The 57,671-nt window shown below is 71.2% G+C and carries 43 protein-coding genes (1 of these 43 running past the window's edge); 15 read left to right on the forward strand and 28 right to left on the reverse strand.

The genetic code is table 11. From position 1 onward, the window contains the following. The 4 genes from ACFP1Z_RS30150 to ngcE form a co-directional block, all read right to left on the reverse strand. A partial coding sequence (locus tag ACFP1Z_RS30150; RefSeq protein WP_390320888.1) for an IS630 family transposase occupies positions 1 to 750 on the reverse strand: 750 nt, incomplete at its 3' end. Between the two features lie 67 nt (positions 751 to 817). Beyond that, on the reverse strand, positions 818 to 1,735 hold the full coding sequence (locus ACFP1Z_RS30155; protein WP_390320889.1) for a carbohydrate ABC transporter permease: 918 nt from the start codon (positions 1,733 to 1,735) through the stop codon (positions 818 to 820). Beyond that, positions 1,735 to 2,652 (reverse strand): carbohydrate ABC transporter permease, encoded by a 918-nt coding sequence (locus ACFP1Z_RS30160; protein ID WP_390320890.1) that lies wholly within the window; start codon positions 2,650 to 2,652, stop codon positions 1,735 to 1,737. Before ACFP1Z_RS30160 ends, ACFP1Z_RS30155 begins: the two co-directional genes overlap by 1 nt. A gap of 76 nt (positions 2,653 to 2,728) precedes the next feature. After that, entirely contained in the window at positions 2,729 to 4,159 is a 1,431-nt protein-coding gene (gene ngcE / locus ACFP1Z_RS30165; RefSeq protein ID WP_390320891.1) for an N-acetylglucosamine/diacetylchitobiose ABC transporter substrate-binding protein, read from the reverse strand. A gap of 374 nt (positions 4,160 to 4,533) precedes the next feature. On the opposite strand from ngcE, the gene ACFP1Z_RS30170 reads away from it, so the two are divergent. Beyond that, entirely contained in the window at positions 4,534 to 8,421 is a 3,888-nt protein-coding gene (locus tag ACFP1Z_RS30170; protein WP_390320892.1) for a GH92 family glycosyl hydrolase, read from the forward strand. A 62-nt stretch (positions 8,422 to 8,483) separates the two neighbouring features. Here ACFP1Z_RS30170 and acnA read toward each other — a convergent pair whose 3' ends face one another. Next, positions 8,484 to 11,213 carry an aconitate hydratase AcnA gene (acnA, locus tag ACFP1Z_RS30175; RefSeq protein WP_390320893.1) on the reverse strand — a complete coding sequence of 910 codons (2,730 nt, stop codon included), beginning with the start codon at positions 11,211 to 11,213 and terminating at the stop codon, positions 8,484 to 8,486. A 310-nt stretch (positions 11,214 to 11,523) separates the two neighbouring features. On the opposite strand from acnA, the gene ACFP1Z_RS30180 reads away from it, so the two are divergent. The 3 genes from ACFP1Z_RS30180 (at position 11,524) to ACFP1Z_RS30190 (ending at position 14,796) form a co-directional block, all read left to right on the forward strand. Continuing rightward, positions 11,524 to 11,931, forward strand: a complete 408-nt coding sequence (locus tag ACFP1Z_RS30180; RefSeq protein WP_390320894.1) for a YciI family protein — start codon at positions 11,524 to 11,526, stop codon at positions 11,929 to 11,931. Positions 11,932 to 11,953: 22 nt separating this feature from the next. After that, entirely contained in the window at positions 11,954 to 13,105 is a 1,152-nt protein-coding gene (locus ACFP1Z_RS30185) for an RNA polymerase sigma factor (RefSeq protein WP_390320895.1), read from the forward strand. A gap of 161 nt (positions 13,106 to 13,266) precedes the next feature. Then, positions 13,267 to 14,796 carry a helix-turn-helix domain-containing protein gene (locus ACFP1Z_RS30190; protein ID WP_390320896.1) on the forward strand — a complete coding sequence of 510 codons (1,530 nt, stop codon included), beginning with the start codon at positions 13,267 to 13,269 and terminating at the stop codon, positions 14,794 to 14,796. A gap of 51 nt (positions 14,797 to 14,847) precedes the next feature. Here the strand turns inward: ACFP1Z_RS30190 and ACFP1Z_RS30195 are convergent, their stop codons facing one another. After that, complete coding sequence (locus tag ACFP1Z_RS30195) at positions 14,848 to 15,321, reverse strand: RidA family protein (RefSeq protein WP_390320897.1); 474 nt, start codon at positions 15,319 to 15,321, stop codon at positions 14,848 to 14,850. Next, the gene (locus tag ACFP1Z_RS30200; protein ID WP_390320898.1) at positions 15,318 to 16,451 is read right to left on the reverse strand and encodes an acyl-CoA dehydrogenase family protein; all 1,134 of its coding nucleotides are present in this window, start codon (positions 16,449 to 16,451) and stop codon (positions 15,318 to 15,320) included. Before ACFP1Z_RS30200 ends, ACFP1Z_RS30195 begins: the two co-directional genes overlap by 4 nt. A gap of 197 nt (positions 16,452 to 16,648) precedes the next feature. Between ACFP1Z_RS30200 and ACFP1Z_RS30205 the strand changes: the two genes are divergently transcribed. Both ACFP1Z_RS30205 and ACFP1Z_RS30210 read left to right on the forward strand, forming a co-directional pair. Continuing rightward, on the forward strand, positions 16,649 to 18,286 hold the full coding sequence (locus ACFP1Z_RS30205; protein ID WP_390320942.1) for an AMP-binding protein: 1,638 nt from the start codon (positions 16,649 to 16,651) through the stop codon (positions 18,284 to 18,286). After that, positions 18,279 to 19,127 carry a PaaX family transcriptional regulator gene (locus tag ACFP1Z_RS30210; protein ID WP_390320899.1) on the forward strand — a complete coding sequence of 283 codons (849 nt, stop codon included), beginning with the start codon at positions 18,279 to 18,281 and terminating at the stop codon, positions 19,125 to 19,127. The genes ACFP1Z_RS30205 and ACFP1Z_RS30210 overlap by 8 nt, the downstream gene beginning before the upstream one ends. Before the next feature lie 73 nt (positions 19,128 to 19,200). On the opposite strand, the gene ACFP1Z_RS30215 is transcribed toward ACFP1Z_RS30210, so the two are convergent. From ACFP1Z_RS30215 to ACFP1Z_RS30250, 8 genes are all read right to left on the reverse strand, one after another. After that, positions 19,201 to 21,474 (reverse strand): bifunctional salicylyl-CoA 5-hydroxylase/oxidoreductase, encoded by a 2,274-nt coding sequence (locus ACFP1Z_RS30215; RefSeq protein ID WP_390320900.1) that lies wholly within the window; start codon positions 21,472 to 21,474, stop codon positions 19,201 to 19,203. After that, positions 21,459 to 22,286 carry an enoyl-CoA hydratase family protein gene (locus tag ACFP1Z_RS30220; RefSeq protein ID WP_390320901.1) on the reverse strand — a complete coding sequence of 276 codons (828 nt, stop codon included), beginning with the start codon at positions 22,284 to 22,286 and terminating at the stop codon, positions 21,459 to 21,461. The genes ACFP1Z_RS30215 and ACFP1Z_RS30220 overlap by 16 nt, the downstream gene beginning before the upstream one ends. A 183-nt stretch (positions 22,287 to 22,469) precedes the next feature. After that, positions 22,470 to 23,471 carry an ornithine carbamoyltransferase gene (gene argF, locus ACFP1Z_RS30225; RefSeq protein ID WP_390320902.1) on the reverse strand — a complete coding sequence of 334 codons (1,002 nt, stop codon included), beginning with the start codon at positions 23,469 to 23,471 and terminating at the stop codon, positions 22,470 to 22,472. 110 nt (positions 23,472 to 23,581) lie between these two features. Continuing rightward, on the reverse strand, positions 23,582 to 24,811 hold the full coding sequence (locus ACFP1Z_RS30230) for an arginine deiminase (protein WP_390320903.1): 1,230 nt from the start codon (positions 24,809 to 24,811) through the stop codon (positions 23,582 to 23,584). Between the two features lie 89 nt (positions 24,812 to 24,900). After that, the gene (locus ACFP1Z_RS30235) at positions 24,901 to 27,588 is read right to left on the reverse strand and encodes a polynucleotide kinase-phosphatase (RefSeq protein WP_390320904.1); all 2,688 of its coding nucleotides are present in this window, start codon (positions 27,586 to 27,588) and stop codon (positions 24,901 to 24,903) included. Next, positions 27,585 to 29,108, reverse strand: a complete 1,524-nt coding sequence (locus ACFP1Z_RS30240; protein WP_390320905.1) for a 3' terminal RNA ribose 2'-O-methyltransferase Hen1 — start codon at positions 29,106 to 29,108, stop codon at positions 27,585 to 27,587. Before ACFP1Z_RS30240 ends, ACFP1Z_RS30235 begins: the two co-directional genes overlap by 4 nt. Positions 29,109 to 29,158: 50 nt before the next feature. Then, positions 29,159 to 30,142 carry a homocysteine S-methyltransferase gene (gene mmuM / locus ACFP1Z_RS30245; RefSeq protein ID WP_390320943.1) on the reverse strand — a complete coding sequence of 328 codons (984 nt, stop codon included), beginning with the start codon at positions 30,140 to 30,142 and terminating at the stop codon, positions 29,159 to 29,161. Between the two features lie 63 nt (positions 30,143 to 30,205). Beyond that, the gene (locus ACFP1Z_RS30250) at positions 30,206 to 31,129 is read right to left on the reverse strand and encodes an LLM class F420-dependent oxidoreductase (protein ID WP_390320906.1); all 924 of its coding nucleotides are present in this window, start codon (positions 31,127 to 31,129) and stop codon (positions 30,206 to 30,208) included. A gap of 258 nt (positions 31,130 to 31,387) precedes the next feature. Between ACFP1Z_RS30250 and ACFP1Z_RS30255 the strand changes: the two genes are divergently transcribed. Next, positions 31,388 to 31,585, forward strand: a complete 198-nt coding sequence (locus tag ACFP1Z_RS30255; protein ID WP_390320907.1) for a hypothetical protein — start codon at positions 31,388 to 31,390, stop codon at positions 31,583 to 31,585. 11 nt (positions 31,586 to 31,596) lie between these two features. Here the strand turns inward: ACFP1Z_RS30255 and ACFP1Z_RS30260 are convergent, their stop codons facing one another. The 7 genes from ACFP1Z_RS30260 to ACFP1Z_RS30290 form a co-directional block, all read right to left on the reverse strand. Then, on the reverse strand, positions 31,597 to 32,058 hold the full coding sequence (locus ACFP1Z_RS30260) for a DUF6099 family protein (RefSeq protein ID WP_390320908.1): 462 nt from the start codon (positions 32,056 to 32,058) through the stop codon (positions 31,597 to 31,599). Positions 32,059 to 32,184: 126 nt separating this feature from the next. Further along, a complete protein-coding gene (locus ACFP1Z_RS30265; RefSeq protein ID WP_390320944.1) occupies positions 32,185 to 32,550 on the reverse strand; it encodes a nucleotide pyrophosphohydrolase in 366 nt (121 codons plus the stop codon). A gap of 149 nt (positions 32,551 to 32,699) precedes the next feature. Then, a complete protein-coding gene (locus tag ACFP1Z_RS30270; RefSeq protein ID WP_390320909.1) occupies positions 32,700 to 33,917 on the reverse strand; it encodes an AAA family ATPase in 1,218 nt (405 codons plus the stop codon). Positions 33,918 to 33,941: 24 nt separating this feature from the next. Further along, positions 33,942 to 34,352 (reverse strand): cell division protein SepF, encoded by a 411-nt coding sequence (locus ACFP1Z_RS30275; protein ID WP_390320910.1) that lies wholly within the window; start codon positions 34,350 to 34,352, stop codon positions 33,942 to 33,944. Between the two features lie 253 nt (positions 34,353 to 34,605). Beyond that, positions 34,606 to 34,881: a helix-turn-helix domain-containing protein gene (locus ACFP1Z_RS30280; RefSeq protein WP_390320911.1), complete on the reverse strand. Its 276-nt coding sequence runs from the start codon at positions 34,879 to 34,881 to the stop codon at positions 34,606 to 34,608. Next, positions 34,878 to 35,630 carry a hypothetical protein gene (locus ACFP1Z_RS30285; RefSeq protein WP_390320912.1) on the reverse strand — a complete coding sequence of 251 codons (753 nt, stop codon included), beginning with the start codon at positions 35,628 to 35,630 and terminating at the stop codon, positions 34,878 to 34,880. Before ACFP1Z_RS30285 ends, ACFP1Z_RS30280 begins: the two co-directional genes overlap by 4 nt. Before the next feature lie 105 nt (positions 35,631 to 35,735). After that, on the reverse strand, positions 35,736 to 36,227 hold the full coding sequence (locus ACFP1Z_RS30290) for a hypothetical protein (protein WP_390320913.1): 492 nt from the start codon (positions 36,225 to 36,227) through the stop codon (positions 35,736 to 35,738). Between the two features lie 183 nt (positions 36,228 to 36,410). On the opposite strand from ACFP1Z_RS30290, the gene ACFP1Z_RS30295 reads away from it, so the two are divergent. From ACFP1Z_RS30295 to ACFP1Z_RS30330, 8 genes are all read left to right on the forward strand, one after another. Further along, complete coding sequence (locus ACFP1Z_RS30295; protein ID WP_390320914.1) at positions 36,411 to 37,970, forward strand: TIGR02677 family protein; 1,560 nt, start codon at positions 36,411 to 36,413, stop codon at positions 37,968 to 37,970. Next, positions 37,967 to 39,202 carry a TIGR02678 family protein gene (locus ACFP1Z_RS30300; RefSeq protein WP_390320915.1) on the forward strand — a complete coding sequence of 412 codons (1,236 nt, stop codon included), beginning with the start codon at positions 37,967 to 37,969 and terminating at the stop codon, positions 39,200 to 39,202. The genes ACFP1Z_RS30295 and ACFP1Z_RS30300 overlap by 4 nt, the downstream gene beginning before the upstream one ends. Further along, the gene (locus tag ACFP1Z_RS30305; protein WP_390320916.1) at positions 39,199 to 43,380 is read left to right on the forward strand and encodes a TIGR02680 family protein; all 4,182 of its coding nucleotides are present in this window, start codon (positions 39,199 to 39,201) and stop codon (positions 43,378 to 43,380) included. Before ACFP1Z_RS30300 ends, ACFP1Z_RS30305 begins: the two co-directional genes overlap by 4 nt. Continuing rightward, entirely contained in the window at positions 43,377 to 44,627 is a 1,251-nt protein-coding gene (locus ACFP1Z_RS30310) for a TIGR02679 family protein (RefSeq protein ID WP_390320917.1), read from the forward strand. The genes ACFP1Z_RS30305 and ACFP1Z_RS30310 overlap by 4 nt, the downstream gene beginning before the upstream one ends. 248 nt (positions 44,628 to 44,875) lie before the next feature. Next, positions 44,876 to 46,084 carry a helix-turn-helix domain-containing protein gene (locus ACFP1Z_RS30315; protein WP_390320918.1) on the forward strand — a complete coding sequence of 403 codons (1,209 nt, stop codon included), beginning with the start codon at positions 44,876 to 44,878 and terminating at the stop codon, positions 46,082 to 46,084. Positions 46,085 to 46,494: 410 nt separating this feature from the next. Continuing rightward, positions 46,495 to 46,761: a hypothetical protein gene (locus tag ACFP1Z_RS30320; RefSeq protein WP_390320919.1), complete on the forward strand. Its 267-nt coding sequence runs from the start codon at positions 46,495 to 46,497 to the stop codon at positions 46,759 to 46,761. Further along, entirely contained in the window at positions 46,758 to 46,991 is a 234-nt protein-coding gene (locus tag ACFP1Z_RS30325) for a DUF7848 domain-containing protein (RefSeq protein ID WP_390320920.1), read from the forward strand. The genes ACFP1Z_RS30320 and ACFP1Z_RS30325 overlap by 4 nt, the downstream gene beginning before the upstream one ends. Positions 46,992 to 47,208: 217 nt before the next feature. Further along, positions 47,209 to 49,131 (forward strand): DNA/RNA helicase domain-containing protein, encoded by a 1,923-nt coding sequence (locus ACFP1Z_RS30330; protein WP_390320921.1) that lies wholly within the window; start codon positions 47,209 to 47,211, stop codon positions 49,129 to 49,131. On the opposite strand, the gene ACFP1Z_RS30335 is transcribed toward ACFP1Z_RS30330, so the two are convergent. From ACFP1Z_RS30335 to ACFP1Z_RS30360, 6 genes are all read right to left on the reverse strand, one after another. After that, entirely contained in the window at positions 49,107 to 49,505 is a 399-nt protein-coding gene (locus ACFP1Z_RS30335; protein ID WP_390320922.1) for a type II toxin-antitoxin system VapC family toxin, read from the reverse strand. The genes ACFP1Z_RS30330 and ACFP1Z_RS30335 overlap by 25 nt on opposite strands. Next, positions 49,502 to 49,780, reverse strand: coding sequence for a hypothetical protein (locus ACFP1Z_RS30340; RefSeq protein WP_390320923.1), 279 nt, complete (start codon positions 49,778 to 49,780; stop codon positions 49,502 to 49,504). The genes ACFP1Z_RS30335 and ACFP1Z_RS30340 overlap by 4 nt, the downstream gene beginning before the upstream one ends. Positions 49,781 to 50,047: 267 nt before the next feature. Next, positions 50,048 to 52,921 (reverse strand): pPIWI_RE module domain-containing protein, encoded by a 2,874-nt coding sequence (locus ACFP1Z_RS30345; protein ID WP_390320924.1) that lies wholly within the window; start codon positions 52,919 to 52,921, stop codon positions 50,048 to 50,050. A gap of 45 nt (positions 52,922 to 52,966) precedes the next feature. After that, entirely contained in the window at positions 52,967 to 56,410 is a 3,444-nt protein-coding gene (locus tag ACFP1Z_RS30350) for a pPIWI_RE_Z domain-containing protein (RefSeq protein ID WP_390320925.1), read from the reverse strand. Continuing rightward, complete coding sequence (locus tag ACFP1Z_RS30355) at positions 56,403 to 57,605, reverse strand: pPIWI_RE_Y domain-containing protein (RefSeq protein ID WP_390320926.1); 1,203 nt, start codon at positions 57,603 to 57,605, stop codon at positions 56,403 to 56,405. Before ACFP1Z_RS30355 ends, ACFP1Z_RS30350 begins: the two co-directional genes overlap by 8 nt. After that, a protein-coding gene (locus ACFP1Z_RS30360; protein ID WP_390320927.1) for a PD-(D/E)XK nuclease family protein crosses the window boundary here: on the reverse strand, positions 57,602 to 57,671 show its 3' end. It continues 1,559 nt past the right edge of the window; only the last 70 of its 1,629 coding nucleotides appear in the window; the start codon falls outside the window, past its right edge; the stop codon is at positions 57,602 to 57,604. The genes ACFP1Z_RS30355 and ACFP1Z_RS30360 overlap by 4 nt, the downstream gene beginning before the upstream one ends.

Here is a 57,671-nt window from a genome sequence, read left to right on the forward strand (position 1 = left end):
GGGCTTCACCGCCTTCTTCAGGAAGGCGAGGAAGTTCGCAGCGTTCCGGTCCGGCCTGCACTCGCCGAGCACCTCGCCGGTGGCGACGTTCAGGGCGGCGAACAGGTTCGTGGTGCCGTGCCGCACGTAATCGGCTGTGCGCTTCTCGCCCGCCGCGAACGTCACCGGCAGCAGTGGCTGGGTCCGGTCCAGCGCCTGCATCTGCGTCTTCTCATCCACCGACAGCACCACCGCGCCGCCGGGAGGATCCAGATACAGGCCGACGACATCGGCGACCTTGTCCGCGAACGCGGGATCCTTCGAAAGCTTGAAGGTACCCGACCGGTGCGGCCTGAGATTCTCCTCGCGCCAGACACGGGCGATGTAATGCCAGGACACCGAGATACCTTCATGCCGCCTGAGGTAGTCGGCCAGTGTCCGCGTCGACCAGTGCGAAAGCCCGGTGCCGGCCGGCGGCGACATCCTGGTCAGTGCAATCACGCGCGCCCGTGTCCGTGGCGGGACCTGCTCACGCCCTCGCCGGCGGGGCCTGTCCTCCAGGCCGGCCAGGCCCCGCTCGGCATACCGGACCTTGCAGCGGTCCACCGTCCGCGCCGAGATCCCGAGGAGTTCGGCTATGTCCTTCCGGCGCCGTCCTTCACTGGACCAGAGCACGATCCGCGCACGCAGGGCCACATCGGCCGAAACACTGCGAGAGGCCAACAACTCCCGCAAATCTTCCGCTTGTTCAAGGGAGGGGCGGAGGTTCACGTCAGGCTCAACGAGACAGGGAGCCTCAAGTGACACTGCAAGGATCACGAGACACTAGTCCTCCGCGCTATTTCAGCGCGCCCGCCGTGAGCCCGCTCTGCACCTGCCGCTGGAAGACGATGTAGGCGGCGAGCACCGGCAGCATCGCGATGACCAGTCCCGCGAACAGCCCCGACCAGTCGCCTTTGTATCCCTGCGTCGCGGCGAGCCACACCAGCCCTTGCGGCAGCAGCTTCTTGTGCTCGTCACCGACATTGAGGACGGCCGGCAACAGGTACTGGTTCCACTGGCCGAGGAAGTTGAAGATTCCGACGCTGATCAGTCCGGGCCGGGCCATGGGAAGCATGACCTGGAAGAAGGTACGGGTGTGCGAGGCGCCGTCGATGATCGCCGCCTCCGCGACGGAGGTCGGCAGCGTACGGAAGAAGCCGCACAGGAAGAACACCGTGAACGGCAGCGAATAGGCGATGTAGACGAGGATCAGCCCGTGGTAGGTGTCCAGCAGCTGCATGTTCTTCATGACGAAGAACAGCGGGACCAGCGCCAGGATGACCGGGAAGCTCATGCCGCCCACGAACAGGTAGTAGACGAAGCGGTTCCCGGGGAATTCGAAGCGGGCGAGCACATAGGCCGCCATCGAACCGAGCAGCATCGTGCCGAACAGCGAACCGGCCACGACAATGACGGAGTTGAGGAAGTACTCGCCCATGTGCGCCTGGGACCAGGCGCGCGACCAGTTGTCGAAATGGAGCGCGGACGGCAGCGCCCAGGGCGAGGTGAAGATGGACCTGTCGTCCTTGAAGGAACTCATCACCGCCCACAGCAGCGGCATGGTGACCATGAGACCCCACACGACGAGCACGACGTGCGAGACGACATTGAGGACCCTGCCCTCGCCACGGCGCTCGCGCGGGCTGTCTGTGTGCACGGTCACTGCGCTTGCTCCCCGGTCGGCGGACGGCTGGTGCTGCGTGGTGTGCGCCATCAGTACTCCAGCCGTTCGCGCCGGCCGAGCTTCATGACGATGCCCGCGAAGATCATGGTGACGATGAGCAGGGCGACCCCGAGGGTCGTGGCGTATCCGGCCTGTCCGTCACGGAAGGCCTTGGTGTAGAGGAAGTAGGACAGCACCTCGGTCGAATAGGCCGGGCCGCCGGGGCCCACCGTCATGATCTGCACGACGGCGAATCCGTCGAGGGCCATGATGCCCATGTAGACCCAGCCGGTCTGCACGGTGTCCCACAGCAGGGGCAGGGTGACGCGGAAGAAGGTCTGGGCGCGGCCCGCGCCGTCCAGCAGCGCGGCCTCGTAGAAGTCCTTGGGGATACTGGCCATGCCCGCCGAGAAGAGCACGACGTAGAAGCCGACGTTGCTCCACACCATCACCGCCATGACGCACCACAGCGCGAGCCCGGGATCGCCCAGCCAGTTGGGCCGCACCGAGTCCAGGCCGATGCCGCTGAGAAAGGAGTTGAGGGCCCCGCTGTTGGGGTTGTAGGCGAACTGGAAGAGCAGGGCGACGATCGCGATGGACAGGACCTGCGGGAAGAAGTACACGACCTTGTACAGGCCCGAGCCGCGTACGCCCGCGACGGCCGCCCGTTTTCCGCCGCGGCCGCCGACGTTGAGCATGAAGGCGAAGAACAGGCCGAGCCCGAGCGTGATCAGGGGCAGGATGAGCAGCAGCAGGACATTGTGGCCCACGGCCTTCCAGAAGACGTCGTCCTGGACCATCTTGCGGTAGTTGCCGAACCCGACCACGGAGAAGTCGGGGCTCAGCCCCGTCCAGTCCGTGAAGGAGTAGTAGATGGCCTGGACGAACGGCGAGATCACGAAGATCGCGTAGATCGCCAGGGGCAGGGCCAGGAACCCCACGATGAACCGGTACTTGCCGTGCCGCATGCTCTTTCGACCCCGATCTGCCGCCACGTTGCCGCGCCCGGACCGGCGCCTTCGCCGGGCGCCGGTGCTCCTGGGACTAGTGCCTGTACTTCTTGACCGAGTCGTCCGCGCGGGTCTGGTCGGCGAACTTCTGGATCGTCGTGATGGCCTCGTCGGGGGTCATACGGCCGGCCATCATCTCGCCGAGCGCCGCGACCCCGATCTTCTCCTTCTCCAGGCCGACGTACCAGTCCTGGATACGGGGGTTGACGATGTTCTGCCCGGCCTTGGCGAGGGCCTCCTCGCAGGAGGACAGGCCCGGCGGCAGGCTCAGTCCCTCGGTGCCGCCGTGGAACGAGGTGAGCGAGGAGACCCGTTTGATGAAGTTCTGGCTGGACTTCTTGCCGAGCATGATGCGCAGCAGCTCCATGCCGCCCTGCGGGTTCTTCGCGTTCCTCGGGACGATGAACGGCTCGCCGCCGCAGGCCCAGATCGTGCCGAAGGGCATCTTGTCGCGGGCGGCGTCCAGGCTGGAGGGGGCTCCGACGGCCATCCTGAAATCGGCGGGGGTGGTCTTCTGCGCCTCGTTCTCCACCCAGGAACCGTTGGGGATGAACAGCGCCTTGCCCTCGTTCCAGGCGGTCTGCGACTCGATATGGGTCAGGCCGGGCGTGCCCTGGAGGATGTAGCCCTTCTTGTACAGCTCGTAGTACGCCTCGAAAGCGGCCTTGACCGCCGGGTCCTTCCAGGCGTTGGGCTCCAGGTTGTCGATCCGGTCGAGGACCTCCCGGCCGCCGATCTTGGCGATGAACGGGTAGAGACTGAAGGGGAGGTAGTAGGGGTACTTGCCCGGATAGGTCCAGCCGGCGATGCCCTTCTTCTTCGCCTTCTCGCACAGGGCGAGCATCTCGTCCCAGGTCTCGGGGTACTTCGCGTCGAGCTTTTCGAGATTGGTCCGCGAATACCACACGCCGTAGACGCTGTAGGCGTAGTACAGGATCCACGTCTCCTGGCCGTCGAACCGGCCCATCTCGACGACTCCGGGGCGCAGGGTGTCGCGTACCTTCTTGGCCGGGTCGTCCAGGGAGGGGGCGTCGAGCAGCGCGTTGAGGTCCGTCAGCTGTTTCTTGGCGACGAGGGTGCCCATGTCCATTTGTTTGGCACCGGAGTTGTCGATGAGGTCGGGCGGGGTGCCGCCGTTGAAACGGGGCTGGACCTGGGGCTGGATGTCCGGGGTGGCCGAGTGCTTGATGGCGGCGCCCGGGTGGGCGGCCTTGTACTCGGCCTCGGCGTCCTTCGCGTACTGCTGGCCGAATCCGCCGTCGAAGATGACGACGTCGAGCGGCGCGGTCTCATTGACGCCGAGCGGATTCCGCTCGCTCTTCTTCCCCTTGTCCACCTGCTTGTCGCCGCCGCTGCCGCCGCTCGCGCAGGCGCTGAGCACTCCCGCCGAGGGCACCGTGAGCAGCCCCACCGCCGCCGCCCGCCTGATCAGGTCGCGCCTGCCGATTGCCGAGCTGGATCCCATGCTCAAGTCCTCGCCTTCTGACGGACTCAGGCGGTGTACCGGTCTTTCCCTTGCGAGGTGGCCATCGACGAAGGGCCCGATTACCGCGGGTCGTGTGAAGCCTGGTGTGCTGGGCGTGCGCGCCGGGCCGGCGAATGCGCCACGGCGTCCCCGTACGCCGCTCCCCCCGGGTCCGCCGCGGCGGGCTCACGGCCGCCCCGGACGCCGACAGGTATAGTCCACCCCGCATCAACTGGGCAAGATCGTAAGCCGATTCGGCCACCAGTCTTTCTCGATTCGATACCGCTCTTGACACCGGCCGCCCCTCGCGCCGTACTTGGTCTCTGCGCGACACACGTGACAACGTTGTCAGTCCGTTCGTCGAGAGGCTTGAGATGCGGCTGCGACAGCGATCGGGATCCCCGCGGTCCGGACGGCACCGCCCGCGCACGCTCCCCCGGACCGTGGCACTGCTCGCGACAACGCTCCTGCTGACGCTCCCTCATATCCCGCAGGCCACCCCGTCCGTGGCGGCCGCGCCCGCCGAGCGCTTCGGCTCCTCCTTCGAGCCCGGCGAGCCGCGGCCCGACTGGAGCGACACGCCCGAGACCGGCCCCGATGGCCGTCCGCGCTCCTCCGGCGTCGACGGCGGGGACGCCGACGGCATCCCCGGCAGCGTCACGGACAAGGTCACCGCCGTGCGGGCCAGCGGGGAGAACGCGGCGTCGGGGGAGGTCAAGGAGAACCTCGTCGACGGCGACCCCGGCACCAAATGGCTGGTCCTCGCGGACTCGGCCTGGCTGGAATTCGAACTGTCCGAGCCGGTACGGGCCGTACGCTACGCGCTGACCTCCGCCGACGACGCGCCCGGACGTGACCCCCGGGACTGGACGCTCAAGGGCTCCCCGGACGGCCGGAGTTGGACCGTCCTCGACACGCGCACGGGCCAGGACTTCGCCCGGCGCTTCCAGACCCGCGTGTTCTCCTTCCCCGCCTCCTCCCCCTTCCGGCACTACCGGCTGGAGATATCCCGCAACCACGGAGAGCCCGCCACCCAGCTCGCCGAAGTGCAGCTGGCGACCGCGGAGACGGGACCCCCGCCCCCGAAGGCCATGCGCAGCCACGTCGACCACGGCCCGGCCTCCTCCCCCACGGCCAGGGCCCACGCGGGCTTCACCGGCACCCACGCGCTGCGCTACGGCGGCCGCCATCTGACCGGGGGCCGCGCCTTCGCCACCGCCAAGGTCTTCGACGTACGGGTCGCGGTGACGCCGCGCACCACCCTGTCGTACAAGGTCTTCCCGTCCATGACCGAGCCGGACCCTCGTTATCCGGCCACGCACATCGCCGTGGATCTCGCCTTCACCGACGGCACGTACCTCAGTGAGCTGGGCGCGGTCGATCAGCACGGCGCCGCGCTGACCCCACGGGGACAGGCCGACTCCAAGACGCTCTACGTCAACCAGTGGAACCACAAGGAGTCTCGGATCGGCGCCGTCGCGGCGGGCAGGACCGTCGCCCGGGTACTCGTCGCCTACGACTCCCCCGCCGGTCCCGCCTCCTTCCGCGGCTGGGTGGACGACATCTCCCTCGCGCCCGCGCGCGAGGAGCGCCCTCCGGCGCATCCGGCCGACCGCGCCCTGACCACCCGGGGCACCCACTCCGGCCCCGCCTTCTCGCGCGGCAACACCTTCCCCGCCACCGCGCTCCCGCACGGCTTCACCTTCTGGACCCCGGTGACCGACGCCGGGGCGACGGACTGGCTCTACCGTTACGCGGCCGCCAACAACGCCGACAACCTCCCCACCGTGCAGGCCTTCAGCGCGAGCCACGAGCCGAGCCCCTGGATGGGCGACCGGCAGACCTTCCAGGTCATGCCCACGGCCGCGCCCGACGGCGAGCGCGGCGCCCCCGACGCCGCGCGCGCCGCGCGTGCCCTCCCCTTCCGGCACTCCGACGAGACCGCCAGACCGCACTACTACGGCGTCACCTTCACCAGTGGCCTCAAGGCCGAGATCGCGCCCGGCGACCACACCGCGATGATGCGTTTCACCTTCCCGGGGAGGAACGCCGGGGTCTTCCTCGACAACGTGACCAACGCCGGAGGGGTGACCGTCGACGCGAAGTCCCGTTCCTTCAGCGGCTATTCAGACGTCAGGAGCGGGCTGTCCACCGGCGCCGGGCGGCTGTTCGTGCACGGCGTCTTCGACGCGCCGGTCGTCGCGGCGGGCCGGCCGCCGGGCGGCGGGGGCCCCGACGTGACCCGTTTCCTGCGCTTCGCGCCGCCCCGGGACCGTACGGTCACCCTGCGGATCGCCACCTCCTTGATCAGCGTCGAGCAGGCGAAGGCCAACCTCGCCCAGGAGATCCCCGACGGCACCTCCTTCACGGCCGTGCGCGAGCGGGCGCGCGCCGCGTGGGACGCGCTGCTGGGCCGTATCGAGGTCAAGGGCGCGACCGCGGACCAGCTGACGACCCTCTACTCGAACCTGTACCGCCTCTACCTGTATCCCAACTCCGGCTTCGAGAACACCGGTTCGCGCGAGCGGCCGCGCCCGCGGTACGCGAGCCCGTTCTCGCCGCGCGCGGGTGCGGACACCCCGACGCGCACCGGGGCGCGCGTGGTCGACGGCGAGGTGTACGTCAACAACGGCTTCTGGGACACCTATCGCACCACCTGGCCCGCGTACGCCCTGTTCGCCCCGGGCCGGGCGGGCCGGCTCGTCGACGGTTTCGTGCAGCACTACAAGGACGGCGGGTGGATCTCCCGCTGGTCCTCGCCCGGTTACGCCGATCTGATGGACGGCACGAGTTCGGACGTCGCTTTCGCCGACGCGTACGTCAAGGGGGTGCGCTTCGACGCGGAGGCCGCGTACGAGGCCGCGCTGAAGAACGCGACCGTGGTGCCCGGCGGCCCCGGCGTGGGCCGCAAGGGCACGGAGACCTCCGTGTTCCTCGGGTACACGAGCACGGCGACGCGCGAGGGCCTGTCCTGGGCACTGGAGGGCTATCTCAACGACTTCGGGCTGGCCAGGATGGGCGAGGCGCTGTACGCGCGGACGCACAAGGCCCGTTACCGGGAGGAGTCGGAGTATTTCCTGAACCGCTCCCTGAATTACGTCAAGCTCTTCGACACCCGCGTGGGCTTCTTCCAGGGACGCGACGAGCACGGCGACTGGCGGCTTACGCCCGGGGAGTTCGACCCGCGCGTGTGGGGCCACGACTACACGGAGACCAACGCCTGGAACATGGCCTTCACGGCCGTGCAGGACACCCGGGGGCTGGCGAACCTCTACGGCGGCCGCGCGGGTCTGGCGAGGAAACTCGACGCGTTCTTCTCGACCCCCGAGACGGGGGCGCCCGAGTTCGCCGGGTCCTACGGCGGTGTGATCCACGAGATGACCGAGGCGCGGGACGTGCGGATGGGCATGTACGGGCACAGCAACCAGCCCTCGCACCACATCGCCTATCTGTACGACGCGGCCGGGCAGCCCTGGAAGACGCAGGAGAAGGTGCGTGAGGTCCTCTCCCGGCTGTATCTCGGCAGCGAGATCGGCCAGGGGTATCCCGGGGACGAGGACAACGGCGAGATGTCGGCGTGGTGGGTCTTCAGCGCGCTGGGCCTGTATCCGCTGGTGATGGGCGGCGGCGAGTACGCGGTCGGCTCCCCGCTGTTCACCGAGGCCACCGTGCACCTGGAGAACGGCCGCGACCTGGTGGTCAAGGCGCCCCGCAACAGCGCCCGCAACATCTATGTGCAGGGCCTGAAGGTCAATGGCAGGCCGTGGGCCTCGACGGCGCTGCCGCACGCGCTGGTGGCGGCCGGCGGCACACTGGAGTTCGCGATGGGGCCTCGCCCCTCGGCCTGGGGCAGCGGTGAGCACGACGGGCCGTCGTCGGTCACCCGGGACGACAAGGTGCCCTCGCCGCTCGTCGATCTGGCCGAACCGGGCACCTCGGCGCTGACCGACAACTCCTCGGCGACATCGGCCACGTTCACCGCGGTGGACTTCGCGGTGCCGTCGGGTGCGCCCGTCACGTCCTACACGCTCACTTCGGCCGACCGGGCCGGGGCGCCGCGCGGCTGGGTCCTGTACGGCTCGGCCGACGGGGAGCGCTGGCGCGAGGTGGACCGGCGCGGGGGCGAGTCGTTCGGGTGGGACCGGCAGACGCGGGTCTTCGCCGCCGGCTCCCCCGGCGCGTACCGCCACTACCGGCTGGTGCCGGCGGGCGGTGCGGCGACGCTGGCGGAGGTCGAGCTGCTGGGCGCGCCGTCGTCGTGAGGACGCGGCAGGGCCGCACCCCGCGCGGGGTGCGGCCCTGGCCGACGGCTCGGTGCGGTCCCTTACTTGCGGATCAGGGAACGGAGCACGTACTGCATGATGCCGCCGTTGCGGTAGTAGTCCGCCTCACCGGGGGTGTCGATGCGGACGACCGCGTCGAACTCCACGCCCGTGTCGGTGGTGACCTTCACGGTGCGCGGGGTGCGGCCCTCGTTGAGCTCGGTGACGCCGGCGATGGCGAAGGTCTCCTCGCCGGTCAGGCCGAGGGACTCGGCCGAGGCGCCCTCGGGGAACTGCAGCGGCAGCACGCCCATGCCGATGAGGTTGGAGCGGTGGATGCGCTCGTAGGACTCGGCGATGACGGCCTTGACGCCGAGGAGCGCGGTGCCCTTGGCGGCCCAGTCGCGGGAGGAGCCGGAGCCGTACTCCTTGCCGGCCAGGACGACCAGCGGGACGCCGGCGGCCTGGTAGTTCTGCGAAGCGTCGTAGATGAAGGAGACGGGAGCCGCGTCAGCAGTCGCGGCCTTCGTGAAGTCGCGGGTGTAGCCGCCCTCGGTGCCCGGCGCGATCTGGTTGCGCAGACGGATGTTGGCGAACGTACCGCGGATCATGACCTCGTGGTTGCCGCGGCGGGAGCCGTAGCTGTTGAAGTCGCGGCGGGCGACGCCGTGCTCCGTGAGGTACTGGCCGGCCGGGGTGTCGGCCTTGATGGCACCGGCCGGGGAGATGTGGTCGGTGGTGACGGAGTCGCCCAGCTTGGCCAGGACGCGGGCGCCGGCGATGTCGGTGACGGGGGCCGGCTCCATCTGCATGCCCTCGAAGTACGGGGGCTTGCGGACGTAGGTGGACTCGGCGTCCCACTCGAAGGTGTTGCCGGTCGGGATCGGCAGGGCCTGCCACTGGGCGTCGCCCGCGAAGACGTCGCTGTAGGACTTGTTGAACATGTCCTCGCCGATGGCGTTGGCGACGACGTCGTTGACCTCGGCCTCGGTGGGCCAGATGTCCTTGAGGTGGACCGGGTTGCCGTCGGTGTCGGTGCCGAGCGCGTCGCGGGTGATGTCCATGCGCATGGAGCCGGCGATGGCGTAGGCGACGACCAGCGGCGGGGACGCCAGGTAGTTCATCTTGACGTCGGGGTTGATCCGGCCCTCGAAGTTGCGGTTGCCGGAGAGCACCGAGGTGACCGCGAGGTCGTGGTCGTTGACGGCCTTGGAGACCTCCTCCGGCAGCGGGCCGGAGTTGCCGATGCAGGTGGTGCAGCCGTAACCGACGAGGTTGAAGCCGACCTTGTCGAGGTAGGGGGTCAGGCCCGCCTTGTCGAAGTAGTCGGTGACGACCTTGGAGCCGGGGGCCAGGGTGGTCTTGACCCAGGGCTTGCGGGACAGGCCCTTCTCGACCGCCTTCTTGGCCACCAGCGCGGCGGCGACCATGACGTAGGGGTTCGAGGTGTTGGTGCAGGAGGTGATCGCGGCGACGGTGACGGCGCCGTGGTCGATCTCGTACGTCGTGCCGTCGGGGGCGGTGACGGTGACGGGGTTCGAGGGCCCGCCGTTGGGGTGGACGGCCGGGGCGTCGGAGGCCGGGAAGGACTCCTCGCCCGCCTCGTCCGCGGTGGCGACGTAGTTGAGGACGTCACGCTCGAACTGGGCCTTGGCGTCGGCGAGGACGATACGGTCCTGCGGGCGCTTGGGGCCGGCGATGGAGGGGACGACCGTGGAGAGGTCGAGCTCCAGCTTCTCGGAGAAGTCCGGCTCGGCGGCCGGGTCCAGCCACAGGCCCTGCTCCTTGGCGTAGGCCTCGACGAGCGCGACCTGCTGCTCGCTGCGGCCGGTCAGGCGCAGGTAGTTGAGGGTCTCGCCGTCGATCGGGAAGATCGCGGCGGTGGAGCCGAACTCCGGCGACATGTTGCCGATGGTGGCGCGGTTGGCGAGCGAGGTCGCGGCGACGCCCTCGCCGTAGAACTCCACGAACTTGCCGACGACGCCGTGCTTGCGCAGCATCTCGGTGATCGTGAGGACGAGGTCGGTGGCGGTGGTACCGGTCGGCAGCTGGCCGGTCAGCTTGAAGCCGACGACGCGCGGGATGAGCATGGAGACCGGCTGGCCGAGCATCGCGGCCTCGGCCTCGATGCCGCCGACGCCCCAGCCCAGCACGCCGAGGCCGTTGACCATCGTGGTGTGCGAGTCGGTGCCGACGAGGGTGTCGGGGTACGCCTGGCCGCCCCGGACCATGACCGTGCGCGCCAGGTGCTCGATGTTGACCTGGTGGACGATGCCGGTGCCCGGCGGGACGACCTTGAACTCGTCGAAGGCGGTCTGGCCCCAGCGCAGGAACTGGTAACGCTCCTTGTTGCGGCCGTACTCCAGCTCCACGTTCTGCGCGAAGGAGTCCTTGGTGCCGAACCGGTCGGCGATGACGGAGTGGTCGATGACCAGCTCGGCCGGGGCCAGCGGGTTGATCTTCGCCGGGTCGCCGCCGAGCTCCTTGACGGCCTCACGCATGGTGGCGAGGTCGACGACGCAGGGCACACCGGTGAAGTCCTGCATGATCACGCGGGCCGGCGTGAACTGGATCTCCTGGCTGGGCTGGGCCTGGGAGTCCCAGTTGCCCAGCGCCCGGATGTGGTCGGCGGTGATGTTGGCGCCGTCCTCGGTGCGGAGCAGGTTCTCCAGCAGCACCTTCAGGCTGTACGGCAGGCGCGCGGAGCCCTCGACCTTGTCCAGCCGGAAGATTTCGTACGACTCGTCGCCCACCTGCAGCGTGCTGCGGGCGTCGAAGCTGTTCGCCGACACGGCAGTCTCCTTCATGCATGAAATCGCGTACTGCGGCAATCCTGCCGCCCCGACGCCGCCCCCATCCGCTAAGGTGTGCCTTAGTTAGGCAAGCCTTACTGGCGCGGCAGCGGTACGCCTCTCGGCAGATATCTCGATGTCGAGATAACTGTAGTACATCGCCGCGACCGGGTCATGCCCTGCTGCCCCCGATCCGTGGCAGTGAAGGCCGGGCGTTCTTCGGACGGCGATGTCGAGAATCCGCGACCGGCTCCGTCCCCGCAGTGAACGCGACCACAATGGGTCGCACCCTGTACGGAGGAGAACCGCCATGGCGAAGTACCTGCTGCTGAAGCACTATCGGGGCGCCCCGGCTCCGGTCAACGACGTGCCGATGGACCAGTGGAGCCCCGAGGAGATCTCGGCGCACGTGCAGTTCATGCACGACTTCGCGGCGCGGCTGGAGAAGACCGGCGAGTTCGTCGACGGGCAGGCGCTCGCTCCCGAGGGGGCGTGGGTGCGCTACGACGGCGAAGGGCGCCCGCCGGTCACCGACGGACCGTTCGCCGAGACCAAGGACCTCATCGCCGGCTTCATGGTCATCGACGTCGACAGCCACGAGCGGGCCGTCGAGCTGGCCGGGGAGCTGTCGGCCGCCCCCGGGGCGGGCGGCAAGCCGATCCACGAGTGGCTGGAGGTACGCCCGTTGCTGACCTCGCCGCCCACCATCACCGAGTGACATCCACGAAGTGACATCACCGATGGACGAGGCCCTCCTCAGGAGCCTCACCCCGGACGTCATCACCGCCCTCGTCCGCCGCGGAGCCGACTTCGCGGCGGCCGAGGACGCCGTGCAGGACGCCCTCGTCGAGGCGGTCCGCGTCTGGCCGGCGGACCGGCCGCGGGACGCGAAGGGCTGGCTGGTCACCGTGGCCTGGCGCAAGTTCCTCGACGCGGCCCGCTCGGACGCCGCCCGCCGCCGGCGTGAGGACCGCGCCGAGGAGGAGCCGCCGCCCGGGCCCGCGCCCGCGGTGGACGACACGCTCCAGCTCTACTTCCTGTGCGCCCACCCGTCGCTGACCCCGGCATCCGCGGTCGCCCTCACGCTGCGCGCCGTCGGCGGGCTGACCACCCGTCAGATCGCCCGGGCGTATCTGGTGCCCGAGCCGACCATGGCGCAACGCATCAGCCGGGCCAAGCGCACCGTGGCCGGCGCGCGATTCGACCGGCCCGGCGATGTCGCCACCGTGCTGCGCGTCCTCTACCTGGTCTTCAACGAGGGCTATTCCGGCGAAGTCGACCTCGCCGCCGAGGCCGTCCGGCTCACCCGGCAGCTCGCGGCCGCCGTCGACCACCCCGAGGCGGCGGGGCTGCTCGCCCTCATGCTCCTCCACCACGCCCGGCGTGCCGCCCGGACCGCGGCCGACGGCAGCCTGGTGCCGCTCGCCGAGCAGGACCGCGGCCGCTGGGACACCGCGTTGATCGCCGAGGGCGTCGGGATCCTCCAGTCGGCCCTCGCCCGCGACCGGCTGGGCGAGTTCCAGGCCCAGGCCGCCATCGCGGCACTCCACGCGGACGCGCCCACCGCCGAGGAGACCGACTGGGCGCAGATCGTCGAGTGGTACGACGAGCTCGCGCGCCTGACCGACAGCCCCATCGTCCGGCTCAACCGCGCGGTCGCCGTCGGGGAGGCCGACGGACCGCGCGCCGGCCTGGCGGCGCTCGCGGGACTGGACGCCTCACTGCCCCGCCACACCGCGGTGGCGGCGTACCTCCACGAACGCGACGGCGACACGGCGACGGCGGCACGGCTGTACGCCGAGGCGGCCCACAAGGCACCCAACCTCGCCGAGCGCGACCACCTGACCCGCCAGGCCGCCCGGCTCAACCGAGCGGGACGTACTCGTCCATGACTACTCATCCATGGGGAACGGACGCGGACGCGCTGCGCGCGCGGGCGCCATGCGGTACACCGGAAAGGAAGGAGCGGGCACTGCACCGGCGCACGGCGGCCCGCAACTTTGGCCACAAGGCGCTGGAGAATAAATCTCATATCTGAGATAACGTCTGACACATGACAGACGCTTACCTCGCCCGTATCGGGAAGCTCATCCGTGACGCTCGACAGCATCGAGGCTGGACCCAGTCCCAGCTCGCGGAAGCGCTCGGCACCAGCCAGAGCGCCGTCAACCGTATCGAGCGGGGCAATCAGAACATCAGCCTTGATATGATCGCTCGCATCGGTGAGGCGCTGGACAGCGAGATCGTCTCCCTCGGGTACGCGGGTCCCATGCATCTGCGCGTGGTCGGCGGCCGCCGGCTCTCGGGTGCCATCGACGTCAAGACCAGCAAGAACGCGTGCGTGGCGCTGCTGTGCGCCTCTCTGCTCAACGCGGGGCGCACGACGCTGCGCCGCGTCGCGCGCATCGAGGAGGTCTACCGGATCCTGGAGGTGCTCGGCTCCATCGGGGTCAGGGCGCGCTGGATCAACGACGGCAACGACCTGGAGATCGTGCCCCCCGCCGAGCTGGACCTGGCGGCGATGGACACCGAGGCCGCCCGGCGCACCCGCAGCGTCATCATGTTCCTCGGCCCGCTGCTGCACCGCATGGACCACTTCAAGATCCCGTACGCGGGCGGCTGCGACCTGGGCACCCGTACCGTGCAGCCGCACATGACGGCGCTGCGCCACTTCGGCCTGGAGATCACGGCCACGGACGGCACGTACCACGCGCAGGTCGACCGTTCGGTCGCACCCACCCGGGCGATTGTGCTGACCGAGCGCGGCGACACCGTCACCGAGAACGCGCTCCTCGCGGCCGCCCGCCACGACGGGGTGACCGTCATCCGCAACGCCAGCTCCAACTACATGGTCCAGGACCTGTGCTTCTTCCTGGAGGAGCTGGGCGTGAAGGTCGAGGGCATCGGCACCACGACCCTGACCGTGCACGGCGTGGCCGCCATCGACCGCGACGTGGACTACGCGCCGTCCGAGGACCCGGTGGAGGCCATGAGCCTGCTGGCGGCGGCCGTGGTGACGGAGTCGGAACTGACGATCCGGCGGGTGCCGGTGGAGTTCCTGGAGATCGAGCTCGCGGTGCTGGAGGAGATGGGCCTGGACCACGAGCGCAGCGCGGAGTACCCGGCGGACAACGGCCGTACCCGGCTGCTGGATCTGACCGTGCGGCCCTCGAAGCTGCGCGCGCCGATCGACAAGATCCACCCGATGCCGTTCCCGGGGCTCAACATCGACAACGTGCCCTTCTTCGCGGCCATCGCGGCCGCCGCGCAGGGTCAGACCCTCATCCACGACTGGGTCTACGACAACCGCGCCATCTACCTCACCGACCTCAACCGGCTCGGCGCGGACGTCAAGCTCCTCGACCCGCACCGGGTGCTCGTCGAGGGCCCGACGCGCTGGCGGTCCGCGGAGATGATGTGCCCGCCGGCCCTGCGGCCCGCGGTGGTGGTGCTGCTGGCGATGATGGCGGCCGAGGGGACCTCGGTGCTGCGCAACGTCTATGTCATCAACCGGGGTTACGAGGACCTCGCGGAGCGGCTCAACACGATCGGCGCGCAGATCGAGATCTTCCGCGACATCTGAGCGACATCCGAGCGGCATCCGAGCCGCCGGCGCGAGGCCCCTGGCGCGTGGTCAGGGCAGGACCGCGATGCCGTCGAGTTCCACCAGGGCCTCCTCGTCCCACAGGCGCACCGCCCCCACGACGGCCAGCGCCGGGTAGTCGCGGCCGGCCGACCGGCGCCAGATCGCGCCGAGTTCGCGGGCGTGCGTGCGGTAGGCCGCGACGTCCGTGGTGTAGACGGTGACCCGGGCCAGGTGGCAGGGCCGGCCGCCGGTGGCGCGGAGGGCGGCGAGGAGGTTGGCCAGTGCCCGTTCGAACTGCTCGGGCAGACCGCCCGCGACGATCCTGCCGTCGCCGTCGAGGGCGGTCTGCCCGGCGAGGAAGACCAGGCGGCCGCCGGTGGCGGCCACGGCATGGGTGAAACCGCTGGGGGGCGCGAGGTGGGCGGGGTTGAAGCGGCTGAGGGTGGGGACGGCGGGCGGTTCCGAAGCGGGCCCGTGCGCCTGGGAGTTCACCGGTCGCGGTGTCATCGGTCGCGGTGTCATCGGTACAGCTCCTTCGCGATGATCGTGCGCTGGACCTCGCTGGCGCCCTCGTAGATGCGCGGCGCGCGCACCTCGCGGTAGAGGTGTTCGAGCAGGTGGCCGCGGCGCAGGGCGCGGGCGCCGTGGAGCTGGACGGCCGCGTCCACGACGTACTGGGCGGTCTCGGTGGCGAACAGCTTGGCCATCGCGGCGCGCGCGGCGACTCCCGGTTCGCCCGCGTCGTGGGCGGCGGCCGCGGAGTGCACGAGCAGCCGGGCGGCCTCGGTGCGGGTGGCCATCTCGGCGAGCTGGTGGGAGACGGCCTGAAGGTCCTTGAGCGGCCCGCCGAAGGCACGGCGTTCGCCCGCGTGCGCGACGGCCGCCTCCAGGGCGGCGCGGGCCATGCCGACGGCGAACGCGCCGACGCTGGGCCGGAAGAGGTCCAGGGTGCGCATGGCCACGGCGAAGCCGCCGCCCGGCCTGCCGAGGACGTCGTCGGGGCCGACCGCGACCGCGTCGAAGGCGAGGGTGCCGATGGGGTGCGGGCTGAGCATCTCCACGGGTTCGCCGGTCAGTCCCCGGCGGTCGCCGGGGACGAGGAAGGCGGTCACGCCCCGGGAGCGCTCCCCCTCTCCCGTGCGGGCGAAGACCGTGTACAGGTCGGCCTCGGGGGCGTTGGAGATCCAGCACTTCTCGCCGGTCAACCGCCAGCCGGCGCCGTCCGGTTCGGCGGCCAGTTCCAGGGCGGCGGCGTCCGATCCGGCGCCGGGTTCGCTCAGTGCGAAGGCGGCCACGGCGCGGCCCGCGACGACCTCGGGTATCCACCTCTCGCGCTGCGCGGGCGTGCCGCGGTCCGCGACCGGGTGGGCGCCGAGCCCCTGGAGGGCGAGGGCGGTCTCGGCCTCCGTGCACACGCTCGCCAAGCACTCGCGCAACAGGCACAGTTCCACGGCCCGTACGGGCCCGTCGTCGGGGAAGAGCCGGGCGAGCAGGCCGTGTTCGCCGAGGGCGGCGACGAGGGGGCGGTTGACGCGGCCGGGCCCGCCCCGCTCGGCGAGCGGACGCAACTCCCGTGCGGCGAGGGCGCGCAGCTCCTCGCACCGGGCCCGCTGTCCCGCACCGGGGTCGCATGGGGATGATGTCGCTGCCACGTGGGCGCCTCCCTCGGCGAACGCCTTATCGCGCTCTGTTGACTGCCGTCACCGAGTCGATACGCTGACAGCGGATCCGCGGGGCTGGCAAGACCCCCGCGACCAGCCGCTGTTCCCCCGTCCGTCCCGTACACGGCACGCGCTTCCCCGCAGTCCAGGTTCCCGGCACGAGGGGCGTATCCCCGATGGATTCCGCAATCCGGCTCAAGCCGTCCGCCCACGTCGACACCTTCGCGCGCGACAGCCTTCCGCCACCGCACGAGTGGCCGCTGCTGCGCTTCGACCTCGCGGGCGAGGGAGACATGCGGTATCCGGACCGCCTCAACTGCGGTGCGGAGCTGCTGGATACGACGATCGGCCGCTTCGGGGCGGACCGTACGGCCGTGCTCGACGGCACGCGCGCGTGGTCGTACGGGGAGCTGCGCGAGCACGTCGACCGTATCGCGCACGTCCTCACCGACGACCTGGGGGTCGTCCCCGGCAACCGGGTGCTGCTGCGCGGCCCCACCACGCCCCACCTGGCGGCCTGCTGGCTCGCGGTGATGAAGGCGGGCGCGGTGGCCGTGACCGTGCTCGCCGCCCAGCGCCCCCACGAGCTGGCCACGATCTGCGAACTCGCCCGCATACGGCACGCGTTGTGCGACATACGCGCGCTCGACGACCTGGCGAAGGCCCCCGTCGCCTCCTTACGGATCACCCCGTACGGCGGCGGTGCCCCCGACGACCTGCTGCACCTCGCTGCGGGCAAACCCCCATTCTATGCGGCGGTCGCGACCTCCGCCGACGACGTCGCGCTGATCGCCTTCACCTCCGGGACCACCGGACGCCCCAAGGGCTGCGCGCACTTCCACCGGGACGTGCTCGCCATCGCCGACACGTTCTCGGCGCGGGTGCTGCGGCCGCGCCCCGACGATGTGTTCGCGGGCAGCCCGCCGCTCGGCTTCACCTTCGGCCTCGGCGGCCTGGTGGTCTTCCCGCTGCGCGCCGGGGCCTCGACACTGCTGACCGAGTGGGGCGGCCCCGAGAAACTGCTGCGGGACGTCCAACGGCACCGCGTCTCCGTGCTGTTCACCGCTCCGACCGCCTACCGCGCGATGCTGGAGGGGCTCGGCGCGTACGACGTCTCCTCGCTGCGCCGCTGCGTCTCGGCCGGCGAGCACCTGCCGGCGGAACTGTGGCACGCCTGGCACGAGGCGACCGGGCTGCGCGTCATCAACGGCATCGGCGCGACCGAGATGCTGCACATCTTCGTCTCCGCCGCCGACGACGCCGTCCGGCCCGGCACCACGGGCCTGCCCGTGCCGGGCTTCGAGGCCCGCGTCGTCGGCGCGGACGGGCGGCCGGTGCCGGACGGCGAGCCGGGCCTGCTGGCCGTGCGCGGCCCGACCGGCTGCCGCTACCTCGCCGACGAGCGGCAGCGCGACTACGTGCGCGACGGCTGGAACCTGACCGGGGACACCTATGTGCGCGACGCGGACGGCTACTTCCGCTTCGTGGCCCGCGCCGACGACATGATCGTCTCGGCCGGGTACAACATCGCGGGCCCCGAGGTCGAGGAGGCACTGCTGCGCCACCCCGACATCCTCGAAGCGGCCGTCGTCGGACGCCCGGACGCCCGCCGCGGGGCCGTGGTCGTCGCGCACGTCGTGCTGCGGGAGGGTGTGCCGCGCACCGAGGAGACGGCGGCGGCGCTGCGGGAGTTCACCAAAAAGGAGATCGTTCCCTACAAGTGCCCTCGCGAGATCGTGTTCCTGGAGGCCCTGCCGCGTACGCCCACCGGCAAGGTGCAGCGATTCCGGCTGCGTACCGGCCCTTTACAGTTTCCCCGTGACTGACCAGCCACCACTCCTCGCTCCCCGGTCTCCTCGGTCCCTCATCGTCACGTTCTACGGCGCGTACGGGCGCGGCGGCGCCGGGCATCCGGCCGGCCGGCCGGTGCCGATCGCGGCCCTGATCCGGCTGCTGGGCGCCGTGGGCGTGGACTCGCCGTCGGTGCGCTCGGCCGTCTCCCGGCTCAAACGGCGCGGGCTGCTCGTGGCGGACCGTACGAGCGACGGCGCGGCGGGCTACGGACTGTCGGACGCGGCACGGCAGTTGCTGGACGACGGCGACCGGCGCATCTACGGGCGCCGGTCGGGCCGGGCGGGCAGCGGCTGGCTGCTGGCGGTCTTCTCGGTGCCCGAGGAGCAGCGGCACAAGCGGCACCTGCTGCGCTCGCGGCTGTCCCGGCTGGGCTTCGGTACGGCGGCACCGGGCGTGTGGGTGGCTCCGGCGCACGTGCACGACGAGACGCGGCACACGCTGGAGCGGCTCGGACTCGACGCGTACGTCGACCTGTTCCGGGGCTGCCACCTGGGTTTCGAGCCGACGGCGGAGGCGGTGGGCCGCTGGTGGGACCTGGAGTCGCTGGCGGCGCAGCACCGGGTGTTCCTGCGGGAGCACGAGCCGGTGCTGCGGCGCTGGGCACGGCGGCGGACCGTGGCGCCGCAGGACGCCTACCGCGACTATCTGCTGGCGCTGGACGCGTGGCGGCGGCTGCCGTACGCCGACCCGGGGCTGCCGGCGTCGCTGCTGCCCGCCGACTGGCCGGGCAGCAGGGCGGCGCGCGTGTTCTCGGCCCTGCACGTGCGGCTGCGGGACGCGGGGGCGCGGTTCGTGGAGCCGGTGCTGGGCTGAGCCACGGGAGGCTCGCGACGGCCATCGCGCGCCCGGCGCAGGGGTGTTGGCCCCGTGCGCCGGGCGTGCGGCGTCAGGCTCCGCGCCCCGTCGGGGGTTTGCGGCTGCCCTTGAGGTACTGCACGGGCCAGGGCGCGCCGGGGCCCTCGTAGCCCTGGTCGGCCGCCGCGTGCAGGGTCCAGTGCGGGTCGTACAGGTGCGGGCGGGCGAGCGCGCACAGGTCCGTACGCCCGGCCAGGATCAGGGAGTTGACGTCGTCCCAGGAGGAGATGGCGCCCACGGCGATCACGGGGACGCCGGTCTCGTGCCGGATGCGGTCGGCGAACGGTGTCTGGTAGGAGCGGCCGAACGCGGGCCGTTCGTCGGGGACGACCTGTCCGGTGGAGACGTCGATGGCGTCGGCGCCGTGCGCGGCGAAGGCGCGGGCGATGGCGACGGCATCGTCGGCGGTGGTGCCGCCCTCGGCCCAGTCGGTGGCGGAGATCCGCACGGTCATGGGCTTGTCCCGGGGCCAGACGGCGCGGACGGTGTCGAAGACCTCCAGGGGGTAGCACAGCCGGGCGGTCAGGTCGCCGCCGTAGGCGTCGGTGCGGCGGTTGGTGAGCGGGGAGAGGAAGGCGGAGAGCAGATAGCCGTGCGCGCAGTGCAGTTCGAGCAGGTCGAAGCCGGACCGGTCGGCGGCGCGGGCGGCGTGCGCGAACTGCTCGCGGACGGCTGCGAGTCCGTCGGTGCCCAGGGCCTGCGGGATCTGGTTGAGGCCGGGGCGGTAGGGCAGCGGGGAGGGGGCGACGACGGGCCAGTTCCCGGCGGGCAGCGGTTCGTCGATGCCCTCCCACTGCCGCCGGGTGGAGCCCTTGCGGCCGGAGTGGCCGAGCTGGACGCCGATGGCGGTGCCGGGGGCCTGCGTGTGCACGAAGTCGGTGACGCGGCGCCAGGCCGTCTCGTGTTCCGGCGTATACAGGCCCGTACAGCCCGGGGTGATGCGGCCCTGGGGGCTGACGCAGACCATCTCGGTCATCACGAGCGCGGCGCCGCCGAGGGCGCGGGCGCCGAGGTGGACGAGGTGGAAGTCGCCGGGTGTGCCGTCGGTGGCGGAGTACATGTCCATGGCCGAGACCACGACGCGGTTGCGCAGGGTCAGCCCGCGCAGCCGGAAGGGGGTGAACATGGGCGGGGTTCCCGGCGGTATGCCTGCCTCCGCTTCGACGGAGGCGACGAACTGCGGGTCACGCAGCCGGAGGTTGTCGTGGGTGACGCGGCGGCTGCGGGTGAGCAGGTTGAAGGCGAAGCGGCGGGGCGGCTGGTCGACGTGGACGGCGAGGTCCTCGAACCACTCCAGGCTCGCGCGGGCCGCGCGCTGCGTGGACTCCACCAGGGGGCGCCGTTCGGCCTCGTACGCCGCGAGGGCCTCCGGCACGCTCGTGGCGCGCGTGAGCCCGCCGGCGAGGGCGAGGGCGTCCTCGACGGCGAGTTTGGTGCCGGAGCCGATGGAGAAGTGCGCGGTGTGGGCGGCGTCGCCGAGCAGCACCGTGTTCCCGTGCGACCAGCGCTCGTTGACGACCGTACGGAAGGCGGTCCAGGCGGAGCGGTTGGAGCGCAGCGGGCGTCCGGCGAGGAGTTCGGGGAAGTACTTGCCGCACTGCTCGACGGAGGCGGACTCGTCGCAGCGGTCGAGTCCGGCGCGGCGCCAGACCTCCTCGCGCATCTCGATGATGATCGTGGAGGCGTCCGGCGCATAGGGGTAGCCGTGCAGTTGCATGACGCCGTGCTCGGTCTCGGCGATCTCGAAGCGGAAGGCGTCCAGGGCGAAGTCGGCGGCCAGCCAGATGTAGCGGCAGCGGTGTGTGGTGAGGCTGGGGCGGAAGTGCTCGCGGTGGGCTTCGCGGGTGCGGCTGTGCACGCCGTCCGCGGCGACCACCAGGTCGTACGAGCGCGCGAGCCGCGCGGCGGGCGGGGCCTCCTCGCGGAAGCGCAGCTCGACCCCGAGGGCGCGGCAGCGGTCGTGCAGGAGCCCCAGCAGCCGGCGCCGGCCCAGGGCGGCGAAGCCGTGGCCGCCGGAGCGCAGCACGCCGCCGCGGTGGACGACGTCGATGTCGTCCCAGCGTACGAACTCCCGGGCCAGGGCGGCGTGGACGACGGGGTCGGCGGTCTCGATGCCGCCGAGGGTCTCGTCGGAGAGGACGACGCCGAACCCGAAGGTGTCGTCGGGGGCGTTGCGCTCCCAGAGGGTGATCTCGCGGGCGGGGGCCAGGCGTTTGAGGAGGGCGGCGGCGTAGAGTCCGCCGGGTCCGCCGCCGATGACCGCGACGCGCGCGGCGGTGGGGGCCACGGCTAGCGCCCCTGCCATTTGGGGGTGCGTTTCTCGGTGAACGCGGCGTGGAATTCGGTGTAGTCGGCGCTGTTCATCAGCAAGGCCTGGGTGGTGGCGTCGAGTTCGACGGCGGCGGCGAGCGGCATGTCGAGTTCGGCGGTGAGCAGGGCCTTGGTCTGGGCGTGGGCGAGCGCGGGGCCGTCGGCGAGCCGGCGGGCGAGCGCCCGGGCGGCGGCGGGCGCCTCACCCTCGGCCGTCAACTGGCTGATGAGGCCGATGCGTTCGGCCTCGGCGGCGCCGACGGGCTCGCCGAGCATCAGCAGCCGGGTGGCGTGCCCGAGGCCGACGACACGGGGCAGCAGGTAGGCGGCGCCCATGTCGCCGCCGGACAGGCCCACTTTGGTGAACAGGAACGCGAAGCGCGCGCCGGGGTCGGCGACGCGGAAGTCGGCGGCGAGCGCGAGCACGGCGCCGGCGCCGGCGGCGATGCCGTGCACGGCGGCGACGACCGGGAACGGGCACTCGCGCAGGGCGCGTACGGTCGCGCCGGTCATCCGGTTGAAGTCCAGCAGTTGCCCGGTGTCCATGGCCAGGGTCGCGCCGATGATGTCGTCGACGTCGCCGCCGGAGCAGAAGCCGGGGCCCTCGCCGCCGAGGACGAGGGCGCGCACGGAGCCGTCGCGGGCCAGTTCCGGCAGGAGGTCGCGCAGGTCGGCGTAGGCGCCGAAGGTGAGGGCGTTGAGCTTCTCGGGCCGGTCGAGGGTGACGGTGGCGACCCCGGCGTCGAGGTCCACGCGCAGGTGCCGCCACTGTTCGGTACGGGACGCGGAGCCGGTGAACGGACTCATCGGGCATGGCCTCCTTCAGCCGGGCGGGGCTGGTGCCTGCGCTGTGAAGTTATCACCGGCGCGTGACTGTCGTCACGAGTGCGCGATAGCGTTCTTCGCCCTTGCGGCGGTGGGGAGTTGACACCGGAACGGACGCCCGGCGGGCGGCCCTCACCCCGTTCGCGGCGGTGTCAGCCGCCCCCGTCAGCTGCCCAGTGTCGCGACCAGCACCGCCTTGATGGTGTGCATCCGGTTCTCGGCCTGGTCGAAGACGACCGAGTGCGGGGACTCGAAGACCTCGTCGGTCACCTCCAGGGAGGTCAGCCCGTGCCGCTCGTGGATCTCGCGGGCGACCGAGGTGCCCAGGTCGTGGAAGGCGGGCAGGCAGTGCAGGAAGCGCACCGCCGGGTTGCCCGTGGACCGCAGCACGTCCATCGTGACCGCGTACGGCCGCAGGAGCGCGATCCGCGCGTCCCACACCTCCTTGGGCTCTCCCATCGACACCCACACGTCGGTCGCGATGAAGTCCGCGCCCTTGACGCCCTCGGCGACATCGGCGGTGACCGCGATCCGCGCGCCGCTGGCGGCCGCGAGCCGGTGGGCCTGCTCGACGATCTCCGGGTCCGGCCACAGCTCCTCGGGGGCCACGATGCGCACGTCCATACCGAGGAGGGCGCCGGTGATCAGGTAGGAGTTGCCCATGTTGTAGCGGGCGTCGCCGAGATACGCGTAGGCGACGTGCTCCAGCGGCTTGGCGGTGTGCTCGGTCATGGTCAGCACGTCGGCGAGCATCTGGGTGGGGTGCCACTGGTCGGTGAGCCCGTTGAAGACCGGCACCCCCGCGTGCGCGGCGAGCTCCTCCAGCACATCCTGGCCGTGCCCCCGGTACTCGATCGCGTCAAACATCCGGCCGAGGACGCGCGCGGTGTCGCGGACGGACTCCTTGTGCCCGATCTGCGAACCCGCGGGATCGAGATACGTGGTGCGGGCCCCCTGGTCGGCGGCGGCCACCTCGAAGGCGCAGCGGGTGCGGGTCGAGGTCTTCTCGAAGACGAGGGCGATGTGCCGGCCCGGCAGCCGCTGCTCCTCGGCGCCGGTGACCCGGGCCGCCTTGAGCTCGGCGGCGAGCTCGATCAGACTGTGGAACTCCTCGGCGGTGAAGTCCGCCTCCTTGAGGAAGTGGCGGCCCTTGAGATCCGTCGCCATGGGTGGACTCCTCGCTCACAACTGCCGGACTGGAACTCTATACGGCATGCGGAATTAGTATGCGTCGTATCAGTATGCACGACGGGTTCCGGCGTCCACCATGGCCCCCGTCACCCCGGGACCGCGTCCCGTTCGATCGGGCAGCTCATGCAGCGCGGCCCGCCCCGGCCGCGGCCCAGCTCACTGCCCGGGATCGTGATCACCTCGATGCCGTGCTTGCGCAGATGCGTGTTGGTCGTCGCGTTCCGCTCGTAGGCGACGACGACGCCCGGCTCGATGGCGAGCACGTTGCAGCCGTCGTCCCACTGCTCGCGCTCGGCGGCGTGCACGTCCTGGGTCGCGGTGAGCACCCGGATCGAGTCCAGGCCGAGGGCGGCGGCGATGGCCCGGTGCATGTGCTCCGGCGGATGGTCGGTGACCTTCAGCTCGCGCTCGCCCACGCCCGGTTCGATGGTGTACGAGCGGAGCATGCCCAGGCCCGCGTACTGCGTGAAGGTGTCGCCGTCGATCATCGTCATCACCGTGTCCAGGTGCATGAACGCCCGCCGCTTGGGCATGTCGAGCGCGACGATGGTGCGGGCGGAACCGGACTCGAAGAGCCGGTGGGCGAGCATCTCCACGGCCTGGGGGGTGGTGCGCTCGCTCATGCCGATGAGCACCGCGCCCCGGCCGATGACGAGCACGTCACCGCCCTCGATCGTGGACGGGTAGGCGGCCTGGCCCTCGGACCACACGTGGAAGCCGCCGCGCGCGAACAGCGGGTGGTGGCGGTAGACGGCCTCGTAGTGCACCGTCTCGTGCCAACGGGCCGGCCAGCGCATCGCGTTGACGCACACGCCGTCGTAGATCCAGGCAGAGGTGTCGCGGGTGAAGAGGTGGTTGGGCAGCGGATTGATCAGGAAGTCGTCCGTCTCCATGACATGGAAGCGGACCGAGACCGGCTCCGCGTGCCGCTCCAGGAACTCGCGCTTGGTCATCCCGCCGACGAGCCAGCTCGCGAGCTCCTCCGGGGGCAGCTCCTCGAAGGCACCCCGCAGATGGGCGGTGGCCAGCGGCCCGTACTCCTTCTCGTCGAAGACCCGGTCCAGCACGAGGGAGCGGGCCGCGGGCACGGCCAGGCTCTCCTGCAGCAGGTCCTGGAAGAAGTGCACCGCGACCCCGCGCTCGCGCAGCACGTCCGCGAAGCCGTCGTGCTCGGCACGGGCGCGCCGCACCCAGAGCACGTCGTCGAAGAGCAGAGCGTCCTTGTTCGACGGCGTGAGCCGCTTCAGTTCCAGGCCGGGGCGGTGCAGTATGACGCGGCGCAGCCGCCCGGCCTCGGAATCGACGTGGAATCCCATGCCCCCATCCTGACCCGGATCACGGCCGATAAGCGGGTGCGCCGCGTACGAGCTCGCACACCGGTGCCGGCGCCGGCACCGGTACCGCCCTACAGCCGCGGATCCACCGGCTCCGACTCCAGCGCCAGCACCCCGAACACCGCCTCATGGACCCGCCACAAGGGCTCCCCGGCGGCCAGCCGGTCCAGGGCCTCCAGCCCCAGCGCGTACTCGCGCAGCGCGAGCGACCGCTTGTGCCCGAGCCGGCGTATCCGCAGCCGGGCGAGGCGGTCGGGGCGGGTGTACTCCGGCCCGTACACGATCCGCAGGTACTCCCGCCCCCGGCACTTGATGCCGGGCTGGACGAGCCTGCCGTCCGGCCGCCGGACCAGCGCGCCCAGCGGCTTGACCACCATGCCCTCACCGCCGGCCGCCGTCAGCTCCAGCCACCACCGCACCCCCGCGGCGACCGACGCCTCGTCCCCGGTGTCGACCAGCAGCCGCCGGGTGGGAGCGAGAATCCGCTCGTCCGGCTCCGGGGTGCCGCTCGCCTCCGCCGCGATCACGCGGTCGATCAGCGCGAGCTGCTCGTCGTGCGGCAGTGCGGCCAGACTGCGCCCCTGGGCGGCCAGGATCTGGAACGGGGCCAGCCGTATGCCGGTCGGCCCGGCCGCACCGGAGGCGTCCACCGGCCAGCAGTAGCGCCGGTAGGCATCCGTGAACGCCTCGGCATCGGCGGCCCGTTCCCGCTGTCCGGCCAGCAACGCGCCGGTGTCCACGCCGCGTTCGGCCGCCGCTTCCAGGGCGCCGAGAGCGGCGGGGAACACGGCCCGCGCGGCCGCGCCCACGGCCGCGTACTGGTGGCGCAGCAGCCCGCCCGCCTTGAGCGACCAGGGCATCAGCTCGGCGTCGAGCAGCAGCCAGTCCGTCTCCAGCTCCTCCCACAGGCCCGCCGCGTCGACAGCCCGGCGCACCCGGTCGAGGATCCGCTCGGTCGTGGCGGGGTCGTCGAAGAACGGCCGCCCGGTACGGGTGCACAGCGCGCCGCTGACGCCGCCCGCCGCGTCGAAACGCCGCCGTGCCGTCTCCGCGTCACGGCAGACCAGGACCACCGCACGCGACCCCATGTGCTTCTCTTCGCAGATCACCCGGGCCACGCCGTCGGCCGCGTAGGCGGCGAACGCCTCGGCCGGGTGCTCCAGATACCCCTCTTCCTTCGAGGTGGCACAGGGCGCCATGGTCGGCGGCAGGTACGGCAGCAGCCGGGGGTCGATCGCGAAGCGGCTCATGACCTCCAGGGCCGCGGCCGCGTTCTCCTCCTTGACCGCGACGCGGCCCAGGTGCCGGGTCTCCACCGCGCGGCCGCCGGTGACGTCGGCGAGGTCGAGCGGGCGGCCGTCGGCGCCGCCCGGCGCCTCGCTCGCGAGCGGCCGGACCGGCTCGTACCAGACCCGCTCGGCCGGTACGTCCACCAGCTCGCGCTCGGGCCAGCGCAGGGCGGTCATGCGGCCGCCGAACACCGCACCCGTGTCGAGGCAGACGGTGTTGTTCAGCCAGGACGCCTGCGGGGTGGGGGTGTGCCCGTAGACGACGGCGGCCCGGCCCCGGTACTCCTCGGCCCACGGGTAGCGCACCGGCAGGCCGAACTCGTCGGTCTCCCCCGTGGTGTCCCCGTACAGGGCGTGCGAGCGGACCCGGCCCGAGGTGCGGCCGTGGTACTTCTCCGGCAGCCCGGCGTGGCAGACCACGAGCGCCCCGCCGTCGAGCACGTAGTGACTGACGAGCGACTCGATGAACTCCCGCACCCGCTCGGAGAACCCGGGCTCCTCCGCCTCGGCGGCCGCCAGCTGCTCGACGGTCTCCGCGAGGCCGTGGGTGTGCTGGACCTTGCGGCCCTTGAGGTGGCGGCCGAGCTTGTTCTCGTGGTTGCCGGGCACGCACAGCGCGTGCCCGGCGGCGACCATGCCCATCACCAGGCGCAGCACTCCCGGGCTGTCGGGGCCGCGGTCGACGAGGTCGCCGACGAAGACGGCCGTGCGCCCCTCGGGGTGCGCGGCGTCGACCGGACGGCCGGAGGCGTCACGGGTGACGACGTAGCCGAGGCGCTCCAGCAGCGTCTCCAGCTCGGAACGGCAGCCGTGGATGTCACCGACGATGTCGAACGGTCCCGTGACGTGGCGCAGATCGTTGAAGCGGCGCTCGCGGACCACCTCGGCCGCCTCGGCCTCGGCGACCCCGCGCAGCACGTGCACCTTGCGGAAACCCTCACGCTCCAGGTGCCGCAGGGAGCGGCGCAGCGCCCGCTGGTGGCGCTGGTTGACGTGGCGGGGCAGGGCGCTGCGGTCGGGGCGGGCGGCGTTGCGTGCGGCGCAGACGCTCTCGGGCGTGTCGAGGACGATCGCCACCGGCAGCACGTCGTGCTCCCGCGCCAGCCGGACGAGCTGCTGCCGGCTCTCGGGCTGCACGCTGGTGGCGTCGACGACGGTGAGCCGGCCGGCCGCGAGCCGCTTGCCGACGATGTAGTGCAGGACGTCGAAGGCGTCGCCGGAAGCGCTCTGGTCGTTCTCGTCGTCACTGACCAGGGCGCGGCAGAAGTCGGAGGAGACGACCTCGGTGGGTCCGAAGTGCCGTGCCGCGAAGGTGGACTTGCCCGATCCGGTGGCCCCGACGAGGACCACGAGGGACAGGTCGGGGACGGCGAGGACACGGCGGTCCGCGGCCGGGGCCGGGGCGGAGGCCGGGGCGATGGTGCTGCTGTCGGTGCTGTGGGTGCTACCGGTGCGGTGTGTCCCGGTCATGCCGCTGCCGTGTCCTTACTGGAGTTGTCGGTACTGGTGTTGTCGGTGGTGGTGCTGTCAGTGCGCTGTGCGCCTTCACGCTGGCTGAAGACGGCCATCTGCGTGGGCGGCCCCACTTCGGGGTCGTCGGGTCCCACGGGGACGAACTCCACGCCGTATCCGTACTGTTCGGCGACTCCGCGCGCCCAGGCCCGGAACTCCTCACGGTTCCACTCGAAGCGGTGGTCCGCATGGCGCACCTGCCCCGCGGGCAGGCTCTCCCAGCGCACGTTGTACTCCACGTTGGGCGTGGTCACCACGACGGTCGCGGGCCGCGCGGCCCCGAACACCGCGTGCTCCAGGGCCGGCAGCCGCGGCGGGTCCACGTGCTCGACGACCTCGCTGAGCACGGCCGCGTCCCAGCCGGTGAGCCTGCGGTCGGTATAGGCCAGCGAACCCTGCAGCAGCTTCACCCTCGCCGCCATCCGCTCGGGCATCCGCTCCAGCCGCAGCCTCCGCGCCGCCGTCCTCAAGGCCCGCGTCGAGACATCGACACCGGCCACCTCGGTGAACCGCGCGTCCTTCAGCAGCTCGCCCACCAACTGCCCCTGCCCGCAGCCCAGGTCGAGCACCCGGGCAGCGCCTCGCGCACGCAGCACGTCGAGGATCGCGGCCCGCCGCTGCCCGGCCAGTGACACCGGGCGCCCCTCGGAGCCGTCCTTGGTCTGCTCCTCGCCGACCGCGTTGTCGAGTGCGTCCGCCTCGGTGTCGTCGGCCTCGGCCAGCCGGGCCAGTGCCAGCCGTTCGAGCGCGTCGTGGGTGAGCGAGTGCCGGCGGGCCAGATAGCGGCGGGTGATCAACTGCTGTTCGGGGTGGCTCTCCAGCCAGCCCGCGCCGGACCGCAGCAGCTTGTCCACCTCGTCCGGCGCCACCCAGTAGTGCTTGGCGTCGTCCAGCACCGGCAGCAGCACATACAGGTGCCGCAGTGCGTCCGCGAGCCTGTGCTCCCCCTCCAGTACCAGCCGTACGTATCGCGACGGACCCCACTCGGGGAACCGCCCGTCCAGCTCCACCGGTTCCGCCGTCACCGTCCAGCCCAGTGGCCGGAAGAACCGCTCGACCAGTTCCGCTCCACCCCGGGCCGGCAGTGCCGGCACCTCGATCCGCAACGGCCTCGCCTGCTCGGCCAGTTCGGGCCGCGCCGCGCACTGGCCCTTGACCGCGCTGGAGAACACGCCGCCGATCGCCACCGCGAGCAGCGAGGACGCCGCGTACGGCCGGTCGTTGACGTAGTGCGCGAGCGCCGCGTCGGGGCCGGCGGCACGGCCCGGTCCACGGCCCTTGCGGACGAGCGCCACCGGATCGATCTCCAGGAGCAGCGCGGCGGTGCAGCGCTCGGCGCTCGCCTCCGGGTAGAAGACGTGGGCCGTGCCATTGGCGGTCGAGAACTGCTGCGCCCGGTCGGGGTGTTTGTGCAGCAGAAACCCGAGGTCGGTCGCGGGTGACCCCGCGGTGTCGGTCGTGGTTATCGTCAGGAACACGCGCCCGAGTATCGCCGCATTCGCCCCGAGCTTCCTACTTGTTTTCTTCGCTACTCCTTTCCCTTGGCCCTGTCCTCTTGTCCCTGTCCTCTTGCCCCTGTCCTCTTGTCTCTTCGGCTTGTCTCTTCGGCGAGCAGTGCCGCCAACTCCGCGATCCGCTCCGGGCCGACCCTGCAACAGCCTCCGATCAGCCGGGCCCCGGCCGCCCGCCAGGCGTCGACCCGGCCGGGGTCGAACGTGGGCCGGCCCCGCCAGGCGCGGGCCTCGGCATCCCACCGCTCTCCGCTGTTGGGGTAGACGACGACGGGCTTTCCCGTGGTCCGCGCGGCGAGCTCCACGGCCCGCTGCGCCTCACCGGGTTCGCAGCAGTTGACGCCCACGGCGATGACCTGGTCGTTGCCGGCGGCGAGCGCGAACGCCTCCCGCAGCGGCTGCCCGGCCCGGGTGTGCTCCCCTGCCGCGCTGTACGTCAGCCACACCGGCACCCCGCAGCCCCGCACCGCGTTCAGCAGCGCCTCGGCCTCGACCGCGTCCGGCACGGTCTCCAGCGCGAGCACGTCCGGGCCGGCCTCGGCCAGGGCCTCGACGCGGGGCCGGTGGAACCGCTCCAACTCCGCTGCCCCGAGCCCGTACCGGCCCCGGTACTCACTGCCGTCGGCCAGCATCGCCCCGTACGGCCCGACGGAGGCGGCGACCCACACCTCCTCCCCTCCTCCTTCCGCTGCCGCCGCCCGCCGGGCCAGCTCCACGCTCCGCCGCAGCAGCGCCGCCGCCTCCTGACGGCCGGTGCCGCGCCGGGCGAACCCCTCGAACGTGGCCTGATAGCTGGCGGTGATGAGCACCCGTGCGCCCGCCCGTACATACGCGGCGTGCGCCCGCTCGATCTGCTCCGGGCCATCGGCGAGCAGCCGGGCCGACCACAGCGCGTCGGACAGATCGCACCCCTGCGCCTCCAGCTGGTTGGACAGCCCACCGTCCAGGACGAGCGGGCCGCCGGCCAGTGCGGCGGCAAGCGGCGTGGTGGGGACGGACAACACGGTTGCTCCTCACTCTCGTTGACTCTCCTGCGGACCCGGGCGAACGGGCCGCCCGCGGCCTCAGTCCAGCCGGCACTGCACCTGGGAGGCGATCAGCTCCAGGTGGTCGAGGTCGTCGAGGTCCAGGATCTGCAGATAGATCCGGGACGAGCCGACGGCCGCGTAACGGCCGATCTTGTCGACCACTTCGGCGGGCGAGCCCGCCAGCCCGTTCGCCCTCAGCTCGTCGACCTCACGGCCGATGGCAGCGGCCCGCCGCGCCACCTCCGCGTCGCTCCTGCCCACGCAGACGACCAGGGCGTTGGAGTACACCAGCTCCTCCGGCTTGCGGCCGGCTTCCTCCGCGGCCGCCCGCACCCGGCCGAACTGCCGCGCGCTGTCCTCGACGGAGGCGAAGGGGATGTTGAACTCGTCCGCGTACTGCGCGGCGAGCCTCGGGGTGCGCTTGGCGCCGTGGCCGCCGATCAGCACGGGCACCTTGCCCTGGGCGGGCTTGGGCAGCGCCGGACAGCCGTCGAGCCGGTAGTAGGTGCCCTCGAAGTCGAAGGTCCCGCCCGGCGGCGTGCCCCACATCCCGGTGACGATCGCGAGCTGTTCCTCCAGACGTCCGAACCGCTCCTTCGGGAAGGGGATGCCGTACGCCCGGTGCTCCTCCTCGAACCAGCCCGCTCCCAGACCGAGTTCGACCCGGCCTCCCGACATCTGGTCGACCTGAGCCACCTGGAGGGCGAGGATGCCGGGCCGGCGGAAGGTGCCCGCCGTCATCAGCGTGCCGAGCCGGATGCGCCTGGTCTCCCGGGCGAGCCCCGCCAGGGTGATCCAGGCGTCCGTGGGCCCCGGCAGCCCGTCGGCCGAGCCCATGGCGAGATAGTGGTCGGAGCGGAAGAAGGCGTCGAAGCCGAGATCCTCGGTGGCCTTGGCGACGGTGAGCAGGGTCTCATAGCTCGCCCCTTGCTGGGGCTCGGTGAAGATGCGCAGATCCATGCCCCTATCCTGCCCCCATCCTGCGCTGCCGCCCCGGCGTCAACAGAGCACGGATTTCTTCGCACCGTTCTCCCCGGTCGGGTGAAATTCGGTCGCCGCTACGGGAGAACGGGTTATCGGCCAGTGTCCGCCACGGCCGGTGGTCGTTTGCTCGGGCGGAGCCGGACCGCCCGGCCCGCGCGCCGGTGTCAGCTGCCGGAGGCGACGATCGCAACGCCGCCCGCCCGCACCGGGAGGGCCGGGGCCGAGGAGGCCGCGATGACCCAGGAAGCCGTGCCCGAGGAAACGGTGCCCGTGACCGCCGCTGCCCAGCAGCAGCCAGCCGCACCCAAGGGCCTGTTGCAGCAGATGGAGGAGCTGATGGCCGCGCTCAACGCCGACCTGTCGCAGCTCGACGCCGATCTGCAGCAGCAGGGCGGGCACTCCGCGTCCCACGACGAGGACGGTGCCGGCTGATCGTCCGCTCCTCATGCGGCGCCTCCTTCCTCAGCGCGCAGGGCGAGCCGTCTTTGTAAGCAGCGCACCCTGTCGCTCGTCTCGTCCGCCGCGTCGATGGCCTCGATGCACTGCCAGTACAGGGCGTCCTCGTCGGACGCGCAGGCGACACCGACCAGGGCTATTCCCACCTCTCCGAGGAGCACGCACAGTGCCCTCAACGCCCCCCAGGGATCGCGCACTTCGGTGAGCTGCGCGGCCCGTATCCCTCCGGCGCGCGGCGGCGTCTGCCGCAGCGCGCCGGAGGCGCGGACACCCACCTCGCTCAGGCTCCCCGCCGCGGCACGCACCTCGAACGGCCCGTGCGCGGCGAAGTGGCTGCCGACCGCCGCCGCCAGCGCCTGGATCTGCCATGCCTCGATGACGATGTCCTGCACCGCTCCGGCCTGTGCCAGAGCGCTCCGGGTGGCTCCGATGAGCCGCATCGCGTCCATGTCCGGTCCCCCTGCTCCCGACTGCCCGGCTCTCACTCTCTCACTACCCAGAGTGATGACTAACTGCCGGAAAAGCCAGGGGAATTCAGAAATCTGTGGATACCAAATGCGGTGTGGATAACTTTCTCACTCCGGAGAGTGACGATCCGGCGAACGCGGAACCACATCGTCCGGCGTCGCGCCGCCGGGGACGGGGAACCGGCGCTCGTTCCGCTCGATCTTCGCGGCGAGGGCCGCGGCCGGGTCGATCCCCAATACGCCGCAGAACTGGAGGAGATACGCGAGCACGTCGGCCACCTCGTCCTCGACCCGGCCCGCGGTCGCCGGGTCGGACATCACCCGCTCCGACTGCTCCGGAGTCAACCACTGGAAAATCTCGACGAGTTCGGACGCCTCGACGCTCAGCGCGGCGGCGAGGTTCTTCGGCGTGTGGAAGGGCTGCCACGACCGGGCAGCCGCGAACTCGGCGAGCCGCCGCTGCAGTTCTCTCAGCTCCGCGGACCCACTGGCGCCGTGCTCACGGCATTTGTCGCCTTCGCTGCCCTCACCGTATGCGTCGCCCTCGCCGCGCCCGCGGTTTTCCTGGTTTTTACCGCACTCGCGGTAGTTTTCACCGCACTCGCGGTATTCGTTCTGTCCGTTCACGACTCCAGGTCTACCACCGTCGCCCCCTCCATCTTCACGACGGCCTCTTCCGGCCCGTCCCCGGCCCCGGCCCCGCCGCGCAGTGTCCCCACGAGCCGGATGTGCCCCCTCCGGCACATCCGGCCCGCGAGATCCAGCAGCTCGCGGGACTGTCGCGCGTCCAGGCAGCGGTCGAGGCCGTCCGCGAGGACGGTGAGCGCCTGGCACGCCGGCAGCACCTCGGCTGCCGGGTCCATGTCCAGCACCCCGGGCCCGGTCAGCAGCACCAGGCACAGCGCGAGGTAGCGCAACTCCCCGTCGCCCAGCTGTTCCAGGGGCGTCGTCGCACCGGAGCCGCCGACCAGTACGGACCGTACGAGCCCGCCGTCGAGGCCCTGCACCGTGACGCCCTCCACGGGCCCCCGGCAGCCCGCGCCCACGGCCGCGACCAGGGCGGCGTGGCGGGTCACGCACTCGTTGCGGGTCCGGCCCAGCACCGCCGCCACGTTGTCGCACGCCGTACGCAGATGCCCGTCGCCGACGGCGACCGGGCGGCGCATCAGCTCCGGTCGCGGATCGCACGCGAAGACCGACCGCAACGCGACGACGACCTGTTCGGCCGCGCCCAGGACGAGCCGCTGCCCCGCGGTCTTGCCCGCGACACGCAGGGGCAGCAGCGCGGTGCCGAGCCGGTCGTCGGGCAGCGGGGCCCGGGTGACGGGCACGGAGCCCGCCGTGTGCCAGGCGGCCTCGACCGTACGCAGCCCGGGATCGCGCAGTGCCGTCGACAGCAGCGTCCGTCCCGAGCAGGTCAACCGCTCGCCGACGACGCGCAGTTCCGGCTCCGCCTGCACGGCCACGTCCAAGTGGACCGGCCCCACCGGCCCTTCGACCGTGCAGCCGATCCGGAAGCCCCGTCTGCCCTGCGCGTCCGGCCGGGCCTGCCGCGGTACGCACGCGGCAGCGCCACCCGCCACCGGCGCGAGCGCCTCGTCGAGGGTGTCGCCCCCCGCGAGCCGCGCGAGGGCCTCGTACGCCTCCAGGACACTCGACTTCCCGCTGCCGCTAACTCCCCGGAAGAGAGTCAGCGGGGCGAGCCGGAAGACGGCGCTACGGTGCGACTTGAAGGCGGAGAGCCGCAGTTCGCTCACCACGGGACGCTGCGGGTGCACAGGGGCGGCAAGAGCGGGCTGAGCAACAGGAGCGACGGCCGGCCGGGCACAGGTGGTGTCCATGCCCGGACCGTATGCGGCCCCTTGTCAGCCAAACCGTTTTACCGGCTCGCCCTTCCTACGATCGGGGGACCCGGACTCCACCTCGGTGCCCTCGGGCGCGAGCAGGAAGACATTGCTGTCGACGCGGTGCATCACACTGCCCAGCCCGAAGACCACGCCGCTGGAGAAGTCCAGCACCCGCTTGGCCACGTCCGTGTCGGCGTTGGTGAGGTCCAGCAGGACCGGCACCCGCGCTATCAGGTGCTCGGCGACCTCGCGGGCGTCCGCGAACACCTGCACCCGCAGCACGACCATCTGCCGCTGCGGCTCACGCTCGGGCTCCTCATCGGGCAGCGCCCGGTGGTTCGGCCACGTCGGCCACGCGTCGCGGCCACGCAGCGGAACGACCTCGGCGAGCCCTTCCCACTGCTCGTCAGTGGCCTCGGTCCTGTTCACCGGCTCACCCCTCCGGGGAACGTACTGGCTATGTGCATCCCCTCATCCTAGGGACTGCTCTCACCCGATCGGCCCAATGACACGGATAGGGGGCCGCACCGATGCACCGGTTCCCCCGTTTCATCCCCGCACTCGGGGCTGGGCACCACCGTCACCTGACGCGCGGCTCCGCAGCGGCCCGGCTTCCCGCCCGGCCGTCTCCGGGTCCTCGGGGGCAAGGGGCCGGGCCGCTGCAAGAGGCGTCGGATCGCGCTCAGTCGAACCTTCCGGCGAACTCTGCGCCCGCTTCCACATCGTCGAGGCTGACGGGACGGCTGTCGACTTCAAGGACCCGCATGAGGGCCGACGTCGGTATCCGATAGCGGTGCCCGGGGCGGACGACAGGGCAGGGGAACACACCTCGGCCGACGAGCCGATAGGCCGTGCCGGGGCTCATTCCCAGCGCGCGTGCCGCGGTGCGCAGATCGACGGTGACCGGAAGCCGGAAAAGCTCCGGGAAGGTCAGCGTGGGTCCGGTACGCAGGGTCATGACGGCTCATTCCGGCAAGCGATGTGGCTCGCCCGCGCGTCAGTGCGCCTGCAGGTGTGACGGGCGGCGCTGCGGGTCCCGGTGCACTGACGGGCGGTGCGCACGGTCGCGCCGAGCCCCAGGCGGTGGGCCACCGCACCGAGCCGTTCGCCCTCGCGCCGGACCACTCCGGCTCCGGTCTCCTCCCAGGAGTGCGGCACTCCGCGGTACACCGGTACGGCGGCCGACGACGGCTCGTCGAGTCCGGCGCCACTGAGCCTACGGGCCGTCTCCAGGTCGTCGACCGGATATTCACGCGTGGCGTCCTTGGTGAGCCGCCGCCCTCCCTTGGAGGCGGCGCGCCACAACTGGTCCGCCAATCCGGGGAGTGCGACGTCGGTGGAGTGCAGAGCCTCCAGGGCGCCGAGCAGGACCGCGGAAGAGATGTCCTGCGTATCGGCGCGCGAGTAATGCGCCAGGCGGCCCGCCGTGCGCCGCAGCCCAGGAAGCATGACCCATATCGCCGCAAGACTCCAGAACCGGTCAGGGTCCTGAGAGCGGTCCTGCCGGGCGAGTCGGAGCAGTCGCCGCCAGACGGTGTCACGCAGCGCGGGGTCCGCTTCGGGATCCATGGTGATGCGGCGGGCAGCGGGAAGGGAGAGGACGCGGACTGCCGTCATCTCATCGGGCCCTGAGACGTCGATGCGGAAGCAGGGGGCGGTACCGCTGAGGAGCATGCGCCCGGTGGGCCGGAACCGTTGAGTGAGCATGCCAGGCTTCCCGCCCGGAGAGGTGACCTGCGCGGGAAAGGATGGTGGCCGGGGCGGGTAATTCGGCGTAAGAACGGAGAACAGCCCGGTCCGGCGATCCCCGGATCACACGGCGGCAGGCACCGTCACGGCCGCCGCCCGGCGCCGTACGAGCAGGGCCTGCGCACCGAGGCCCACGGCCAGGTACAGATAGACGGTGGAGAAGCCGAGGACACCGACACCTGTGGTGCTGTCGATCCACGTCTCCATGCCGAGGTTCGCCGCGATCGACGCGAGCCAGGCCACGGCGGTCACTGCCGTGCCCTTGCGCAACGGCTCCCCCTCGGGGCCCCGCCACACCTGGACCGTACGCGCCCGTACGGCGCCGAAGGCCGCCGCCACCGCGCAACTGGCCGCCAGCGCACTGTATGTGACGGTTGACAGTGAGTGATGGTCCGTCACCGACTTCACGCCGAAGGTGACGGCGAGTATGCCGAGGACGGTGAGCACGCCGATCCAGATGAAGGTGGCTCTGTCGCGCACGGGCCGCGTACGCAGTTGACGGCGCAGGATCAGGGCCACGATCACGAGACCGATGACGATGCTGCTGCTGTTCATGGTGGTGTCTCCCCCGTGGACGATGACCCGGCCAGGATCTCAGGGGGAGGCCCGGCGTGTTCGGCCAGGTCGGTGTGTGCCCAGCCGCGCATGGTCGATGGGCCGCGTGGGGCCGGTTGTGATCTGTGAGATTCCTGGCTTTGTGCGTCAGCGCCCCGGGGCATCGGTGAGAATGGCCGGGCGATGACCCCGAAGCCGACACCCGACCCCCCGGCCCCGACCGGGTACGCCCCCTTCGCGCATCTCACCGCGCTCAACTCCGCCCTCTACCGGCAAATAATGCGGGCATTCCTCGCCGCAAAGGAACGCTTCGCGGTGCATCTGCGCCCCGAGGACGTACACGCGGTCCTGCCCGTCGACGAGCGTCCGGCCGAACTCGATGCCGTGGTCAACGCGCTTGACAGTCTCGTCAAGTGGGGTAACCTGCGCGCCGATCCCGATACGGCGCGCGTCACCGCTGTGGAGGACTTCTACCGCAAGCGGTTCGTCTATCAGCTCACCCAGGCGGGAGAGGCGGCCGAGGAAGCGCTGTCCGCGTACGACGAGGCGCTGGGCCGGCGGGGCGCGCTGCAGGCGGTCGCGCTGCACGACATCGTCACCCAGCTGCGCGCCCTGCTCGTCCTGGGGGCCGAGGAGGAACCCGACCCGGCCAAGACGTATCTCGCGCTGGACGCGCTGACCAGCCGGTTCGCGGCCCTGGCCGAGAACGCCCGGGCGTTCATGGGCTCCTTGCAGCGCACCATCGATCTGCACGACGTCGAGGAGGAGGTCTTCCTCGCGTACAAGGACCGGCTCATCCAGTATCTGGAGCGGTTCATCCAGGACTTGATCACTCTCGGGGGGCGCATCGCCCAGCTGATCCTGGAGCTGGAGGACGGCGTCGTCGCACCGCTGCTGCGGACCGCCGCCGCCCGCGAGGCCGCCGACGCCGCCCCGGAGGACGCGGAGCACGCCGAGCGGGAGGCGTACGCGCGGTGGGCGGCCCGCTGGGACGGGCTCGGGGACTGGTTCATCAGCAGGGACGGCCGGGAGTCGCAGGCGCGGCTGCTGCGGGGGCGGGCGCTCGGGGCGATTCCCCAGCTCCTGGCGGTCGTACGGTCGTTGAACGAGCGGAGGGCCGGGCGCTCCGACCGTTCCGCAGACTTCCGTACGCTCGCCCGCTGGTTCGCCGAGGCGCCGGACGACGACGCCCGGCACCGCCTGTGGCGCACCGCTTTCGGGCTCTACCCCGCGCGTCACCTGACCGTCGACGCCGACACCCTTGCCGCCCGTGCGGCCCGGCCGGTGCCTGCCGCGACTCCGTGGGCCGAGGCCGAACCGCTGCGGATCAGCCCGCAGTTGCGTCGCACCGGCAGTTACGAGCGGCGTGGCAAGCCGCGCAAGGTCGAGGACCGTTCCGAGGCGCGCCGGCACCTCGCCGAGCTCGCCGCGAAGCAGGCCGCCGAGACGGCCGGCGCGCGGGCCCGGCTCGCCACGGGCGGTGCCGTCCGGCTCTCCGCGTTCGGCGACCTGGATCCGCTGGCCTTCGGCCTCTTCCTCCAGCTTCTCGGTGACGCCCTCGCCACATGGCGGCCCGACACGGTCCGGACCTCCGCCACCAGTAACGACGGCTCCATGGAGATCCGCCTCACGGCGCTCGGCGACGGCACGACAGCCGAGATCACCACCCCCGGCGGTACGTTCCGGGGCCCCGACCACCTCGTCGAGATCATCGACCTGACCGAGGGGGACGACAGGCGATGACCAGCCCACTGGCCGAGGTCCTGGACGGGCAGCACTCCTCCGAGCTGCGCAAGGCCGCTCGCGCACTGCTCAAGGAGCCCCTGCTGCTCGCGCACGGGCCCCACGCGGACGAGTTCCGGCTCGTGCGCCGCCATGTCGCCGAACTGCGCGAGTGGTTCGACCGCAACACCGGCTGGTCGCTGCATGTGGACGCCGACGCCGCCCGCCTGCGCAAGGTCCCCGGCCGTCCCGCCGACGCGACGCACCCCGCTCGTGAGGCCGCCCGGGCCGGTGCTCCCTTCACGCGACGACGTTATGTCCTGCTCTGTCTCGCTCTCGGCGCCCTCGAACGGAGCGAGGCCCAGACAGCGCTCGGCCGGCTGGCCGACCAGGTCGTGCTGGACGCGGCGGATCCGCACCTCACCGCTGCCGGGATCCACTTCACCCTGGACCGCCGCGACGAGCGCCTCGACCTCGCGGCGGTCGTCAGGCTCCTGCTGAAGCTCGGCGTTCTGCGACGGGTCGCCGGCGACGAGGAGGCGTACGTCAGCGGGGCGGGCGACGTCCTGTACGACGTCGAGCGCCGTGTACTGGCCGGGCTGCTCGCCACCCGCCGAGGCCCTTCCACCGTGCGTGCCGACACCCTGGACGAGCGCCTCGCCGAGCTGGTCGCCGAAACCGCCCTGGACAGTGACGACTTGCGATTCCGTGCGATGCGCCGCTCGCTGACCCGCCGTCTGCTCGACGACCCGGTGCTGTACTACGACGAGCTGACCGACGCGGAGCTCGCGTACCTCACCCGGCAGCGTGGTTTCCTCACCGCTCGTATCACCGAACTGACCGGACTGGTCGCCGAAGTGCGGGCCGAGGGCATCGCCATGGTCGACCCCGACGACGACCTCACTGATGTCCGTATGCCCGAGCAGGGAACCCACGGCCATATCACCCTGCTGCTCACCGAACATCTCGCGGCGGCGCACGGACCTGTCACCACTGATGACCTCCAGCGCAAGGTCCGTGAACTCGCCGTCGAGTACGGGGGTTTCTGGGCCAAGTCCGCCAAGGAACCGGGTGCGGAGGGCGAGTTGGTCGAGTCGGCGCTCGCCAGGCTCACCGCGCTCGGGCTGATCGTCCGTCGGGGCGACGAGGTCACGCCCCGCCCGGCCCTCGCCAGATACGCCGTCGGCGAGACCGTCGTCCTCGAACCCCGTACCCCGCGTATGCCCCAGCAGCGAAAGGCAAGCCGGCAGTGACCGCCCTCCCCGCCCCCACCCGCTCCCGCTGGCAGCCGACGCGTATCGGGCTCGTCGACCTCTTCCACTACGACGTGGAGGAGTTCCACTTCCGTGACGGGCGGCTGCTGCTGCGGGGCAACAACGGCACCGGAAAGTCGAAGGTCCTCGCCCTGACCCTGCCCTTCCTGCTGGACGGGGACCTCACTCCGCGCCGTGTCGAGCCCGATGGGGACCCGGGCAAGCGCATGGAGTGGAACCTGCTCCTGGGCGGCGAACACCCTCACCCCGAACGGCTCGGCTACACCTGGATCGAGTTCGGCCGCCGGGACGGGACGACCGGCGAGACCCACTTCCGCACGCTCGCCTGCGGGCTCAAGGCCGTCACCGGACGCGGCATCGCCCGCCACTGGTACGCGGTGACCGACCAGCGCATCGGCCCGGACCTCAGTCTGCTCGACGCGACCGGCACCCCTCTGTCCCGTGACCGGCTCGCCGAGGCGGTCGCCGGGCGCGGGATGGTGTACGACCAGGCCAAGGCGTACCGAAGGGCCGTCGACGAGGCGCTGTTCGGGCTCGGCGAGCAGCGGTACGCCGCCCTCGTGGACCTGCTGATCCAGTTGCGCCAGCCCCAGTTGTCCAAGCGCCCCAACGAGGCCGCGCTGTCCCGGGCCCTGACCGAAGCGCTGCCTCCCATGGACCAGGCGGTCATCGCCGCCACGGCGGAGTCCTTCCGTTCCCTGGACGAGGAGAAGGAGGAACTGCGCGCCGCCGTCGAGGCGGAGCGTGCCGCCTCCGCGTTCCTGGACCACTACCGGCGCTACGCCCGCATCGCCTCCCGCCGGCGGGCACGCCTCCCGCGCAGCGAGCACTCCCGCTACGAGCACCTCCAGCGGGGTCTTGCCGACGCGCAGACGGACAGGACCAGTGCGGTGGCGGACCGGGCGGCGGCCGAGGAACGCGTCGCCGTTCTGGAGGAGACCGAGACGCGGCTGCGGGCCCAGGACGCGGCCCTGCGCGCGGGGCCGGAGATGCGCAGCGCCCGTGAGCTGGATCAGGCGGCCGCGGAGGCGGACCGTACGGCGCGGGCGCACGAACGCGCACAAGCCGACCACGGGCAGGCCGTACGCCTGCACGCGCGGGCGCTGGAGCGGCTCGGCGCGGCCGGGAACCGGCTCGAATCGGCCCGGCACCGGGCCGAGGACATCGTCGTACGGGCCCGGGAGGCGGCCGGGGACGCCCTGGTCGACCTGCCCGAGGAGCCGACCCGGGAGGCCGCCGAGGAGGCGGCGGACCGCAGGCGGCGCACCATCGTCCACGTGGAGGAGCTGGCGGACCGGGCCGACCGCACCGCCGGCGAGCGCCGCGCGGCCTCCCGACGGCTCGACGACGCCGAATCCGACCTCGCGCTCGCGGCCGGGGCACAGCGGCAGGCGGAGGAAGCCGCGACAGCGGCCGGCCGGGCACTGCTGGATTCCGTGCGCGAACACGCCGGAGCCTGCGTGGAGTTGGCATATCCGGATCCGGCAGGGCTCCTCGACGAGCTCCAGGAGTGGACGCGGCACCTGGACGGGCCGTACCCGGCCCGTACCCACGCCTCGCGTGCCCACAGCGCCGCTTCGGCGCAACTCGCGGAGCAGGCGGCGGGCCTGGCGCATCACAAGGCCGGACTCCGCTCACGCCTGCGGGACATGGAGGGGGAACTGGCCGCGCTCGAAGCCGGAGGCCAGCGCGGGCCGAAGGCACCGCACACCCGCACTCCGGGACTGCGCGAGCACGTGGCCGGAGCCCCTCTGTGGCGGCTCGTCGACTTCCGGGAAGGGCTCGGCGACACCGAACGCGCCGGGCTGGAAGCGGCCTTGGAGGCGTCCGGCCTGCTGGACGCCTGGGTGTGCCCGGACGGCGCGGTCCTCGACGCCGAGGGGCACGACGTACTGCTCGCTCCAGGGAACGGCCCTGTCCCCGGGCCGTCCCTGGCCGAGGCGCTGCGCCCGGCCGTGGACCACGGCGACGCGCAGGCCGCGGCGGTCGGCGAGGAGACGGTGGCGCGACTGCTCACGGCGGTCGGGCTGGGCGCGGGCAGCGGCGCGGACACCTGGGCGGCGGCCGACGGGCGTTTCCGCGTCGGCGCGCTCACCGGCCGGTGGGCCAAGTCCTGCGCGGAATACGTCGGCGAGGGCGCCCGTGAGGAGGCGCGCCGGTCCCGCATCGCCGCCCTGCACTCCGAACTCGCCTCGCTCCAGGAGGAGCTGGCCGCCACAGCCGACCGGACCGAGGCCGTCGCGGCACGGCGTCGCGCGCTCGACGCGGAGCTGGCCGCCGTGCCCGACGACGCGCCGCTCAGGCAGGCGTACGCGCGCGTGGCCGCAGCCGCCGACACCGTGCGCCGGGACCGTGCCCGGCGCGACGGGCGGGCCGCCGAGCTCGCCGACGCGGCCCGGGCGGCCGAGCAGGCGGCAGCCGAACTCGGCACGACCGCAGCAGACTTGGGGCTGCCCGCCGACCGGGCCGCGCTCGCCGCCGTACGCCAGGCCCTCACCGGCCTCGCGCTCGTTCTCGCCGACCTGTGGCCCGTCCTGCGCGAGCGCGACGAGGCGGCCCGTCAGGTGGGCGAGGAGCGCGACGAGGCCGAAGAGGCGGGGCGGCGGGCCGCGGAGCACGCGCTGCGGGCCGAGGAATCCGCCCGCGAGGCGACCACCGCCGACGAGCGTCACAGCACGCTGCGCTCCACGGTCGGCGCGGCCGTCGCCGAACTCCAGCGCCGTCTCGCCGAGACCACCGCTTCCCTGCGCGCATGCGGTGCCGAACAGCGTCGCACCCGCGAACAGCGCGCGGAGGCGGACCGGCGGGCCAGCCGTGCCGAAGGCCGTATCGAGCAGTTGGAACAGGGGATCGCCGAGGCCGCGTCCGCCCGCGCCGAAGCGATCGCGAGTCTGCAGCGGTTCGCCGGTACCGGGCTGATCGCGGTGGCTCTGCCCGGACTGGCCGTGCCGTCGGCCGGGGAAGGCCAGTGGGCGGCCACTCCCGCCGTCACCCTGGCGCGTTCCATCGAGACCGAACTGTCCGGGACGGACGACTCCGACGGGTCCTGGGAGCGGGTGCAGCGGCGCCTGAGCGAAGAGCTCAAGACCTTGCAGGACGCGCTGTCCCGGCACGGGCACACCGCGTCCGCCCGCATGGTCGAGGACGGCATGGTCGTCGACATCGTCTACCAGGGGCGGGAACGCGCCGTACCCGAACTGGCTGAGGCACTCGCCGCCGAAGTCGGTGAACTCGCGCGCATCCTGTCCGCCCATGAACGGGAGGCCCTGGAAACCCATCTCATCACCGAGGTGGCGGGCACGCTGCAGGAGCTGATCGGCGCGGCCGAGCGTCAGGTGCGGGCCATGAACGCCGAGTTGGAGGAACGGCCCACCTCGACGGGCATGAAGCTGCGCCTGGTGTGGCGGCCGTCCCGCAAGGCCCCGGCGGGTCTGGCGCAGGCCCGGGAACGACTGCGCCAGTCCGCCGACGCCTGGACGTCCGAGGACCGGGCGGCGGTCGGCGAGTTCCTCCAGGCGCAGATCGCCCAGCAGCAGACCGGCGACGTCGCGGGCAGCTGGCTCGAACACCTCACGGCCGCTCTCGACTACCGCACGTGGCACGAGTTCGGCGTGGAGCGCCGGCAGCAGGGCCGCTGGGTCCCGGCCACCGGACCCGCCTCGGGCGGCGAACGCGTCCTCGCCGTGTCGGTCCCCCTGTTCGCGGCCGCGTCCTCGCACTACGCGAGCGCGGGAAATCCGCACGCGCCCCGTCTGGTCACCCTGGACGAGGCGTTCGCCGGGGTCGACGACGACTCGCGCGCCAAGTGCCTGGGCCTGCTGCACGCCTTCGACCTGGATGTGGTGATGACCAGCGAACGGGAATGGGCCTGCTACCCGCAGGTGCCCGGTATCGCCATCGCGCAGCTCTCACGGACCGATGACGTCGCGGCGGTCCTGGTCACCCGCTGGGAGTGGGACGGGGCCGCGCGCCTGCGGCGTGATGATCCGGTGCGTGTGGGGGGCCGGGCTGCGGCGGGGGCTGCCGGTGCGGACGGCGTGGACGGCGCAGGGGGCGTAGGCGGCGTGGACGGCTCAGGTGGTACGGGCGGTACAGGCGGCGCGGTCGGCGCAGGCGGTACAGGCGGCGCGGGCGGCCAGGACCTGCTGTGGTCGTGAGTCCCCTGCCGTCCGGTGGAGTCGACCTCGACCGCTTGCGCCGGCTGCTGGGCGCCCCCGATCTCGCCTGGCTGGTCGAGCGGGTACGACGGCGTCTCGAACGCGAGCAGCCCCTCACCGGACCCGTCGCGCTGGCCGCCCCCACCGAAGCGCAGCGCTCGGCCGTCGAGCGCCTGCTGGGCCGCGCGCCGCGCGCCGGGCGGTCGTTGACCGTCCGGCTCGACGCCGTTGACGAGGTCCTGCGCCGTTCCGGTATCAGCCCCGAGGGCCTCGCGGTGGCTGTCGCGGCCCTCACGGGCCCCGTCACTCCTCTTCGCCGGATCCGTCAGGACGAGTCGCACGCCTGGCAGGCGGCGTGCCGGCCACTGCGCGTCCTGGGCCACGACCTGCCCCACCTCGCCGACTGGGCCGGCGGGCCACGCACCGAGAGCCTGGTGCGGCGCCTCGCCCGTACGCCCGAAGCCGCCGGATCCCTGACCGCCGACACCGCGCGGGTCCTCCGGGAGCTGCCCGCCGAACCCGCCGTGTCCCTGCCCGCGTTCGCCGCGCGCGTACTCAGCAGCGCCCATGCCCTTGACGACGGAACGCCCCTGGCCACACTGGTGCTGTCCGGCATCCGCGCCCTCACCGGCTTCCCCGACGGCGGCGGCGCCGCATGGCGGCGCGACGCGTGGGCGTCGGCGGGACTGCTGCGCGACGAGCTCTCCTCGACCGTCCTCACTCTGAACCTTCGTGGCACTCCTGCCCTGGACTGGATGGCCGAAGCCGGGGAACCATGCGTCCTGACTCTTCGTCAACTCGCCCGTCTTCGCCCCCGGGCGGCGGCACCGGTCGTACGGATCTGCGAGAACCCGGCCGTTCTGGCGGCCGCCGCCGATGCCCACGGAGCCGACTGCCCGCCCCTGGTATGCCTCCAGGGCCAGCCGTCCGCCGCGGCCCTGACCCTCCTGCGCCACCTCCACGACAGCGGCGCCACCCTCCTCTACCACGGAGACTTCGACTGGGGCGGCCTCCGGATCGCGAACGCCCTGCTGAACCAGGTGCCGTGGCGCCCCTGGCGGTACATGGCCACCGACTACCGCGCGTTGGCCATCGCGGCGGCACAACTGCCGCCACTGACGGGTGCGTCGGCGGAATCACCGTGGGATCCGGAGCTGGCACGGGCTTTGGGAGAGCTGGGGGTGCGGGTCGAGGAGGAGGTGGCTCTGGCTGCTCTGCTGGCGGATCTCGGGGATCAATGGCGGTAGCGGCGAGGGGTGCGCTACTGAGGACCGCACCGGAAGTCAGAGCGCGCTCACTCCATACGGCGGCCGGGCCCTCCCTGGGCATCGGGGCGGAGCGCTACCGCCCGGTAAGCTACCAGCGCTCCGACGAGCGGACACCTGAAGTCTGAAGCTGCGGAGATCAACGACCCTCCGCCGGAGGGCCGTTGATCGTTTTCCTGCGGTCATGCAGGAGTAGTGTTCTGAGTGTCTAGGTCAGAACGGAGCCCAGTATGGCGCACATCGCAGACGATCACATCGGCGCCCGAATCGCAGACTACCGTAAACTACGCCAACTTACCCAGACAGGTCTCGCGCAGCGCGCCTACGTAGCCCGGGGAACCATCGCCAAGGTGGAAGCAGGTCTCACTCCAGCAACGCCAGCCATCGTGGCGGCAGTTGCGCGCGTGCTGGAAGTGGACGTGGCAATACTCAACGGGCAGCCTTACGTCTCGGAGATGCGGCAGGACAAGCTGGACCGAATGATCGCGCCGCTGTCGGACGCACTGGATCTGTACGACCTTGGCCCCGATCTGGGCATCACGCCACGGCCGGTGAGGGAGATCTCCCGAGAGGTCGACAGGATCTGTCTCGGTGCCTGTGCAACGGAATACAGAGGCATCGGCGAGAAATTGCCCGGACTGCTGAGCGAGTTGACCACCGCCGTCAGCCTGTTGCCCAAAAGCTCTCCGGACCGGCGGCAAGCCACCATGTGCCTCAGCTGGTGCTACTGGGTGACCTACGAGTTCGCCTACAGGCTTGGCTACCATCAGCTTGCAGCTGTCGCCCTTGAGCGGATGGGCTGGATGGCGGAGCAAGCCGAGGATCCTCTCTTGCTGGCACTGCGGTTGAGCAAGCGCAGCAGCATGCTGCTCCGGCGGGGCAACAATCAGCTGGCGCTCAAGGTTCTGGACCGTGGACACCAGCTCGTAGCACAGTGCGACGCCCCTCAGTCGACTTCCGCCACTGCCGTTTCCGGAACTCTGTATCTGGCCGGGGCTATTGCTGCAGCGCAAGCGAAGAACGAAGACGCTGTTACCGGACACCTCGAACTGGCCAGGAAGGCAGCCAGGCACATCGGTCGTGATGTTCCCCGGGTCTACTGGGCCTCGTTCGGACTGACGAACGTGGCCCACTTCGACGTAGCCACTTCAGTCGAGCTGGGAAAGCTGGGGGCCGCCATGAAATCAGCCAAGAAGCTCCACTTCCCGCCGGACCACCCCAAGATGCGCGTCGGCCGGTACCACATCGAAATGGCGCGGGCCTACTCGCAGATGGGCAAGGCAGAAGCAGCCGAGAGAGCACTGCACCGAGCCAGAGAGGTCGCTCCGCAGCAGGCCCGGTACCACCCGCTGATGCGGGAGACGATCGCGGTTCTTGTCCGTCGCCAGCGCCGCGCGCCCCAGGGGCTGGCCTCGCTCGCCGCCTGGGTGGGCATGTAGGCGGGTTACGGCTCCAGTGTTCCCGAATCGGGAACACTGGAGCCTGTCAGCTTCAGCAGACTGGGCCACTCAGAGCCCTGGAGGCCGTCCTACCGGCCCCCAGGGCGTGGCCAACGCTGACATGGAGCGCTGACATGTCCGACTCTAGCCCCCGATGGCTCAGTTGGTGGAGAAGAGTCCTCCGCCCGATCGCCTCCCGCCGCCGCACCACGAACAACATCGCCAGCAGCCCCGCGATGGATCCCGCCTCTCCCCCGTCGCCTACGTCCGCGCCCCAGAGTCCCTGCGGCTGCGCACAACTCGCCCCGGTCCAGAACAACTCTGTCCTCCGGGCGACCGCGCACGGCATCGACCTCCGTCACTGCCCGCCCGTCGAGTCCGCCCCCGCGCCCGCCCCCGGAGGCCGACCGATGAACGACACCGCGCACCGCGAAGCCCCCGAACACGAGCAACGGCCGGCCAAGGGCTCGTACGTCGTCGACCTGCGCCAGGACCGCATCGGACAAGTGATGGGGCACCAAGGCCCGTACGTCCAGCTACGCCCGCTCCGAGGAGGCCGCGAGTGGGACGTACGGCCGGACGACGTCCGTCCCGCGACGGACACCGAGAGACTCAAAGCCAAGGTGCAGGCCGCCAACGCGGACAGCTCGGACGGCAGGGGCAGGTGGGGCAAGTGACCCGGTCCGTCGTCCGGTTCGCCCGCTGGAGGATCCATCGGGCGAAGGTCCCGGCCCTGCCGTGGGTCTCCCACGACCTCGAATGCATCGTGTGCTTCGACCGGTCCGGGCCCTGCAACGAGTTCGAGACGGCGCGCACTTGGGCCTTCACGCACAGCGGACGCCATCCCTCGCACACCGCCTATCGCGAGGTCGTGCACCGGTACTGGCGAGCCGTGCTCGTGGACTGAGCACCCGGTTCCGGCCTCCGCACCGGTCGTCGGTGGAGGCCGGAACCGGCGGCATTGAAGCCTGTGAAACCTTCGCCCGACGAGATCGGCTCCCTCGCTCCGGATGCGTGATCCGCACCCTGCCCTAAAATGACGACGACCATCTCAGCGGCCCGACGGGCTTCCGCTCCACTTCCGTGGAACCGAAGGACATGCCCCCACCCGCACGAGTTACTTCGTGCTGCCTGGGGGCATTTTCTTGCTGTTCCGTGAGTCCGCGGCATCGTTGGCCGACCGCACCCGCCTTGAAGGACGACTGGCAGAGCTCCTGACCGAGAACTTCCTGCACAAGCACGGCCACCGCCCCCAGTTGTCCGAGCAACGCTCCTGGGAACGAAGCATCCCCGCACTCACCAACGCACTGGTCGAAGCCGGGCTCGGCGAAGTCGAGATGCTGCTGGAGTACGGACTGCCGCTGACCAGCAAACGCGCCGACGTGATACTGGCCGGTGTCCACCCGGTCACCGGGGGACCGTCGTACGTGATCGTGGAACTGAAGCAGTGGAGCAGCGCGTACCCGGAGGAGGGCGATCCGCTGCGGTGCCGCATCGACGCGTACCCGGCCCCCGTCCTGAACCCCATCGAGCAGGTACGGGGCTACTGCGACTACCTGGTGTCGTTCAACGGAGCGCTGGAGCAGGCCCCGGAGTCCGTCGCGGGCGTGGCCTACCTGCACAACGCCACCGAGTTCGGGGTCGCGGGGCTGCGCGCTGTCCCGGAGGATCAACGGGTCCGGATGTACACCGGCGAGCAGCGCGGCGCCTTTCTGAAGTACCTGCGCACGAAGTTGGCCCCGAAACCGGGAGCCGACGCAGCGGACACCCTGTTGCAGGGGAAGGTCCGACCGTCCAAACAACTGATGGCCGTCGCCGCTGAAGAGGTGCGCGATCGGGAGCAGTTCGTCCTGCTGGACGAGCAGCGGATCGCCTACGAGACAGTGATGTCCGCGGTGCGGGAGGCGCGGCGGTCCCATCACAAGCAGGTGATCGTGGTGGCAGGCGGCCCGGGCTCCGGCAAGAGCGTGATCGCCCTGTCCCTTCTGGGCGAGCTCTACCGGCGCGGGATACCCGCCCTGCACGCGACCGGTTCCCAGTCGTTCACCAAGACGATGCGGAAAGTCGCGGGCGCCCGCAAGCCCGAAGTCCAGCGGCTGTTCCGCTACTTCAACAGCTTCATGGAGGCCGAGCCCAACGACCTCGACGTGCTCATCTGCGACGAGGCACACAGGCTGCGCAAGACCTCCGCCAACCGCTACACCAAGGCGGCGCTGCGCACCGGTCGCCCCCAGGTGGGGGAACTGATGGACGCGGCGCGTGTACCGGTGTTCCTGCTGGATCAGCACCAGGTGGTACGTCCTGGCGAAATGGGAACGGTGCAGCAGATCCGGGCGGCCGCGGCCGAACAGGGGCTGGAGTGCAGGGTTGTGGAGCTGGACAGCCAGTTCCGGTGCGGTGGCAGTGAGGCGTATCTGCAGTGGGTCACTGGTTTGCTGGGGCTGGAAGGCAACGGACCCGTCGCATGGGAACCCGACGGGAAGGTCCGGCTGCTGACCGCGGACACCCCTCAGGAGATGGAGGACTTCTTGTCCGCCCGACGTGCCGAGGACTACAGCGCCCGGATGTCGGCAGGCTACTGCTGGAAGTGGACGACGAAGCTCACACCGAATATGACAGCGCTGCCCGCTGATGTGACCATCGGCGACTGGGCCAGGCCCTGGAACGTGTACGGCGACCGCTCCGTCCTCGGCGCACCGCCGGCACCGCTGTGGGCCACCGATCCCGCGGGTTTCGGTCAGGTCGGGTGCGTCTACACCGCCCAAGGCTTCGAGTACGACTGGTCCGGCGTGATCATGGGTCCCGACCTGGTCTGGCGCACCGACCGCTGGGTGGTGGACCGTACCGCGTCCAAGGATCCCGCCTTCACCAAGGCGACCCCGGACAAGGAGATCGACCGGCTGATCCGCAACACCTACAAGGTACTGCTGACCCGCGGCATGGTCGGGACAATCGTCTGCTCGACGGACCCGGAGACTCGGGAAAAGCTCCGCTCACTGATCCCCTCCGAGCCGATCCGCGATCACACTCGTTCGACCGCCACTTGAGCATGACCAGCAGCAAGCATCCCGATGTCCTCCACATCGGAGGTCAGGATGGTCACCCGCCCCGGGTGCGCCAGAGCGGTCGCACACAGCATGGCGTCGATGGCGTACTTGTGGCCGTGCAACCCTGCTCCTCGCAGCAGTACGGCAGCGGACTGCGCGAGCGCCTGGGTGACTGGCTCGACACGGAGGCGGGAGAGGGTCCACTTGAGTGCGGCGTCATTGATCCTGGGATGAATGACCTCGACCAGCACCGCGGCCGAGGTGACGACCGGGAGGTCCGCGTCACGAGCCGCTGTGAGCCACTCGTGCACTTCCCGGTCGCGCTGTACGGCTTTGGCGAGGCCCTCGCTGTCCAGGACGAGGGCGCCGCTCACGCAGCCGCCCCGGCCTCGGGCGTCCGGCTCGTGAGCCTGGCCCGCTTGGCCGCCACCGCCTCCGGATCGGCCGGACCATGCGCCTCGTCGAAGGCAGCGATCAGCTCATCGAGGTTGTCACGCTCGATCTGACGCTGCGCGGCCTGCTCCAGGTACGCGGAGACGCCGCGCCTGCCGACCCGCTCGCGGATGGCCTGCAAGGTGCCCGTGGTCAAGGTGACGGAGATCCCGCTCGTGGGGCCGTCACCGGGAGCGAACTCGGTTTCTTCAGCCATGCCGCCAGTATGGCATTCAAAATGCCACACCCGCTCCCTCCTGCGCGGCCCCGCTCCCGAACTCATGGCATGTACCGACTGGACGGACGAGATCACGCAGCTCGCCGACGCCCTCAAACAGTGGCGCACGGACATCACGCGGCCCGCCGGGGACGGCACCGTACGCGACCCCAGCGGCACCATGGCCGTGTGTCGCCGACGCGACATGGCCGGCCGTGTCGCCGCCGACCTGGAAATCAAGCGCGGCATCGCCACGGGTCGGGGGAGCTACTCCAGTGGCTCCTCCGCCCCGCCGTCCGCTTCCTCCTCGAAGTGGAAGGAAAGCTGCCGAGGACTGTCTTTCCGCGAGGTTGCCGCAGCCCGTTCGGCCAGGGGATCCACTACCTCCTCCTCGTCGTGCGGTAGTGCGTATTCGTCGGTGAGCCGGGCCAGATGAAGCGCGAGGGGGAGTCCGAGCACATCCCGGTAGTCGTCCTTGCAGATCCGCTGCTGATGGACGAAGGCAGCCCATGCCTCGGGGTCGTCTCCCGGCTGGAGACAGGCCACGGTGAGCTCAAGGAGTTCGGGGTTCCAGGCGTTCGCCGTCGGGCGGTAGGAGTTCTTGCCGTTGGCGTTGACGTGCGGAGTGAGTTTCGCGTCGTCGTTCGTCAGCTTCGTCTGGGTACTCGCTTTGTCCGCCGTGCTGTAGAAGACCCGGCCGGACTCACCCGGCGTCCTGGGCACCCACAGCCCCATGGCGAAGCCGCCGCGCCGCTGCCCGGACAGGGCTTCGTCGAGTTCCTCCCGTTCGGCCCACCACTGGGCCGTCTCCTCCCGCCCGCTGTCGGCGACCCTGACGACCCGCAGTCGCTTCCCGTAGAGCCCGATCCGCTGCGTCGGCCCACCGTCGAGTCCGATCCGGTCCGGTTCCAGGCCGCTGTTCCTCAGCCACGGCCACCTCTTGCGAAGGTCCTGGGCATGGGCCAGCACAAGGGTCGGATTGCTGCGGAGCTTGGCCAGGGTGTTCTTGATGAAGGCCGCGGTGACAGCGGACTGCTGGGCCTCGGTCTTGAGGTCTTCGTCCCGTACTCGCCCGGTCAGCGCCCTGAGGAGTTCCGGATAGGGCACCCACCCGTGCGTGTCCGGGCTGCATCCGAGCACGCACTTGGCCCCCGGCCGCAGCAGTACGGCGACGGGGGTGAACTGGGCGTGACCCGTGGGCCCGTCCGCCCGGCGCTCCACCAAGTGGAAAGCGAGCTGGTTGAGGTCCTCAGGGATGCGATCGTCGCCGAGTGTGTGCCGGGGGACGAGGCGCATGCCGGTCTGGCGCAGTCCGTCCGCCCAGGCCGCCTCGGCCCGCATGACCGCTTCTTTTTCGGCTTCCTCCCTGTCCGTCCTGGTGTCCAGTGGGCGGATGAACTGGGTTACCAGGCCGGCGTCCGCGCACCCCAGACGGATCGCGTGCTTGGGATCGGCACGCCGTTTGGCCCCCTGGAACATCTCGCCCCATTCGAGTTCCACGAAGGCGATCCGCGTTCCGGGCACATCCTCCCGGATCTTCGCCATGGCCTCGGCCGTCCGGATGCGCCGCTCCCGGATGGCCGCATCGTGTTCCTGGCCGGCATGTGGCGCTCGGTCCGTTCCGAGCGGGGCGCCCAGCGCGCCCAGCGGTCGCGCGTGCAGCCGCACCGTGAGTTCTTCGGTCTCCCACACCCAGGTGTCCGAGCCCTCCTCGTGCCTGGGCTCGCCCAAGCCGAGTCCCGTCTCGGCGGCGGCGACGATCCGGTCCCTGATGTCGTCGGTCTGGTGGAGCACCACGCAGACGAGGTCGGAGCCGTCCAGCGCCGGTGCGAGCGCTTCGCGGCGTACCCTCGCGTTCTCCGCCTCGGTCCGCGCGGACTCGGCGAGGATGGCTGCCAGCTTCTCGGGGGAGGCGGCTTTCGGGATGGAAGGAAGCTTCACGAGGTGGCGCTTCGGGGGGCGGGCGTACCGGCTGCGCTCCAGCTTCGGTACCGGGACGAACTCGGGAGCCAGCGCCTCCTCCGCCCACTCGATCAGGCGGCGGCGTTCACTGGGCATCAGCCCGGTGTTGATGGTGTGCCTGCCCATCGCCGCCTGGTGGCCGACCGCCAGCCGGATCCCGTCCGGGCTGTCGCCGATCCAGTGGTCCGCCTCCTTCACCAGCCGGTCGACCGATGGCAGCCCGTCGAGAGCGGTGACGGCGGCGAGCATGCCCTCCGTGCCGCCCTGCCGCCAATTCGTGGTTCCGTCGCGCCATTGCAGCATGGCCACCGAGAAGCGCCGCGGTGCGGGGCCGTCGGGCACGAGGGAGCTGTCCGGCCGCAGGTAGACGGAGACACCTTTGCGGTAGGGCATCCACACCTTTCCCGTGACGAACCGACGGACGCCGGCACTGAGGTGGACACGCGGCACCGGGGAGAACGGAGCACTGCGCACGGCGACACGGATCACCGCCGAGTAGTACGCGGTCCTGCCGTCGCCGCTCCTGCCTCGGGGCACGTACTCGATCGGCGGCCACGACATCAGTTCCGCGCCACCGCTTCCGGCGCCGCGCGCTCCTGCGACACCGGCGACCTGCTGGAAGGTCAGCTGCCGGCCTCCGTGCTCGTACGGCCCCTGATCCGCGATCCGCGCTGCCAGTTCGTCGGGCAGCAGGCGGTACACGTGCGGGGCCGGCAGGGCGGTTCCGCCGGGCGACACCTGTTGTTCGAGCAGGTCGACCCTGCTGGGCTGCCAGCTCAGGGAACCGGTGTCCAGGTCGCGGAAGCAGTCCATCAGCAGACGGATGGTCTCCGGGTCGTCCGGATTCCGCCGGAGGCTCTTGAGCCAGGTGGCGACGTAGAGGTTCGTCACGGGCGTGGGGTAGGGCCGTGAGCAGTACAGCCAGGGCCGGTCCGCGCCGAACGTGGCCGTGGAATCGACTGCGAGGACGTCCGGGGCAGTGGCGCGCATGAGCTGGTTGATGTCCCTGGTGGGGATGCGGCGCCTTGCTCGTCGTTCCTCCGGCAGCCCGTGGTGGTGGAGGCGCTGGAGCGGCTCCTCCCAAGCGGCGGGCAGGGAAAGGGTGTGGAGGTCGACGGTGCACGGTCCCCGCGTCGGATCGGGCATGCAGGCCGCGGTCCGCACGTGGTGGTACGACATGGTGCTTCTCCTCTGGTGGTCCGGAAGAACGGGAACGCGGGGCCGTCAGCCCATGTCCACGAGTGCGCGGTAGAGCGGTTCGTACAGTTCACGCACGAGCGACTTGTCGATCGGCGAGATGTCCGGCCCCGTCCCGGTGTCGGGCCCCTCGTCGAAGTAGGGCGCGAGCACGGCGCGCATGCTCGACAGCAGACTGGTGTCAGGGGTGTCCGTGGCCTGGAATCCGGCCTCTCGCGGTGAGAACGCGGCGTCGACGAAGACCACCCGAGCGGGCACACCTCCGCGTACGAGCCGGCCGATGACCTGCCACATCACCACGAGCTGGTCCCAGGTGAAGGCGGTCTTCTCGTCGTCGCGGAGGCTGGACCACGCCAGGCGGCGGGTGAGGAAGCGGTTCCAGCGATGGCGAGCACGGCTGCGGAAGCCGACGGCAGCCTGGTGGGGAGTCGCCCCCGCCAGCACGCCTTGGGTGAACTCGCCTCCGATATCCCGGAGTTGGCGCAACGCCCAGTCGTTGATGGACTGAACGGCGAGCGAGATGTCGTCGGGTCGGGGGTGTGGGCGGGCCAGGAAGTAGACACTTCCGATGGCCGCCTCGCCCGTCTTCAGCACGATGTTGTGTCCGCGCTCGACCGCGAGGAGCGGCGCGACGAGGACGTCGCCCTCCAGCCTGGGGAAGGACTTCACATCCCCCCGCTGGAGGATGCGCACCGCGGTGTCCTCGGGCATCCGGGTCCAGGCGGTGTCGGCGTCCGCGTCGTCCGAGACCAGTTGGACGACACGGCCGTTCCACTCCGGAATCTGATGGAGGTACTCGGCGGCTCGGCGCGCCTCTTCGTAACTTCCCACGAGGAGCAGGATGCGGCGCCGGTCCGGGGCGTCGATCTCGGCCAGCTCGGCGTCCAGCATGCTGACCGAGTCGGGCAGACTGCGGTCGGGGACAGCGAGCTGGCGCAGCATCTCCAGGAGTGCCTGGGGACGTTCCTCGGGGTCGCAGCCCGACAGGCGCACGGGGCGGGGACGGTCACCGCCGGGCCAGTAGAGGAACTCCTTGCGGAACTCGGTGCCGAGGACCGCGGCGACTTCCTCGTCCCGGGGGCGCAGTACGGCGCCGACCTCAGCGTGCAGGTGATACCTGGTGGAGGTGCCGGACCAGCTGGTGGCGGACATGAGCAGGACGTGCGGGGCGGGCCTGTCGTCCACCAGGCACAGGTCGCCGAGCCGCATGAGCAATTCGCGGCCCACCCCGTTGCAGTGGAAGAAGCGCAGCTCACCACTGCGGTCTCCGTCGCGCTCCCGCTCGTCGTGACGGAACTGGAAGCCGAGCACGTTGCCCATGGGCGATTCGGGGATGACGGCTTCGTAGTCCTTGGGAGGCCGACGGGAGAGCACGTTGGAGGCGTTTTCCAGGTTGAGGGCGGCTTCGACCCGGGGCCACAGGGTGGTCATGAAGTCGAGGCGGCTGTGCAGGGCGGCGAGGATCAGAGTGAACTCGAACCGTCGGGCCTGGACGTCCATCCGGTCGAGTACGCCGGAGTCTCGGCCGACGACGCTGGTGAGGGTGTCCCGCAGCCGCTCGCGGGTGCGGGAGCCCTGAGGTGCGTGAAGCAGCTCCAGGGTGAGGTGCACGAAAGTGTTGACGAGCGGGGTCACCTGGTCGTCGTCGCTCTTGCTCTGCTGCTCGTGCAGGGGGTCGTCCCGGAAGCGCAGCAGTGCCTCGTCCAGCAGCCGTGCCGACGGCAGTGGCCGCCGGCCCGGTTCGCGCCCGGGGAACCAGCTGTCGATCAGCAGATTGTGCAGGGTGAAGGCGCTGAAGTAGTCGATGCTGATCCATCGCCTGAGCTGGTCGTCCTTCACCAGCAGGGCGTAGAGCCGGTCAGTGGCCGCGCTGACGGTGTTGACCGCGTTGGTCCAGTCGTCGACATCGCGTGCGGAGAGCTGGAGCCGTCCGTCGCGCGCCATCTGCTGGAACTTGTGGACGGCGACCTCGTCGAACCAGGAGTTGGGGTATGTGCCGACCAGTGTGCTGGCCGGGGCGAAAGCCGTGTCGAGGTGCGTCTGCACCCGGTCTGCCTCGTCCACGATGATCAAGTCGCTGAGGCGGCAGGCGAGTTCCAGGTACCGAAGTTGCTCGTCGTGCTGGTGCTGTGGCACGGAACTGTGCACCAGACCGGCCGGTGTGCCGACCCAGACCTGGGCGTCGAGGAGGTCCCTGGCGCCTTGGTGCCGCGGACAGCGGTTCCACAGCGGGCACAGGCGCCTTTGCGGCTTGGGCCGGTCCGCCGTCCAGCCGGCCGGGAACTCTTCGTCGAGCAGCGGGTCGGAGGCGCTCTCCTCCTGCCCCGGGACGGTGTACAGCCCGAGACAGGGCGCTTCCCGGATACCGAGCGGCCTGCGGGCCTCCATGCCGCGCAGTACGTCCACGGGACAGGCACTGCTCAGGTACGCGAAGCCGGCGTGGTCGTGGCCGAGCATGGTGGTGGCGCCGGCCGTGGCGGTACGGCGGTGGAGGCGGCTGATGTTGCGTTCGCGTGTGGAGTGGCCGAGGATCGGCGCGGCCCGCACCCCGAGCCGGGAGAACTGCTCGACAACGGCGAGGGTCTCGGCGACATCGCCGACCACGATGGTGACGCGGCGGGGCGAACAGGTGACCAGGTGGTACGTGAGGATGTCGCGGATCGTGGACTTCCCCGCGCCGACCATGCCGACCATGTGCAGCAGCCGGTCGATCCTGAGCCGGCCCTGCTGGGTGAAGCGGCCGAGTTCATCGTCACGTACGAGCAGTTTGGCGCGGCGCAGTCGCCGGAGCCAACTGTTGCGGGTGCCGTCCGGTGCGGCTGCCTCGGCCGCGTCCATCGCCGCGGCGGCCTTCTCAAGCTCCGTCCAGGTGACGTCCAGGGGCGCTCCGTCCCCGGCGGGACGCGCGTCGAGGGCATGGGAGCGCGGACTTGAGCCGGTCAGCAGTTCCTCGGTGAACTCGACGGAGTGGACACGCTCCTGTGCCCGGAAGGTGTGCTCCCCCGCCTCGGCGAGCGGGATGTGGCGGGTCGCGAACGCGGGTGCCTGGGTGAGCAGTTCCTCGAAGACCTCGAATCGCCGGGCCGCGCGGGCGGGTTCACGGCGGCGTGGGACCGCATCCATGCCCTCGACGTCGTATCCGCGCAGGTGCTGCGGTACGTCCAGGTAGGCCGTGAGTGCCTCGGTCCAGGCACGTCCCCGTCTGAGGTCCCACAAGTGGTGGCGGGCGCGCAGGATGCGCACGCGCTGCCCGTCGGAGTCCACATCACCGAACGCCTCGCTGTAGGGATAGCCCCCGAGCAGCGGCCACACATCGATGGCAGCGCGGGTGGGCGTCACGCTCTGGAGCAGGTACAGCCCGAGCTCGACGTCGAGAAGGTCCCCGGGCCGGAAGGCACCGAGGCTGTCCGGCCACACTTCGGCGAGCTGCCGCGGGGCGCACCGGCGGTGCCAGCCACTGCGATCACGCATGGCGTTCTCCTTCCTTGCGCGAGCGACCGGTTCCGGGCAGGGTGGCGGCTTCCTCGCCGACAAGGCGCAGGAACGTCCGGTCGTCGACGAGCGTGACGCGGCCGGTCAGGTCGTCGGGGAGGTGACGGTGGAACTGCCGGCCGTACGCCTCGTTCTCCCGGAAGCGGTAGTGGGGTACGACGAGGAAGGCCCGGTCGTACGGCGGGTCGGTGCGGAAGGGGGTGAGGGTACGGGCCAACTGGACGGGATTCACACGGTCCTTGACGTCCACGGCCCAGTGCCTGAGCCCGGGCAGCGGGACACGCAGGTCGTACGCGTCATAGTTGGGCCACATCTCGGCGACGATGCCGAACCTCGTCCTCAGGGCGGCTTCGATGTCGGTCTCGGCGATCCCCGGACTGGTGACGAACATCCGCAGGGGGCGGCTGAGCTGGTGGAGACCGCTTTGGTCGGCACGCAGGAGTGTTGCGGCATGACTCGTGACGTCACGACGGCAGCGGTCCAGTTCGCACCGGTGCGATCCGTCGGGCAAGGGCACCATCAGACAACGGCACCGTCCGCACTGCCGGTACGTCCCGTCGTCGCCGAGGTAGGAGGCCGGCACCGGCTCGTAGCACTGCTTGATGATGTGGTGGAGCAGCATGCCGAACTCCGCGTTCCCGCCGAGCAGCGCGAGGTCGACACCGGTGAGAACCGGCCGGTTCGTGAGCAGGGACCGGAACGCGGTGTAGGCCTGGGGGTTCCTGGCGGCCCTGCACACGGCGAGGGCTTCGAGGATCCGCTGGTTCTCGAAGAGTTCGGCGGCCGGATCGGCAGCGTTCACTTCCCATTCGAGACACGACTGGTGCGGTAGCCGGGACTCGGGGTCCACAAGCGGTCCGGTGAGCGACTTCGCCTCGTCGGGCAGGTCCAGCGGCCACTCCGGCAACGGCCGTTCACACGCCCAGCGGACCATCTCGGGGATACTGCCGGGAGGTTCCTCCCCGCGGCGGAGGCAGTGCAGGACGAGCCGGTTGTACGCGTTCTGCACCTTGGCCGGATAAACGGGATGGGGCACGGTGCACAGCCGGGACAGGAAGGCCAGGGCTCCGGCGATCTGCCGGAGGAGGAACTCGTCCGCGCCCTCGGCCGCTTCGGGTGCCGCGCCGGGACCGCGGGGCCCGAACGGTACGCCCGGCGTGTCACGTACGGTCATGCCTGCTCCTCCATGTCGTCACCGGGCGCGGCGCTCGCGCACCACCGCGATACCGGACACGAGCGA

It is taken from the genome of Streptomyces gamaensis (assembly GCF_042656465.1).
GTDB classification, from domain to species: Bacteria; Actinomycetota; Actinomycetes; order Streptomycetales; family Streptomycetaceae; genus Streptomyces; species Streptomyces gamaensis.

Excerpts from the sequence above, each read along its gene's own strand:
- ACFP1Z_RS30155 (WP_390320889.1), bottom strand. The coding sequence starts at position 1,735 with ATGGCGCACACCACGCAGCACCAGCCGTCCGCCGACCGGGGAGCAAGC.
- ACFP1Z_RS30160 (WP_390320890.1), bottom strand. The coding sequence starts at position 2,652 with ATGCGGCACGGCAAGTACCGGTTCATCGTGGGGTTCCTGGCCCTGCCC.
- ngcE (WP_390320891.1), bottom strand. The coding sequence starts at position 4,159 with ATGGGATCCAGCTCGGCAATCGGCAGGCGCGACCTGATCAGGCGGGCG.
- ACFP1Z_RS30170 (WP_390320892.1), top strand. The coding sequence starts at position 4,534 with ATGCGGCTGCGACAGCGATCGGGATCCCCGCGGTCCGGACGGCACCGC.
- ACFP1Z_RS30180 (WP_390320894.1), top strand. The coding sequence starts at position 11,524 with ATGGCGAAGTACCTGCTGCTGAAGCACTATCGGGGCGCCCCGGCTCCG.
- ACFP1Z_RS30185 (WP_390320895.1), top strand. The coding sequence starts at position 11,954 with ATGGACGAGGCCCTCCTCAGGAGCCTCACCCCGGACGTCATCACCGCC.
- ACFP1Z_RS30190 (WP_390320896.1), top strand. The coding sequence starts at position 13,267 with ATGACAGACGCTTACCTCGCCCGTATCGGGAAGCTCATCCGTGACGCT.
- ACFP1Z_RS30195 (WP_390320897.1), bottom strand. The coding sequence starts at position 15,321 with ATGACACCGCGACCGATGACACCGCGACCGGTGAACTCCCAGGCGCAC.
- ACFP1Z_RS30215 (WP_390320900.1), bottom strand. The coding sequence starts at position 21,474 with ATGGCAGGGGCGCTAGCCGTGGCCCCCACCGCCGCGCGCGTCGCGGTC.
- ACFP1Z_RS30220 (WP_390320901.1), bottom strand. The coding sequence starts at position 22,286 with ATGAGTCCGTTCACCGGCTCCGCGTCCCGTACCGAACAGTGGCGGCAC.
- argF (WP_390320902.1), bottom strand. The coding sequence starts at position 23,471 with ATGGCGACGGATCTCAAGGGCCGCCACTTCCTCAAGGAGGCGGACTTC.
- ACFP1Z_RS30230 (WP_390320903.1), bottom strand. The coding sequence starts at position 24,811 with ATGGGATTCCACGTCGATTCCGAGGCCGGGCGGCTGCGCCGCGTCATA.
- ACFP1Z_RS30235 (WP_390320904.1), bottom strand. The coding sequence starts at position 27,588 with ATGACCGGGACACACCGCACCGGTAGCACCCACAGCACCGACAGCAGC.
- ACFP1Z_RS30250 (WP_390320906.1), bottom strand. The coding sequence starts at position 31,129 with ATGGATCTGCGCATCTTCACCGAGCCCCAGCAAGGGGCGAGCTATGAG.
- ACFP1Z_RS30255 (WP_390320907.1), top strand. The coding sequence starts at position 31,388 with ATGACCCAGGAAGCCGTGCCCGAGGAAACGGTGCCCGTGACCGCCGCT.
- ACFP1Z_RS30260 (WP_390320908.1), bottom strand. The coding sequence starts at position 32,058 with ATGGACGCGATGCGGCTCATCGGAGCCACCCGGAGCGCTCTGGCACAG.
- ACFP1Z_RS30270 (WP_390320909.1), bottom strand. The coding sequence starts at position 33,917 with ATGGACACCACCTGTGCCCGGCCGGCCGTCGCTCCTGTTGCTCAGCCC.
- ACFP1Z_RS30280 (WP_390320911.1), bottom strand. The coding sequence starts at position 34,881 with ATGACCCTGCGTACCGGACCCACGCTGACCTTCCCGGAGCTTTTCCGG.
- ACFP1Z_RS30285 (WP_390320912.1), bottom strand. The coding sequence starts at position 35,630 with ATGCTCACTCAACGGTTCCGGCCCACCGGGCGCATGCTCCTCAGCGGT.
- ACFP1Z_RS30290 (WP_390320913.1), bottom strand. The coding sequence starts at position 36,227 with ATGAACAGCAGCAGCATCGTCATCGGTCTCGTGATCGTGGCCCTGATC.
- ACFP1Z_RS30295 (WP_390320914.1), top strand. The coding sequence starts at position 36,411 with ATGACCCCGAAGCCGACACCCGACCCCCCGGCCCCGACCGGGTACGCC.
- ACFP1Z_RS30300 (WP_390320915.1), top strand. The coding sequence starts at position 37,967 with ATGACCAGCCCACTGGCCGAGGTCCTGGACGGGCAGCACTCCTCCGAG.
- ACFP1Z_RS30315 (WP_390320918.1), top strand. The coding sequence starts at position 44,876 with ATGGCGCACATCGCAGACGATCACATCGGCGCCCGAATCGCAGACTAC.
- ACFP1Z_RS30320 (WP_390320919.1), top strand. The coding sequence starts at position 46,495 with ATGAACGACACCGCGCACCGCGAAGCCCCCGAACACGAGCAACGGCCG.
- ACFP1Z_RS30340 (WP_390320923.1), bottom strand. The coding sequence starts at position 49,780 with ATGGCTGAAGAAACCGAGTTCGCTCCCGGTGACGGCCCCACGAGCGGG.
- ACFP1Z_RS30345 (WP_390320924.1), bottom strand. The coding sequence starts at position 52,921 with ATGTCGTACCACCACGTGCGGACCGCGGCCTGCATGCCCGATCCGACG.
- ACFP1Z_RS30350 (WP_390320925.1), bottom strand. The coding sequence starts at position 56,410 with ATGCGTGATCGCAGTGGCTGGCACCGCCGGTGCGCCCCGCGGCAGCTC.
- ACFP1Z_RS30355 (WP_390320926.1), bottom strand. The coding sequence starts at position 57,605 with ATGACCGTACGTGACACGCCGGGCGTACCGTTCGGGCCCCGCGGTCCC.